The following is a 57,671-nucleotide window of genomic DNA, read 5'->3' as shown; positions in this document are numbered from 1 at the left end:
TGTGAAAATATAATGGACAATTTCCCTACACTTCGATTATTATAGTAGTAGTGTTCGTGGTCAGACCACTTGGAGAAATTGATATCAGCAAGAATAATTTGAGGAGAGTGGATAGTTTGTCAACACTTCGTGAAGAAGCACTTCACATGCATAAAGTGCATCAAGGAAAATTAGAAACTGTATCAAAAGTAAAAGTAGAAAATGCAAAAGATTTAAGTCTTGCATATTCTCCAGGGGTTGCAGAACCTTGTAAAGAAATTTATGACGATAAAAGTAAGGTATATGAATATACGATGAAGGGAAATATGGTAGCAGTTGTGACAGACGGAACAGCTGTACTTGGTCTTGGTAACATTGGACCTGAAGCATCTCTTCCAGTAATGGAAGGTAAAGCTGTATTATTCAAGAGCTTTGCTGGTGTAGATGCATTCCCGATTGCCTTAAATACAAACGATGTAGATAAAATTGTTGAAACTGTAAAATTAATGGAGCCAACTTTTGGCGGCGTTAACTTAGAAGATATCGCAGCACCAAACTGCTTCATTATTGAAGAGCGTTTGAAAAAAGAAACAAATATTCCTATCTTCCATGATGATCAACACGGAACAGCTATCGTAACAGTAGCAGGTCTTGTAAATGCACTGAAATTAGTTGGAAAGAAAATGTCTGACATTAAAGTTGTCGCAAATGGCGCAGGTGCAGCAGGTATTGCAATTATTAAACTTTTATATCGCTATGGTGTACGCGACATTATTATGTGTGACCGTAAAGGGGCAATCTATGATGGTCGTCCTACAGGTATGAATCCGGTGAAGGATGAAGTTGCAAAATATACAAATAAGAATCGTATAGAAGGTTCTTTAGCTGATGTTGTACATGGTGCGGACGTATTCATTGGTGTATCTGCAGAAGGTGCATTAACAGAAGAGATGGTTCGTACAATGAATGACGATGCGATTATTTTTGCAATGGCGAATCCGGTTCCAGAAATTATGCCAGAATTGGCAAAAGCAGCGGGCGCAGCTGTTGTTGGAACAGGTCGTTCTGACTTCCCGAACCAAGTAAATAATGTACTGGCGTTCCCTGGTATTTTCCGCGGTGCACTTGACGTACATGCGACACAAATTAACGAAGAAATGAAGATGGCAGCTGTACAGGCTATTGCTGAGCTTGTAGCAGAAGATGAGTTGAATGCAGACTATATCATTCCGGCACCATTTGACGCGCGTGTAGCGCCTCAAGTAGCGGCTTACGTTGCAAAAGCAGCAATGGAGACAGGAGTAGCTCGCCGTCAAGTAGATCCAAATGAGATCGCTGAAAAAACAAAACAATTAGCGCTGATTGGTAAAGAATAAGCGAGGAATTTCCATTGACATCATCAAATACAAAAGTATATCTCGAAATTGTAAAAAAAATCCGTTCCATTATGGAAGAGGATGGATTGGTAGCGGGGGATCGTTTGCCGTCTGAGCGTGAGTTAAGTTCACGCTTAAACGTAGGACGTTCCTCTGTAAGAGAAGCATTGCGTGCTTTAGAACTGGTAGGATTGATTGAAACGAGACGTGGTGAAGGGACATTTATTCGAAACTTTTATGATAACGGCCTTGTACAATTAATTGCTCCGTTCTTACTGCAAGATGAGAAAACAATTCGTGATTTATTACAAACGAAACGATTGCTTGAGAAAGATATGATTCGAATTGTATGTAATTTACCGAAAGAAACGTTTTCTAAAGTACTAAGTAGATTACACCAAGTACTTGAAGGAAATGAAAACTCAATCCCAACGCTTCATCAAACGTTCTTTAAAACACTTATTGAACAAGTCGATAATTATTTACTATATCGCATTTGGATGATCGTAAATGATTACGTAGCAACTCTTTCTTGTAAAGTTTCAAGAGATTCTATCGATATGTATAGAAAGCTTTATGCTACTTTGGAAGAAAAACAAGAAAATGATGCACTAAAAATTTACGATGAATTAGTAGAGAATATACAGTTTCACTCGTAATGTATAAAATTTGTCGAAATGACCATGACACGTTATGACAAACATTCTACCGCTTAGCGGTTAAAGTTAAACGTAAAGAGTGAGGTTATTAGACAGATTGAGAAGATAAGGCTAACATCAAACTTTGGTGTTAGCCCCATTTTCTTCTTACGCTAACCTTAGCTCTCAACGAAGGGGGTCAAATTGTGCTAAGAGATTTATTCGTGAAAAAGAAAAAGTACGCTGCAATACCTTCAGAACAAGTACGAAAAGATGTACCAGATGGCGTTATGACAAAATGTCCGGAATGTAAAAAAATCATGTATACGAAAGAACTTCTAAAAAATTTAAAAGTATGTGTGAATTGTGGATATCATCATCCTATGAATGCATGGGAACGTCTTGATAGTATATTGGACGAAGGGTCATTCCGTGAGTATGACAAAGAAATGGTTTCATTAAATCCACTCGAGTTTCCAGGTTATGAAGAGAAACTAGAGAGCGATCGTAAGAAGACTGAATTAAACGAAGCGGTTGTAACTGGTGAAGGAACAATTGATGACATGCTTGTTGTTGTTGCAGTAATGGATTCTCGTTTTCGAATGGGGAGCATGGGCTCTGTGGTAGGAGAAAAAATCGCCCGTGCGGTTGAAAAGGCGTACGACTTACAAGTTCCATTTATTATCTTTACTGCTTCGGGTGGTGCCCGTATGCAAGAAGGGATATTAAGTTTAATGCAAATGGCAAAAACAAGCGTAGCTTTGAAAAAGCATAGTAATGCAGGAGGATTATTTATTTCTGTTATGACTCACCCAACGACGGGCGGGGTTTCAGCGAGTTTCGCTTCACTTGGTGATTATAATCTTGCAGAACCAGGTGCACTTATCGGATTTGCTGGTAGACGTGTAATTGAACAAACGGTGCGTGAGAAACTACCGGAAGATTTCCAAACGGCAGAATTCTTACTAGATCATGGTCAATTAGATGCGGTGGTGCATCGTGATGATATGAGAGAATCGCTTCGCAAGATTTTAGAAGTTCATCAAGGAGGGGGAATGGCTGTATGGCAGAGCTAGAATTTGAAAAACCAGTTGTTGAGCTAAGAAATAAGATTCGTGAACTGAAAGACTATACGAAAAACAGCCAGATGGACTTCAGTGAGGAGATTCGTATTTTGGAAGACAAGCTAGAAAATTTAGAGGAAGATATATACGGTAATCTGAAAGTATGGGACCGTGTTCAAATTGCTCGTCATGCAGAACGACCGACAACGCTCGATTATATTGAGCACTTATTTACTGATTTTTTCGAATGTCATGGAGATCGTCTATTTGGCGATGATGCAGCGATTGTCGGCGGCATTGCGAAATATAAAGGGATGCCTGTAACTGTAATTGGGCATCAGCGCGGAAAAGATACGAAAGAAAATATTCGCCGTAACTTTGGAATGCCTCATCCAGAAGGATATCGAAAAGCATTACGCTTAATGAAGCAGGCGGAAAAGTTCAATCGTCCTATTATTTGTTTCATTGATACGAAAGGGGCTTATCCTGGTAAAGCTGCTGAAGAACGTGGTCAAAGTGAAGCTATCGCCCGCAATTTATTTGAAATGGCAGGTTTAACTGTACCTGTTATTTGTATCGTTATCGGTGAAGGTGGTAGTGGCGGTGCGCTAGGCCTTGGAGTGGGAGATTACATTCATATGCTAGAAAATTCCACTTATTCTGTTATTACACCAGAGGGTGCAGCGGCAATTCTTTGGAAAGATGCAGGAAAAGCAAAGGAAGCTGCAGAGGCAATGAAAATTACAGCAGCAGATTTGAAAGAATTAGGTGTAATTGATGAAATTATTCCAGAGGCAAAAGGTGGAGCTCACCGTAATCTTTCGAAACAGTCAGAAAATATAGATTTAATGATTAGAAAAACTTTTGAACAATTAAACGGAATTTCGAAAGATGAATTAATCGAAAAACGTTATGAAAAATATATGAAAATTGGGCAAGTTTCGTTTTCAAACGCTTCCATTGGGATAAAATAAGAAAAGCGTGCGTTCCTCTTCGCGAATGCACGTTTTTATTATGAAAAGACACATCTTCTCCATTGTGTTTTTATATTTTTTCGTGTTATTTTATTATAAGGCAAATAATCTTTATGAGGTGAGTACAAATGAAACGTATTGGTGTATTAACAAGTGGTGGAGATTCACCTGGTATGAATGCTGCCATTCGTGCAGTTGTTCGTAAAGCGATTTTCCATGATATTGAAGTATATGGTATTTACCATGGATACGCTGGATTAATTTCTGGTCACATTGAAAAATTAGAACTTGGTTCTGTTGGCGATATTATCCACCGCGGTGGTACGAAATTATATACAGCAAGATGTCCTGAGTTTAAAGACCCAGAAGTACGACTAAAAGGTATCGAGCAATTAAAGAAACATGGTATCGAAGGACTTGTTGTTATTGGTGGAGATGGTTCTTACCAAGGCGCTAAAAAATTAACTGAACAAGGATTCCCGTGTGTTGGTGTACCAGGTACAATCGACAATGATATCCCTGGAACAGACTTCACAATTGGTTTCGATACAGCTTTAAACACTGTTATTGATGCAATTGATAAAATCCGTGACACAGCTACATCTCATGAACGTACATATGTTATCGAAGTAATGGGACGTCACGCTGGTGATATCGCATTATGGGCTGGTTTAGCTGATGGTGCAGAAACAATCTTAATTCCAGAAGAAGAGTATGACATGGATGATGTTATCGCTCGTCTGAAGCGTGGTAGTGAACGTGGTAAAAAACACAGTATTATCGTTGTAGCTGAAGGTGTTGGAAGTGCAATTGACATCGGTAAGCACATTGAAGAAGCAACAAACTTTGATACTCGTGTAACTGTATTAGGTCACGTACAACGTGGTGGATCACCAAGTGCACAAGACCGTGTATTAGCAAGTCGTCTTGGCGCAAGAGCAGTTGAATTATTAATTGCTGGTAAAGGTGGACGTTGTGTAGGTATTCAAGATAACAAACTTGTTGATCATGATATTATCGAAGCGTTAGCTCAAAAGCATACAATCGATAAAGATATGTATCAATTATCTAAAGAATTATCCATCTAATTGACGTAATGTCAGATATTTGGGAACGGTTTCATAATTTTCGGAGGTGCAATATGCGTAAAACTAAAATTGTATGTACTATAGGTCCTGCTAGTGAAAGTATTGAAAAATTAGAGCAATTAATCGAAGCAGGTATGAACGTTGCTCGTTTAAACTTCTCTCATGGTAGCCATGAAGAGCACGGAGCTCGTATTAAAAACATTCGTGAAGCTTCAAAGAAAACTGGTAAAACAGTTGGTATCTTACTTGATACAAAAGGTCCAGAAATCCGTACTCACGACTTCGTAGACGGACAAGCTGAGCTTGTAACAGGTGCAGAAGTAGTTCTTTCTACTGAGCAAGTATTAGGTACTGCAGAGAAGTTCTCTGTATCTTATGCTGGTCTTTATGACGATGTAGACCCAGGTTCTCGCATTCTAATCGATGACGGTCTTATCGAACTAGAAGTAATCGAAAAAGCTGATGGAAACATCCGTACAAAAGTTCTTAACAGCGGAACTGTAAAAAATAAAAAAGGTGTTAACGTACCCAACGTAAGCATTAAGCTTCCTGGTATCACTGAAAAAGACGTAAAAGATATCATCTTCGGTATCGAGCAAAAAGTTGATTTCATCGCAGCTTCATTCGTACGTAAAGCGTCTGACGTATTAGAAATCCGTGAATTATTAGAAGAGCATGGTGCTCAATACATCCAAATCGTACCGAAAATCGAAAACCAAGAAGGTATCGACAACATCGATTCAATCTTAGAAGTTTCTGACGGTTTAATGGTAGCTCGTGGTGATATGGGTGTAGAAATTCCACCAGAAGAAGTACCATTAGTACAAAAACGTCTAATCAAAAAATGTAACGTGTTAGGTAAACCAGTTATTACTGCGACACAAATGTTAGACTCTATGCAACGTAACCCACGTCCAACTCGTGCGGAAGCAAGTGACGTAGCTAACGCAATCTTCGATGGTACAGATGCAATCATGCTTTCAGGTGAAACAGCTGCTGGTCAATATCCGGTAGAAGCAGTAACAATGATGGCTAACATTGCAGTACGTGTTGAAAAATCATTACAATACGAAGATATGTTCAAAAAACGTATTAAAGAGTTCACTCCAACAATTACAGATGCAATTAGCCAATCTGTTGCGCATACAGCACTTGCTCTTGATGTAGCTGCAATCGTAGCTCCAACAGAAAGTGGACATACTGCGAAAATGATCTCTAAATACCGTCCAAAATCTCCAATTGTAGCTGTAACATCTGACGAGCAAGTAGGACGTCGTCTTGCGCTTGTTTGGGGTGTACAAGCGTTTATGGCTGAGAAGCGCGCAGCTTCAACTGACGAAATGTTAGATACAGCAATTCAAACAGGTATGGATGCAGGTCTAATCGGACTTGGAGATACTGTAGTAATTACTGCTGGTGTTCCAGTTGCTGAAACTGGAACAACAAACTTAATGAAAATCCACGTTGTTGGTGAAGAAGTTGCTAAAGGACAAGGAATCGGTCGTAAAGCTGCAAAAGGTAAAGTAGTTGTAGTAAAAACAGCTGCTGAAGCTGTAGCGAACGTAAACGAAGGTGATATCCTTGTTACAACAAGTACTGATAAAGATATGATTCCTGCAATCGAAAAAGCTGCTGCTTTAGTTGTAGAAGAAGGTGGCTTAACAAGCCATGCGGCTGTTGTAGGCGTATCAATCGGTATTCCTGTTATCGTTGGTGTAAACGGCGTAACAGCAACTTTAAAAAATGGCCAAGAAGTAACAGTTGATGCAGCACGCGGAATTGTTTATAATGGACATGCGGAAGTGCTATAAGTAATACGGAGAGAAGGATCGGAGTCCTTCTCTTTTTTTTACACAAAAACGAGATAGAATTAGTTTAAAGTGCCTAGAATTGCTTTTAAAAGCGGTTTGTTATGAGTTTTAGTATGAAAGGGTATCTATATTTCGTATGATGTATATAGGCGTTGTGAGGGTGTTAAAAGTGAGTTGTGAGAGGGGTGTAGAACTATGAAGTGGTTACTATTCTTGTTTATTTTAATACCGGCGATTGAGATTACGGTCTTAATTGGATCAAGTCATGTAATAGGTTTATGGTCTACGTTCGCTATGATTGTATTTACAGGTGTTGTAGGTGTGTATTTGGCGAAAAGACAAGGATTTAAAGTACTTGGAGAGATTCAATCTAAGTTGAATAGAGGGGAAATGCCAGGTGAGGCAGTACTAGATGGTATTTTTGTATTTGTAGGAGGTATTCTCTTGGTGCTTCCTGGGTATGTGACAGATGTGCTAGGGTTTATCTGCGTGATCCCTATTACGAGAGCTTTATTGAAGCCGCTTGTTATGAAGTGGATGGAATGGAAATTTAGAAAGAACTCTACTATTATCATTCAGAAGTAGCACTTAGATTATAACGATCTAAGTGCTATTTTTTTGTCTTGTAAGAGGAGAGGGGGTTTCTGATTGAGGCTTCGCTTTACTGCGCTATTTGTGGGGGATTTCTATCTCAAAGTTGGGTTGCTCGTAAGTGTCTGATGTGGGGGCGAATGATGAGTGGGGATGAACAAAACGTCCGCTTATTATATTTGCTATATAATTTTCGTTTGAACTCTTGTTGTGCTTCGATTAAACGTGTGATTTTTAAGTACTATTAATTTGGATGGATAAGATGGAGTGAAATGCAGCTAAATTAAAGTTTTGCTTTCGTATATAAAGGAGCGATTGTTAGTTGAAGCCTTATTCTATGTGGTTTTGTATATTTATTCATTTACATAAAAAGTAATAAATGTAAGTAATAAATATAGATAAAATAGAATAAAAATGTATTTTTGATTAGAAAATGTGTTTTTCATGCAAAAAAACAAGAGGATTATCCTTTTTCTGGGTAATGCTCTTGTTACATGTGAGTAGTGTGAAAAAATAAGTGGAAGGAATAATCAGTGGGAAATTCCCACTGATTACAGCTTGTTTTTTATATGAATTAGAAACTTTTATTTTGAAGGTGAACCTTTAATATATTTCCACAAGTCATGGAAGACATTAGCTTTGTGTAATGTATTAAGTAGTACTAAGGTGACTGGACCGATGATTAATCCTAAAAAGCCAAAAAGCTTAAAGCCGACAAATAGAGCGACGAGTGTTGCTAATGGATCGAGACCGATGTTAGATGAAAGTACTTTCGGTTCCATAATTTGTCTTTGGACAATCACGACGATGTATAAAATGAGAAGACCAATGGCGAATGCGGTATCGCCAGTGAAAAATACGTATATAACCCATGGAACGAAGACTGCGCCTGTTCCTAAATATGGTAGTAAATCTACAACTCCTGTAATAATCGCAATAGTAATGGCGTATGGTACGCGTAATATTAAAAGTCCGATCAGTACAATGACGGTTGTCATAGATACGAGTGTAAGTTGTGCTTTCACAAAACCAAATAAAGCTTTTTTTAAGTCGACAAAAATAGTTTTTCCGTAGCCATGTACACGATTTGGTAGTAATTTTCTTGTTTTTTGAGCAAGACGGTGCCAATCGTAACTAATGAAGAAAGTGGCTAATAAAATGAATACAAGGACAGTTAACGTTGTTGGTAGTGCACTAATGAAATTTGTTAATCCGCTTATAATGGCGGTTAAAAGTTCTTTCATTTGTGTTGTTGCTTCTGTTCCTAAGTTTTGAATGTTTTGTGTAATTGTATAGCGCTGTGGTTCTCCAAGATGATTAAATTTAGAGATTAAATCATCGTAGAGAGGCATAATATGATTAAGTGCAAATTGCTGAGCGAATGTAACGATATCCGGAAACTTTACTGTAACAAGTTGGAGTAAGTATGTTGTGGCAGATATTGCTTCAGTCACAAGATATGTAACAAGTCCAACGATAGCTCCAAATACGAGAATTAAGCTAACGAGTACTGCTAGTGCGCGAGGAAATTGTAGTTTTTGATTAAGGAAATTGACGACAGGATTAATCAAATAAGCAAATGCAAAAGCGATAATAAAAGGATAGATAAGCCCTGACATGTATAGTAATACATAGAACCCAGCTATCGTTGCTACAATGACAAATATGAGTCGCAATATCATATATAGTAAGTTTCGGTTCAAAGATGTATACCTCCCATTCCGATTTGGATTATCCTAATTCGTTCAACTTATAACTAGCGTGCTCTGCTGATTAAAGTCTTACTTTAGCGGCAGTAAATCTCCCGCCAAAGCCCAATTGATGAAGGCCAATAATCAGTGGAAGATGCCCAACTGATTAAAGTGTTACTTTATGTTATAGTGGAATGATGGATTTAGCCTGCTTTTTTCGGTATATGAATGGCTGTGAAAGCCTATTCGTGATGCTACTACTATATGGTAAAAACTTCATTTTCTCTTCTTTTTATTTTACCTGTTTCTTATTAGAAAAGAAAGAAGAGACGACTGTTTTCAAAAATGTATACATGCTTAAATTTTTTTGGTGAAAGTCTCTTTTTAGAATGTATAAAAAATTGAAGGTGTTATCGATAAATAGGCATCTGTATAGCATGTATAACGATAGGTTTAAAGGTATTTTTGTTTGGAAATGAGTTCATTATTTTCAGAAAGGAAGTGTAAACATGATTAGTCAGTCAACGTTATTTTTATTCATACTACTTATTATAGGACTTATTGCTAAAAACCAATCGCTTACTGTAGCTATTGGGGTGTTATTTCTATTAAAATTTACGTTTTTAGGAGATAAGGTCTTTCCTTATTTACAAACGAAAGGAATTAACCTAGGTGTAACGGTCATTACAATAGCGGTGCTAGTACCGATTGCGACGGGGGAAATAGGTTTTAAACAACTTGGAGAAGCGGCGAAATCGTATTATGCGTGGATTGCTTTAGCTTCAGGTGTAGCAGTCGCTTTGTTAGCGAAAGGCGGCGTGCAATTGTTGACAACGGATCCTCATATTACAACTGCGCTTGTTTTTGGGACAATTATAGCGGTTGCGTTATTTAATGGGGTTGCTGTTGGTCCGTTAATTGGGGCTGGAATTGCCTATGCGGTTATGAGTATTATACAAATGTTTAAATAAGGAATTTTATAGTAATATAAAATTTTTGAATTCTTTCTGTTCACAAAAGTCAGATAATTGTTTATAATAGGATTAGAAACTTTGAAAAGTTACATAACAGCAGAGACTTTACACCAGATAAAATAAAAACAACATAAAACAATTTTATAATGATATTGTTTTATGTTGTTTTTATCATAAAACTCTTCGGAATGTATTTTCCTCACTAACTTGTTGTTTTGAGCGTGAGGATTCGGGGAGACATTCACGCTCATGCTTTCCATGTAAACCATGGACAATAAGAGGGGAACATCGCAACAAATTTGCATGATCGTGCATTTTGCTTGCCTAAAGAGTGAACGGGCGTTCATAATTCATAAGGGGAGCAAATAGATATAAGGAGCAAGGTTGGGAGAATTTTCAGGAAAAGGAGAGAATGTCATGACTGTTATTCGAGGTTTAGAAGGGGTAGTAGCAACAACATCATCTGTGAGCTCTATTATTGATGATACATTAACTTATGTTGGGTATAATATTGATGATTTAGCTGAGAATGCTACGTTTGAAGAAGTAGTGTACTTATTATGGCACCGCAAGCTTCCTAATGAAAAAGAACTAGCAGAATTTAATGAAATTGTATCTGAATACTATAAAGTTCCAGGTGAGATTTTAACATATTTGAAACAAGTAGATTTAAAAATTGCACATCCGATGTCTGTTTTACGAACTGCAATTTCCATGCTATCATTATACGATGAGAGCGCTGAAATTATGGATGAAAAGTCTAATTATTTGAAAGCGGTTAAATTACAGGCTCAAGTGGGAACTTTAGTTGCTGCTTACGCGAGAATCCGTAAAGGTTTAGATATTGTTGAGCCAAGAAAGGATTTATCATTAGCTGCAAACTTCTTGTACATGTTAAATGATCGCGAGCCAAATGAAGTTGAAATTGAAGCTTTTGATAAGGCGCTTGTACTTCATGCAGATCATGAGTTAAACGCTTCTACATTTACTGCACGTGTTTGCGTAGCTACACTTTCAGATGTATATTCTGGTATTACAGCAGCAATTGGTGCATTAAAAGGTCCTCTTCACGGTGGGGCAAATGAAAATGTAATGAAGATGTTAACTGAAATTGGCGAAGAAGAAAATGTAGAATCATATATTCATAATGCTCTTCAAAATAAAGTGAAAATCATGGGCTTTGGCCACCGTGTGTATGAGCAGGGTGATCCACGTGCAAAACACTTACGTGAAATGTCTAAGAGATTATGCGTGCTTTTAGGAGAAGACAAATGGTATAATATGTCTATCAAAATTGAAGACATTGTAACAAAAGAAAAAGGTCTTCCACCAAATGTTGATTTCTATTCAGCTTCTGTATACCATTGTTTAGGAATTGACCATGACTTATTTACACCTATTTTTGCAATTAGCCGTATGTCAGGCTGGTTAGCTCATATTCTAGAACAATATGAAAATAACCGTTTAATCCGTCCACGTGCTGATTATAATGGACCAACGCATCAAGTGTATGTTCCAATCGCACAAAGATAAGCAAAAAACACTATTTTGATAGTGAAAATACGCTTTCAAAAGTCTGATTTTTTCGGAAAGATGTAATGATTAGAATATTTTAATTTGACTAACGGTTTGAACTGAGGGGTTATTCCCTCAGTTTCATACATATGAAATTTCAAACATGGGGGTTATCACATTGACGACAGGTGAAAAAATTACTGTAACTAATGGTGTTATGAATGTACCAAACAATCCGATTATTCCATTTATTGAAGGAGATGGAATTGGTCCTGATATTTGGGCAGCTGCATCTCGCGTAATAGAAGCAGCAGTTGAAAAAGCTTATGATGGTGAGAAGAAAATCGTTTGGAAAGAAGTGCTTGCAGGGGAAAAAGCATTCAACCAAACAGGCGAGTGGTTACCAGAAGAGACTTTAAATTTAATCCGCGAATATTTAATCGCAATTAAAGGTCCACTTACAACTCCAGTTGGCGGTGGTATTCGTTCTCTAAACGTAGCACTTCGTCAAGAATTAGATCTATATGTATGTCTACGTCCAGTTCGTTATTTTGAAGGTGTTCCTTCACCTGTAAAACGTCCGGAAGATACTGATATGGTTATTTTCCGTGAAAATACAGAAGACATTTATGCTGGAATTGAATATGCACAAGGATCTCCAGAAGCAGAAAAAGTTCTTGCTTTCTTAAAAGAAGCAATGGGTGTTAATAAAATCCGCTTCCCAGAAACATCTGGTATTGGTATTAAACCAATCTCAGAAGAAGGGACAAAGCGTCTTGTTCGTGCTGCAATTCAATATGCAATTAACGAAAAACGCTCTTCTGTTACATTAGTTCATAAAGGAAACATTATGAAATTTACAGAAGGTGCTTTCAAAAACTGGGGTTACGAAGTAGCGGAACAAGAATTCGGCGACAAAGTATTTACTTGGGCTGAATATGATCGCATTGTTGAAAAAGATGGTAAAGATGCAGCGAATAAAGCGATGGCAGACGCTGAAGTGGCTGGAAAAATCATCGTAAAAGATTCTATTGCAGACATCTTCTTACAACAAATTTTAACTCGTCCACGTGAGTTCGATGTTGTTGCGACAATGAACTTAAATGGTGACTATATCTCTGATGCACTTGCTGCACAAGTAGGTGGAATTGGTATTGCACCTGGTGCAAACATTAACTATGTGACTGGACATGCTATCTTTGAAGCTACACATGGTACAGCTCCAAAATATGCAGGTTTAGATAAAGTAAACCCATCTTCAGTTCTTCTTTCAGGTGTATTATTATTAGAACACTTAGGATGGAACGAAGCTGCGAAATTAGTAACAGATTCAGTTGAGAAAACAATTGCATCAAAAGTAGTAACATATGACTTCGCTCGCCTAATGGAAGGTGCAACAGAAGTGAAATGTTCTGAGTTTGCTAATGAGCTTATTAAAAACATGGATGTAGCGATAATCAAAAACGCATAATTAAAGCGGGGGGGTAAATTATGACAATCAAACGCAAGAAGGTTTCAGTCATCGGTGCAGGATTTACAGGAGCAACAACGGCATTCTTATTAGCACAAAAAGAACTTGCAGATGTTGTATTAGTGGACATTCCACAACTGGAAAATCCAACAAAAGGGAAAGCGTTAGATATGTTAGAAGCGAGCCCAGTACAAGGTTTTGATGCTAACATTATTGGAACATCTGATTACGCAGATACTGCTGATTCTGACGTTGTCGTTATTACAGCAGGTATTGCACGTAAGCCTGGTATGAGCCGTGATGACTTAGTAGCAACGAACTCTAAAATTATGAAAAGTATTACGCGCGACATTGCAAAACATTCACCAAATGCAATTATTGTTGTGTTAACAAATCCAGTTGATGCAATGACATATTCTGTATTTAAAGAAGCAGGATTCCCGAAAGAGCGTGTAATCGGCCAATCGGGCGTATTAGATACAGCTCGTTTCCGTACATTCATCGCACAAGAATTAAATCTTTCTGTAAAAGACATTACAGGATTTGTTCTTGGTGGACATGGTGACGACATGGTACCTCTTGTGCGTTATTCTTATGCAGGCGGTATTCCGTTAGAAACGTTAATTCCGAAAGAGCGTTTAGAAGCAATCGTAGAACGTACACGTAAAGGTGGCGGTGAGATTGTAGGCTTATTAGGAAACGGTAGTGCATATTACGCACCAGCAGCTTCTTTAGTTGAAATGACAGAAGCAATCTTAAAAGATCAACGCCGTGTATTACCAGCTATTGCGTACCTTGAAGGTGAGTATGGTTATAGTGACCTTTACTTAGGGGTACCAGTAATTCTAGGTGGTAACGGAATTGAAAAAATTATTGAATTAGAACTTCTTGCAGATGAAAAAGAAGCGTTAGATCGCTCTGTAGAATCTGTACGTAACGTAATGAAAGTTCTTGTTTAATAATTGAATAGTAGTGAAAAAGATTCGGGATTCCGAATCTTTTTCTACTATTTACCGAATTGTTTTTTTGAAATAATATGAAAACGCTATCATTTGTAATATCCTATAATGAAACTGTAGATTTATACTATACATTGCCCTCATCATAGTAAATTTCGGATAAGGTATCGCTTTTAGTAGGATAATAAGGTGAAAAAATCGGAGGGGGTTGTAACATGTTAAAGAAAAAAGTTCAAATTGGTCGTAAAATGGATGAAATTACAGTAGGAGAGAAATTATCTATCACTGAAAAAATTGAGGATAAAGATTTGTTATTGTACTTAGGGTTAACGAATGATGCCAATCCATTATATATTCAGCATGATTACGCATCCCAAACTCCGTATGAAAAGCCGATTGTACCAAGCATTATGCTAACGGGAATGATTACAACGGCAGTTACGAAATATTTACCGGGTCCAGGAAGTCATATTACTAGGAAGGACCTTACGTTCGTGAAGCATGTTCACCATTATGAAACGTTACAAATCCACTTTGAAGTTGTGGCTGTTTCTGAGGAGGAACATACAATTGATATGCTTGTATCTGCTCATGATGAAAAAGGAGAAACTGTTGTAAAGGGTTCATTAACAGTAACGCCACCTTATAAATCTGTTTCCATTATGGAAAAAGCATTAGATAATTTTTAAAAGATGAAAATATGAATAGCGCTAGCATACCTTGAATAAGGATGCTAGCGCTATTTTTAGTTGAAGAATCCTTCTTTGAACCCTTCAGCAAATTCTGAGCAACCCGTTTTAATCGTATCCCAGCTCGGAGCGTTGAAAGCAAGGATACATGTGACTGCTAAAGATAGAATGGGTAGTATTAGTCGCATAATAGACCTCCTGATTGTATTAATTTATATATTAAGATTAATGACATAAATATCGGTAATTGAAGTCAATGAAAGGAGTGATTCTTTTAAGTGAGGTGGAAAAAAGAAGAAGTTATCTTTGAAACGATACGAGAAACTGAAGTGTGGGCCGATTCGATCGCGAATGAAATGTACGGGAGATTATTTGATGGATATGAAACGCTAGATTATAAAATAGCGTATGCTCTTTCGTTTTTCCTAGCACAAAATCAAGATTTTATCCCGCATTAACGGGCAGTAAGATCCCACCTCAAAATTCAGCGAAAGCAAAGAAGTTAGGTCGGGAATCAACTGCCCGTAAAAGCCCGATTGATTCAACTAATAATCAGTGGGGAATGAACAACCCCCACTGATTAAAGTTTCACTTTATAGTTCATACGGAAGTGAGCTTTAAAGAAGAGAGAGCAATCTATAAAGTTTGGCAAAATCCTGTGTAGTTGCAGGTGAAGCGTAATTACGTCTACTTTCTCAATTCTACACAAACGATCTCCATGAATAGACAATTATATTGAGAGGGACCTTGTTTTCTAGTATGATGAGAATAACGGGGGAAATACTAGGATGAAGAAGGTTTCAAGTCTATAACTTGGAGGAAAAGAATGAACAATCGTATTTTAGTAGTTGATGATGAGGAATTTATCTTAACTTTAATTGAATTTAATTTACAACAAGCTGGGTTTGAAGTTATAACAGCGATGGATGGAGAAATGGCGCTTCAAAAAGCGACAACAGAACGCCCAGATTTAATTATATTAGATTTAATGCTTCCGAAAATGGATGGTATGGAAGTGTGTAAAGAATTACGATTGCAGCGCGTTATGACGCCGATTTTAATGTTAACGGCAAAAGATGATGAGTTTGATAAGGTGCTAGGTCTTGAACTTGGGGCAGATGATTATATGACGAAGCCATTTAGTCCAAGAGAAGTTGTTGCTCGTGTGAAGGCAATTTTGCGCCGCACGAAATTACAACAAGAAGAACAAGTTGCAGAAGCGCCAGATGAAGATAGCATTACAATTGCAGAACTTAAAATTTTACCGGAGTTTTATGAGGCTTATTTCCAAGGAAGAAAGCTTGAATTAACACCAAAAGAATTTGAACTACTTGTGTATCTCGCGAAAAATAAAAGTCGCGTGTTGACGCGTGATCAATTATTAAGTGCTGTATGGAATTACGATTTTGCTGGTGATACACGAATTGTTGATGTTCATATTAGCCATTTGCGCGATAAAATTGAACAAAATACGAAAAAACCGACGTACATTAAAACGATACGTGGTTTAGGATATAAATTAGAGGAGCCAAAAGGGAATGAATAAATTTCGTTCCAGGCTTCTTTTTACATTTGTTTCTCTTATTGTATTTATTTTAGTTGGACTAGGCTTATTGCTAGAAACTGTGTTTGAAAACTACTATATAGATCATGCTAAAGAGAGAATGGTAAAAGAGACGGAGTATGTTGCGGCGTTAGTAGAAGAGCAAGGTTTTGATAAGGTCCTAAAAAATCCATACGTATTTGAAAAGTTAGAAGAAAAAATACCAGCTTCTATCGTATTTGTGAATGAAAAAAAGAAAGTTCAATATAGAAAAGGACAAGAATTGGCATTTAGTCCAGAGACGATTCAAGAACTTTCTTCGGAAGTGGCAAAACAACGAAGTAAAGTGATTACGAAAGAGACAGATCGAGAGAATCAATTTTATCATACGGTGTTCGTTCAAGATGTAGAAGGAAAACAAGGATACATTTTGGTGAAAAGTACAATCGATCCTTTAAGAGACGTACATCAAAAAACGTGGGGATTATTAATTATCGGATTTGTCATTGCTTGTCTCGTAGTTGTATTTTTAGGTATGAAAATTACAGGGCAATATATTAGGCCGATTGAATCAGTTACGAAAGTTGCAATTGAATTGGCGAAGGGTAATTATAAAGCACGTGCATACGAAAGTCATTCGGACGAAACAGGAATGCTGAGTAAAGCAATTAATATTTTAGCTCGTAACTTACAAGAGATGACACTGGAACAAGAAATGCAGCAAGATCGTCTGCATACGTTAATTGAAAATATGGGAAGCGGAATGATTTTAATTGATAGCCGCGGATATATAAACCTTGTAAACCGCTCTTATAAGGAAACTTTTCACGTAACAGATGAAGAATATTTAGATCGCTTATATTATGAATCGTTTCATCATACAGAAATTATTGAGCTTGTAGAAGAAATCTTTATGACAGAAGTGAAAGTGCGTAAACAAATGTTATTGCCACTTGGAATTGAGCGGAAGCACTTTGAAGTATATGGAGCACCGATTATCGGGACAAACCATGAATGGAAAGGGATTGTTCTCGTATTCCATGACATAACAGAGTTAAAGAAATTAGAACAAATGAGAAAAGACTTTTTAGCGAATGTTTCTCATGAATTAAAGACACCGATTACTTCTATTAAAGGTTTTTCAGAAACACTCTTAGACGGAGCGATGGATAATAAAAAATTCTGCGAACATTTCTTGCACATTATTTTAAAAGAAAGTGAGCGCATGCAAGGGTTAATTGAAGATTTATTAGATTTGTCGAAGATCGAACAACAAGGATTTAAATTAAATATGGGAACCGTTGATATGAAGGGGCTGCTTGAAGATATTCATATGGTGCTTGATAATAAAGCAGGAGAAAAAGAAATCTCTTTACAAGTGAATGTATTAAAACGTGCCTCTGTTATTGGAGATCCAAGTCGTCTGAAACAAATCTTTATTAATTTAATTAATAACGCGATCGTATATACACCGGCTGGAGGCGTTGTTTCAGTAGAGTTAGCGGAAGATAAATATAATGCTTATATAAAAGTATCGGATACTGGAATTGGTATTAGTAAAGAGGAAATTCCGCGTATTTTTGAACGCTTTTACCGAGTGGATAAAGCGAGAAGTAGAAATACTGGTGGTACAGGCCTTGGATTATCAATTGTAAAGCATTTAGTAGAGGCGCATCAAGGTACGATTACAGTAGATAGTGAAGTTGGAGAAGGGACAACGTTTACAGTTGTTTTACCGAAATCAGCAACTGAAAAATAGGATGAAGGATGTTTACAATATATTAACAATGGCTTAATTAAATATTAATAAAGCTCTGTTAATATAATACATGAAAACCCCTTCATCCAAGGAGTAATTTTGGACGAGAATAGTTAAACTGTTCTCGTCACTTCCCTTTATGCCAATATAAGTCTGTTTTATATATGAAAGAAAAGAACCGTTATTTTTCTTCTCTCTATTAGTCATGTTAATATAGAGAGAGGAAAGGAACGGTTTTTTTCTGTGAAAAAAATCATTTCAAATTTGCATGGGGAGGTTTCTGATTTGGAAAAAAAGGTCGTATTAGTAGATGGTAATAATATCGCGTATCGTGCTTTCTTTGCACTACCGCTTTTAAATAACGACAAAGGTATACATACGAACGCAATTTACGGTTTTACAATGATGTTAATGAGAATATTAGAGGAAGAAAAACCGACGCATATGTTAGTAGCATTTGATGCGGGTAAAACGACATTCCGTCATAAAACATATAGTGAGTATAAAGGCGGACGTCAAAAGACCCCACCTGAATTATCAGAACAATTCCCGTTTATTCGTGAGATGCTTGATGCATTCAACGTACCGCGTTATGAATTGGAAAATTATGAAGCGGATGATATTATGGGAACGCTAGCAAAAGAAGCAAGCGAACAAGGAGCAAGTGTAAAAGTTATTTCAGGAGATAAAGATTTACTTCAACTTGTTTCTGATAACACGCTTGTATGTATTCCGCGAAAAGGGATTACGGAAGTAGATGAATATACGAAAGAAGCTTTATTTGAAAAATATAGCTTATCACCAAAGCAAATTATCGATATGAAAGGTTTAATGGGAGACCAATCAGATAATATTCCGGGTGTACCAGGAGTTGGTGAAAAAACTGCGATTAAATTGTTAACACAGTTTGGAACGGTTGAAGAAGTGTATGACAATCTAGATCAAGTAAGCGGGAAGAAATTAAAAGAAAAACTGGAAGCAAATAAAGACCAAGCTCTTATGAGTAAAGATCTTGCAACTATCATTACAGATGCGCCGATTACAGTGCATGTGGATGATATGGAATATAAAGGATATGAAGCAAGTGATGTCGTTCCAATGTTCGAGAGTTTAGGATTTACATCTCTTTTAAATAAATTAGGTGTTACGCCAGAAGAAACGGCTCCAGCTGAATTAGATGATATTACATTTGATATTGTGGAAGAAGTTACCGAAGAAATGCTTCAGCAAGATAGTGCGCTTATTGTTGAAGTACAAGAAGATAACTATCATAAAGCAGATATTCAAGGTTTTGGTATTCAAAATGAAAATGGTTGCTACTTTATTCAAAAGGACATTGCTCTTAAGTCAGATGCATTTAAAGACTGGCTTGCAGATGGAGAGATGAGAAAGCATACATTTGATGCGAAGCGTGCAATCGTTGCACTGAAATGGAACGGTATAGATATACAAGGGGTTGACTTTGATCTATTAATCGCTGCTTATTTACTTGATCCGGCTGATACAGATAAAGATTTCCGTACTGTAGCGAAAATGAAAGAAACGCATGCTGTGAAATCTGACGAAGAAGTTTATGGAAAAGGCGCGAAGCGTGCTGTTCCAGAGTTAAAAGTAGTAGCGGAGCATGTAGCTCGTAAAGTGCATGTATTATATGATGTAAAGCAAACATTCGTTGAAGAGTTAGAGAAGAATGAGCAATATGAACTGTTTACAGAGTTAGAATTACCACTTGCGCGTGTATTAGCTGATATGGAAGTAAAAGGTGTAAAAGTTGATACAGAGCGTCTTCGTAATATGGGAGAAGAACTTGCAGGCAGATTAAAGGAAATGGAACAGGAAATTTATAAGCTTGCGGGAACAGAATTTAATATTAATTCACCGAAGCAGCTAGGTGTTATTCTGTTTGAGAATTTAAACTTACCGGTTATTAAAAAGACGAAAACAGGTTATTCTACGTCAGCTGATGTACTAGATAAGCTTATGGATCACCATGAAATTATTCCAAACATTTTACATTATCGTCAATTAGGGAAACTAAATTCAACTTACATTGAAGGTTTACTGAAAGTTGTACATGAAGATTCATCTAAAATTCATACTCGTTTTAATCAAGTGTTAACACAAACAGGTCGATTAAGTTCGACGGATCCGAACTTGCAAAATATCCCGATTCGATTAGAAGAAGGAAGAAAGATTCGTCAGGCATTTGTTCCATCAGAAGAAGGTTGGATTATGTATGCGGCTGATTATTCACAAATCGAGCTGCGTGTATTAGCTCATATTGCAAATGATAAAGGGCTAGTTGAAGCATTCCAACATGACATGGATATTCATACGAAAACAGCTATGGATGTATTTGGCGTTGAAAAAGATGAAGTAACTTCAAATATGAGACGACAAGCGAAAGCTGTTAACTTCGGAATTGTGTATGGTATTAGTGATTATGGTCTTTCGCAAAACTTAGGGATTACAAGAAAAGCAGCAGCGGAATTTATTGAAAAGTATTTAGAAAGTTTCCCTGGTGTACAAGAATACATGGAGGACATCGTAAAAGATGCGAAACAAAAAGGATATGTGGCCACATTATTAAATCGTCGCCGTTATATTCCAGAAATTACGAGTCGTAATTTCAATTTACGTAGCTTTGCTGAGCGTACAGCGATGAATACACCAATTCAAGGTACTGCAGCAGATATTATTAAAAAAGCGATGATTATTATGGCAGATCGTTTAGAAGAAGAAGGCTTACAAGCGCGTCTTCTTCTACAAGTACACGATGAATTAATATTTGAAGCACCAAAAGAAGAAATTGAAAAATTAGAGCAGCTTGTACCTGAAGTAATGGAGCATGCAATTGAACTCGCAGTTCCGCTGAAAGTTGATTATTCTTACGGTCCAACTTGGTACGACGCAAAATAAGGAAGTGATGAAATGCCTGAATTACCAGAGGTTGAAAACGTCAGACGGACACTTGAAAATCTTGTAACAGGAAAAACGATTGAAGATGTTATTGTTACTTATCCAAAAATAGTGAAACGACCGGATGATGCAGAAATCTTTAAAGAAATGCTAAAAGGCGAGAAGATTGAAAATATAAAGCGAAGAGGAAAGTTTTTGCTTCTATATGTAACAAATTATGTTATTGTTTCACATTTGCGTATGGAAGGTAAGTTTTTACTACATCAAGAGGATGAGCCGATTGATAAACATACGCACGTCCGTTTCTTATTTACAGATGGAACTGAATTACATTATAAAGATGTGAGAAAGTTTGGTACGATGCATCTCTTTAAGAAAGGTGAAGAGATGAATCAAATGCCTCTTGCTGACTTAGGTCCGGAGCCGTTTGATGCTGAATTGACACCGCAGTATTTACAAGAAAGATTGCAAAAGACAAATCGTAAAATAAAAGTTGTGCTATTGGACCAGCGTCTTTTAGTAGGGCTTGGAAATATATATGTTGATGAAGTTTTATTCCGTTCTCAAATTCATCCGGAACGGGAAGCTTCTTCTTTAACAGTAGAAGAAATTGAGCGGATTTATGAGGCTACCGTTACAACGTTAGGTGAAGCGGTAAAACGTGGCGGAAGTACAATTCGGACGTATATCAACTCACAAGGGCAAATTGGTTCATTCCAAGAACTCCTAAATGTATATGGAAAAAAAGGAGAGCCGTGTGTAACTTGTGGTACGATATTAGAAAAAACAGTAGTTGGCGGGCGAGGAACGCATTACTGCCCAATTTGTCAGCCTAGAATATAGAAAAGAGATAACATCGGATAGGCATTTGTCATATACATACAGCAGAGCTATGTATAAGGGAGGAGCTTACCGATGTACCTTTATTTATCTCTTATTTTATTAGCTTTTACATTAAGCTTAGATAGCTGTAGTGTAGGGCTAACATATGGGTTAAGAAGCGTAAGAATTCCACTAAAATCAATTATAATTATCGGAATCTGTTCAGCGGCTGTTATGCTTGTTTCAATGGGAATTGGACATATGATCGCGAAAATATTTTCACCTGTTATCGCAACGCGTATCGGTGGGCTTGTTCTTATTGGAATAGGGATTTGGGTGTTATATCAATTTTTTCGAAGTGAGAAAAAAGAAGAACCGAAGCAAGAGGAGAAGGTCTGGAAATTAGAGATTGCCTCGCTAGGGCTAGTAATTCAAATTTTACGGAAACCGACTGTAGCAGATTTTGATAAATCAGGCACCATTTCTGCAGGAGAAGCATTACTTCTTGGTATCGCTCTTTCTGTAGATTCATTTGGTGCCGGAATTGGTGCATCTTTATTAGGGTATGCACCCGCTATGATGGCGATATTAGTTGCAGTTATGAGTTCTTTGTTTTTGTTTATTGGAATGAAACTTGGGACGGTTTTATCGAATATGAAGTGGTTACAAAAATTTACATTCCTGCCTGGAGTATTACTCATTATTATTGGAATTTGGAAAATGTAAGTATGGGCGTGGAACATTAGTTTCGCGCCTTTTATTATGAGGAGGATTATGATGACAGTAGTAATTGGATTAACAGGAGGCATTGCAAGTGGAAAAAGTACAGTGTCTCAAATGTTTCGTGAATTGAGCATACCAGTTATTGATGCAGATATTATTGCGCGAGAAGTTGTAGAGCGAGGAAAACCAGCATATAACAAAATAGTAGAAGTATTTGGAACGGAAGTGTTGCAAAAAGACGGAGAACTGGATCGGCCGAAATTAGGGAGTGTCGTTTTCTATAATGAAGAAAAACGATTGCAGTTAAACAAAATTGTTCATCCTGCAGTACGTGAGGAAATGAATAGACAAAAGGAAATGTACATAAAAGAAAGTATGCAAGCGATTGTGTTAGATATCCCTCTTTTATTTGAAAGTAAATTAACAAGTCTCGTTGACCGTGTTTTAGTTGTAGCAGTTACTCCTGATACACAATTAGAACGTTTGATGAAACGAAATGGTTTTTCCGAAGAAGAAGCAACGGCGCGTATTCAATCTCAAATGCCGTTAGCGGAAAAAGTGAAAAATGCAGATGAAGTGATAAATAATGATGGCCCAATTATGGGAACGAAAACACAATTGCAGGTGATTTTAAAGAAATGGAACATTATTGACTAAAAAATTGTGAAATTAATGAAAATGCTTAGTGACATATCTCCTTTTTGTGTTATACTATTATTGGGATTGGAGATAAATAGTATAACGCATTCAAGGGGGATAACATATTATGACTCGTGTGGCAATTAATGGATTTGGACGTATTGGGAGAATGGTATTTCGTCAAGCAATAAAAGAAAGCGCATTCGAAATTGTAGCAATCAATGCAAGCTATCCATCTGAAACGTTAGCACACTTAATTAAATATGATACAGTTCATGGTAAGTTTGACGGAACAGTAGAAGCATTTGAAGATCACTTATTAGTTGATGGAAAAATTATTCGCCTTTTAAACAACCGCGATCCAAAGGAATTGCCTTGGACAGATTTAGGTGTTGAAGTTGTAATTGAAGCAACTGGTAAATTTAATTCAAAAGAAAAAGCAATTCTTCACGTTGAAGCTGGAGCGAAAAAGGTTATTTTAACAGCGCCTGGTAAAAATGAAGATGTAACAATTGTAGTTGGTGTGAATGAAGACCAATTAGATATTACAAAACATACTGTTATTTCAAATGCATCTTGTACAACAAACTGTTTAGCGCCTGTTGTAAAGGTGTTAGATGAGCAGTTCGGAATTGAAAACGGTTTAATGACGACTGTTCACGCTTATACAAATGACCAAAAAAATATTGATAACCCACATAAAGATTTAAGAAGAGCGCGTGCTTGCGGACAATCAATCATTCCGACAACGACAGGTGCCGCGAAAGCGCTAGCAAAAGTTCTTCCGCACTTGAACGGAAAACTTCATGGTATGGCACTTCGTGTACCAACGCCAAACGTGTCTCTTGTTGACTTAGTAGTAGACGTAAAACGTGATGTGACAGTTGAAGCTATTAATGAAGCTTTCAAAACGGTTGCAAACGGTGCGTTAAAAGGTATTGTAGAATTCAGCGAAGAGCCTTTAGTATCTATCGACTTTAATACAAATACACACTCAGCTATCATTGATGGTTTATCTACAATGGTAATGGGTGATCGTAAAGTGAAAGTACTTGCTTGGTATGATAACGAGTGGGGCTACTCTCGTCGTGTTGTAGATCTTGTAACGTTAGTTGTTGAAGAGTTAGCGAAACAAGAAAATGTGCAACACATTTAAGTGAATAAGGGGGAGGGCAAGGCAATATTTGCCCTCTTTTTTTATTTTTTTCTGAAAAGGAAAAAAATTATATGAGTATATTTTAAAAAGTGGACATACCACGAAACGTTGTGATTACTGCATTTGTGAATCGTTTATTTTTTTTAGGGAAAAGTAAAGAGGAAAATATGACAGAAAATCGAAAAAACTGTTGTTGCAAAATGAAAATAAACAAAGTATACTAACACTCGTAAACTTAAGAGCTGAGGTACGTAGTCACTACTTAAAGGGTTAGGACCTCTCTGGACTAACTTTCCCCCGTGGTAGTGGAGCAAGCCAAATTGCAAATTAGTTTTCAATTCGAACAGTTAGAATAAATTTACAAGGGGGAACTGTAGAATGGATACTATGGATACGATGGGTCGTCACGTGATCGCTGAACTTTGGGATTGCGATTTCGACAAGCTTAATGACATGCCGTATATTGAACAATTATTTGTGGATGCAGCACTAAGAGCTGGTGCTGAAGTGCGTGAGGTTGCTTTCCATAAATTTGCACCACAAGGTGTAAGTGGAGTAGTAATTATCTCGGAATCACATTTAACAATTCATAGCTTTCCGGAGCACGGTTACGCGAGTATTGATGTTTATACTTGTGGGGATCGTATTGATCCAAATGTTGCTGCAGAATATATTGCAGAAGGTTTAAACGCGAAAACGCGTGAGAGCATCGAGCTTCCTCGAGGCACTGGTAGCTTCGAAATTAAGCAGAGAGAAACAAAAGCTCTTTAAAAAAGAACATAATTGATTTAAAATGTAAAGAGGTGTATAATGCACCTCTTTTTTAGTTTATAAAAAAGAGGTAATATAACGTACTGGTTAGTTGAATAAATTGTACTCTTGCAAATGAGGTAGTGCCCTATATACCATCTTATTTTTAAGGATGAGATGATAAAGTGATGCGCTGAAACTTAAAGTGGTAAGAGAGTTAGAATGAGTTATATAATATTGTATATATATTTTAGGTGAAGTGAGTAGAGAAAAATAAAGAGTATAGTGTAAAGGAGTGAATGAATTGCGTTGTCCATCCTGTTCTCATAATGGTACAAGAGTGTTAGATTCGCGTCCGGTAGACGAGGGGCGCTCTATTCGAAGAAGGAGAGAGTGTGAAAGTTGCTTAAGTCGCTTTACGACCTTTGAAAGGGTAGAAGAGTCACCTCTTATCGTTGTAAAAAAAGAAGGCACACGAGAAGAGTTTAATAAAGAAAAGATTTTACGTGGTTTAATTAAAGCGTGTGAAAAAAGACCAGTATCTTTAAGACAATTAGAAGAAGTAACACAAAGCGTGGAACGTGAACTGCGTAATTTAGGTATATCAGAAGTGAAAAGTGATATGATTGGTGAAATTGTTATGGAAGAACTTCGCGATATTGATGATGTTGCTTACGTACGCTTTGCTTCTGTATATCGTCAATTTAAAGATTTAAATGTATTTATTGAAGAATTAAAAGATATACTGCAAAAAGAAAGAGAGTAGAAGTTGTATTTTATTCTCTTTACATACCGTAAGTAATAGGATAAGAGAGCTAGAAGCGTAAGCTAATAGCTCTTTTTCACTAAGAATTTATATAATGAAGATAGAACGAATGAAGTAGAGGATAGATTGGATGAGAGAAAGGAAAAGCAATAATGGAAAAACAGTCATGGATGGAGCTATTGCCGATTGATCGTTATAAAGTAAGTGCGAAAGGGCTACTGCATAATTACGACCGAAAAGTATTAACGATGTTGTATCAGCCGTTAATAGGTAGTAGAGCTTTTAGCTTATACATGACACTATGGGGGGAGCTAGAGCAAGATCGTGTATTTGGAAAAGAGAATACACATCATTCCCTTATGGTGACTATGCAAATGCAACTTCCTGAAATATATGAGGAACGAGTAAAGTTAGAGGCAATTGGGCTTTTGAAGGTATATATTAAGAAAGAAAAAGATATTCGAATGTTCATATATGAGTTGCAACCACCTTTATCTCCAAAGCAGTTTTTTGATGATATTGTTTTAAGTATCTTTTTATACAATCGATTGAGTCGGACAAAATATAATCAAGTAAAGCAATATTTCTTAGAAGAAGAATTTGATTTTGCTTCTTATGAAAATGTTACGCGCTCTTTCAATGATGTGTTTGGTTCGTTTAATCCAGGACAGCTTGAGCATGCGCAAGAAGATCTTCGTATCCCAAAAACGACAACTATGCCAAGTAACGAGAAGGGAGACGCTCCGAAAGTTTGGAATGATTTCTTTGATTTCTCTTTATTTGTAGATGGATTGTCCGCTCTTGTTCCTAAAAAGTCGATTACAGGTCAAGTAAGAGACTGCGTTATAACACTTGCTTACGTGTATGGTGTAGATGTGTTATCGATGCAAAATATCGTTCTTGGTGCGGTGACAGAGATGCAAACAATTGATATGGAAAGGCTTAGAAAAGGAGCTCGCGATTGGTATCAATTTGAAAATGGTCAAGCATTACCGGTATTAAGTGAAAGAGTACAGCCTCATGCTGCACGTACGATGAAAGAGAAAGAGCCTTCATCGCAAGAGGAGATGCTAATAAAGCAGCTAGAGGAAATCTCGCCAAAACAATTATTGAAAGAGATTTCTGGTGGTGCAGAGGCAACGAAAGCGGACTTGCAAATCGTTGAAGATGTCATGATTAATCAAAAATTGACACCAGGAGTTGTGAATGTACTTATTTATTACGTTATGCTACGCTCAGATATGAAACTTGCGAAAACGTATGTCGAGAAGATTGCTGGGCATTGGGCACGTAAAAAGGTTGGTACAGTAGCGGACGCGATGGCGTTAGCGAAAGAAGAGAACCGTCAATATCAAGAGTGGGCTGAGACGAAGAAAAAAGGCCGTACGGCGAAGAAAACGGTACGGAAAGAAATGGTACCAGATTGGCTTAAGGAAGAAGAGCCGAAGGAACAAGAGAAAGAAACGGCGAAGAAAGATGTAAGTGTAGAAAAAGATGCAAGTACGTTAGAAGATGAACGAAAACGATTAGAAGAAGTGTTAAAAAAATATAAGCGTGATTAATAGAAGAGAATGAACGCTCTTTGAGGTGAGAAAATGGAGCATATTCAAAATTCATTTGCAAAATTAATGGGAAATGAAAAATTTAAAAATAGATATGAAGTATTAAAGGCAGAAGTAATGGCGCATCCGCGTGTGAAAGAATTTATAGACGAACATAAAGGTGAAGTAACGACTTCTATGATTGAGCGCAGTCTTGTGAAGCTATATGAATATATTGGACAAAGTGTAGGTTGCGTGGATTGTCCGGATTTAGGTTCATGTAAAAATATGCTGCAAGGGTACGAGCCAAAGCTTGTTATTCAAGGGAAAATGATTGATATTCAATATGATCGCTGCGTTAGAAAAGTAGCACATGACGAGAGAAAGAAATATGAAAAACTCGTTCAAAGTGTATATATGCCAACGGATATTTTACAGGCAACTATGGAAAACTTAGACCCTTCTGATTTAAATGCACGTATCGATGCAATTGGTGCAGCGAATGAATTTTTAAGTACATATGAACCAGGTAAAAAAGCACAAGGTTTATATTTGTACGGTAAATTTGGTGTAGGAAAAACGTACCTTTTAGGAGCAATTGCGAACGAGCTTGCTCGAAAGAAAATAAGTTCGATGCTCGTATACTTCCCAGAATTTTTACGTGAAATCAAAAGTTCGATTCAAGATAATTCGATTGGTGAAAAGATTGATGCGGTTAAACGCGTACAAGTTTTAATGTTAGATGATATCGGGGCAGAAGCAATGTCAAGCTTTGTGCGTGACGATGTGCTTGGTGCAATCTTGCAATTCCGTATGTTAGAAAACTTACCGACGTTCTTTACGTCTAATTTTGATTTTAAACAACTGGAACACCATTTAACGTATACACAGCGTGGTGAGGCTGAAGAAATGAAGGCAGCACGTATTATGGAACGAATTAAATATTTAGCGAAACCAATTCCGATTGGTGGGAAAAATCGTCGTCATAAGTAAAAGAGCAAGCTGAGAAGCTTGCTCTTTTGTATTATAGTGATATTTTCTTTTCAAATATGAGGTCGAAATATTCAGGTTGTCCAGAACTGCCAATCGTAGGGGCGACAATCTGTACGAACCTCCAGTCATCTCTAGCATGTTCTTGAATAATTTCTTGGTAGTCTTCAGCTAGTTTTGAGCGAGTGAGCCCCCAATGGAATTCGACTTTTACGAATTTATATTCGAACATTCACATACCCCCTTTTAGTGATAAATAAAGTATACAATAAAAAATTCATAGTAGCTTGTATCATTTTTTTCTCCCTCCCTTAATATATATAAAATTAGCAAGCCAGATTGAGTGGATTTTCTAACGATAGGAAATGTAATTCTACTAAGAGTGAACTTCCACGGGACGGACTCTTATAGGATTTGTAACGTATAGATACAGTCCTTTAGAGCAGGGATAAAAGGGGGGACAAAAGTGATTGAAATTTGCTTCGAAGAAAAAAATGATGCTATGCACGTATATAGACAATTGCTGAAAAGAGCGGAATTGTTATATAAGGAAACGAGTGTGTATTTACAGGAGCAAAAAGTGGTGATTCACATACCAGTACATGAATCGAATTATATTGAAAAGATCTTATTGCCAGTAATGGTGTATTTCATTGTGAATGTGAAACAAAATGAGTGGATTTATACGATCTTAAAAGAAAAGTTTTTTTATGAAGAACAAGAAGAGTGTCATCAAATATTGCACATGGCACATGAGATTTTAAAGGGAAGAAGAAAAGGTGTAGCTCAGGATTTAACTCGTAACGCATTTGAGTCATATATTAAGTCTTCTTTAAATAATTGGCTTTGTGATCCGCTCTCATTCTCGTTTTCATCATATATCCGTTTTCGTCTTCGTACATATAGGGGAATGGTGGCTAAACTTGCGGAAGTGGCAATTGATGAATATAAGATGGAGCAAGAATACCAAATGTTCATTGAAACGCTTCGGCAACAAGTGAGTAGCCGTAAATCACGCTTGTCCTGTGTGCATCTTATTTTTGATGAAAGCTTTATCTTTTATGATGATAAAGGTAGACGTTTAAAACAGGAGAAGTTGGTCCAATATATAGATGAAGAATTATTAAAGCAAAATGATGTATATATTGATACAAAAGTAATTGCGCCGCTTCTTTCTATTTCGCCAAAAAAGATTTATTTATATACGAAGGAACAAGACCATAATATGATTATTACTTTGCGAAATGTGTTTCAAGAACGGGTCCAATTACATGGATTACATGATTTTGAGCGCAATGTGAAAAATTTAAAAAATAAAGGTAACGCCCTTGATTTTCTAAGTTTTTGAGCATATAATTACCTACATAAATGAAATATATCGAAATGTCATGATGAGGACATGAGTAGTTTTCTACGATTTTCAGAGAGGGAAGCCTTAGGGTGTGAGCTTCCTAGTACGGGATTATTACTTACCACCTCTAAACTTTAGCAGTGAACGATTCTTTTAGTAATTGCTAACGGACAACACCGTTATGTTGAACTTGAGCAATTAACGATCATGTTAATTGGAACAAGGGTGGAACCACGAATTCAACACTCGTCCCTTTTTATGGGATGAGTGTTTTTTATTTTGAGAAAAAGAGGAGTGACCAGTGATGGCAGATGTAGTTAAAATTACTTTCCCTGATGGAGCTGTGAAGGAGTTTCCAAAAGGCGTAACAACTGAAGAAATCGCAGCTTCTATTAGCCCAGGCTTAAAGAAAAAAGCTGTAGCTGGAAAATTAAACGATGAGATGATCGATCTTGTTACACCAATCGAAGAAGATGGTGCAGTTTCTATTATTACATTAGATTCTGAAGATGGCTTATATATTTTACGCCATTCAACAGCCCACCTTTTAGCACAAGCGTTAAAACGTTTATATAAAGATGTTAAGCTTGAGCTTGGCATTGGCCCAGTAATTGAAAATGGCTTCTATTACGATATCGATATGGAAGAAGCAATTACAGTTGAAGACTTCAAGAAAATCGAAAAAGAAATGCAAAAAATCGTGAACGAGAACTTAGAAATCGTTCGTCATGAAGTACCACGTGCAGAAGCACTTCGTCGCTTTGAAGAAATTGGCGATGAGTTAAAATTAGATTTAATTAACGACCTTCCAGAAGATGCAGTTATTTCAATCTATGAGCAAGGCGAATTCTTCGACCTTTGCCGTGGTGTTCACCTTCCATCTACAGGGAAAATTAAAGTGTTTAAATTATTAAGCGTTGCAGGTGCTTACTGGCGCGGCGATAGCAATAATAAAATGTTACAACGTATTTACGGTACTGCATTCGTTAAGAAAGCAGAACTAGATGAGCACTTACGTATGCTTGAAGAAGCGAAAGAGCGCGATCACCGTAAATTAGGTAAAGAATTAAAACTATTTACTAATAGCCAAAAAGTAGGACAAGGTTTACCACTTTGGTTACCAAAAGGTGCAACAATTCGTCGTATTATCGAGCGTTACATCGTTGATAAAGAAGCAAGCTTAGGTTATGATCACGTATACACTCCAGTATTAGGAAGCAGAGAGTTATATGAAACTTCTGGTCACTGGAACCACTACCGTGATGGCATGTTCCCATCAATGGAAATGGATAATGAAGAATTAGTTCTTCGTCCAATGAACTGTCCTCACCATATGATGGTTTATAAAAATGATATTCACAGCTACCGTGAATTACCAATCCGTATTGCGGAACTTGGAACAATGCATCGTTATGAAATGTCAGGTGCGTTATCTGGATTACAACGTGTACGCGGAATGACTTTAAACGATGCGCACATTTTCGTTCGTCCAGATCAAATTAAAGAAGAGTTAAAACGTGTTGTAAACTTAACTCTAGAAGTGTACAAAGATTTCGGTTTAGAGAACTACTCATTCCGTCTATCTTATCGCGACCCAGCAGATACTAAAAAGTATTATGCGGATGATGAGATGTGGGAAAAAGCACAAGGTATGTTAAAAGAAGCTATGGATGAAATGGGTCTTGATTACTATGAAGCTGAAGGTGAAGCGGCATTCTACGGTCCAAAACTGGATGTTCAAGTTCGTACTGCTCTTGGAAAAGACGAAACACTTTCAACTGTACAATTAGACTTCTTACTTCCAGAACGCTTTGAATTAACTTATGTTGGTGAAGACGGTAAGCAACATCGTCCAGTTGTAATTCACCGTGGTGTTGTATCAACTATGGAACGCTTCGTAGCCTTCTTAATTGAAGAATACAAAGGTGCATTCCCAACTTGGTTAGCTCCAGTTCAAGTACAAGTAATTCCAGTTTCTCCGCAAGTACATTTAGACTATGCGAAGAAAGTACAAGACGAATTGCGTCGTGCTGGTATCCGTGTTGAATTAGACACTCGTGAAGAGAAGATTGGTTACAAAATCCGTGAAGCACAAATGCAAAAAATTCCGTACATGCTTGTAGTAGGTGACAATGAAGTAACTGAAAACGGCGTAAACGTACGTAAATATGGTGAACAAAAATCAGAAACAATCGCATTAGATGCTTTTGTTGACATGATTAAAGTAGAAGGAAAACGATAAGAAAAAGCCGCGGTATACCGCGGCTTTTTTATGTAATATACTTGAGGGGAATTAGAAAAAATACCCATGTAACACTTATCGTAAAAAAGTATTGCAAGTATGTTAGTTGTTTGTTACAATATTTCTTGTTGTTAGTAAAACACATCGCGTCTTCTTGACAGACGTCATGTCCTATGATAAACTCATCAAGGATAATAGAATATTGTTTTGTGGAACAAGTAGAAGCACCCGCTTCTCACCTGATGGACGCATTCGCAGTTAGCAGGTAAATGTATTTCTTACTTAAGATTTTACAAGTGTGGGTGTCGTATGCCCGCACTTTTTTTGTCGGGTTCTATGACTACAAAATATGTTCTGAGAAAACCTTGGAGGTGGCTTACTATTAGCAAGGATATGATGATTAACGAGCAAATTCGTGCACGTGAAGTACGTTTAGTTGGCGCAAATGGCGATCAACTTGGAATCAAGTCTCGTAATGACGCTTTAGACTTAGCTGCAAATCTTAATCTTGATTTAGTATTAGTTGCTCCAAATGCGAAACCGCCAGTATGCCGCATTATGGACTACGGTAAATTCCGCTTTGAGCAACAGAAGAAAGAAAAAGAGCAGCGCAAAAATCAAAAAGTAATTAGCATGAAAGAAGTTCGTTTAAGTCCAACAATTGATGAACACGACTTTAACACAAAACTTCGTAATGCTATCAAGTTTTTAGAGAAAGGCGACAAGGTTAAAGCGTCAATTCGCTTTAAAGGACGTGCCATTACTCATAAAGAAATCGGTCAACGTGTTTTAGATCGCTTCTCAGAAGCTTGTGCTGAAGTTAGTACAGTTGAATCTAAGCCTAAAATGGAAGGACGCAGTATGTTCTTAGTTTTAGCACCGAAAAACGATAAGTAATAGATAGAGGAGGAAATACCTATGCCTAAACAAAAAACTCATCGCGGCGCTGCAAAGCGTTTCAAAAAGACTGGATCAGGTAAACTGAAACGTTCTCACGCTTACACAAGCCATTTATTCGCTAACAAATCTACAAAAGCTAAACGTAAACTACGTAAAGCTGGTGTAGTAAGCGCTGGTGACTTCAAACGCATTCGTCAAATGCTTGACAACTTAAAATAAGTTCGGCTGATATATAGAACAATTAGGAGGTAATATTATGCCAAGAGTAAAAGGTGGTACAGTTACTCGTCAACGTCGTAAAAAAGTTATAAAATTAGCAAAAGGTTACTACGGTTCAAAAAATACATTATTCAAGGTTGCTAACCAACAGGTTATGAAATCTCTAATGTATGCATTCCGTGACCGCCGTCAAAAGAAACGTGACTTCCGTAAATTATGGATTACACGTATCAACGCAGCAGCTCGTATGAATGGTCTTTCTTACAGCCGCTTAATGCACGGTCTTAAAAATGCTGGCATCGAAGTTAACCGCAAGATGCTTGCTGACTTAGCTGTTCATGACGAAAAAGCTTTCGCTGAATTAGCAACAGTTGCAAAAAACAACATTAACTAATTAATTAGTTGAAACCTTAGAAGAATTTTCTTCTAAGGTTTTTTGTTTGTATTCAGAGAGAAGTTTGAAGTTCTAAAGATTAACGGATGTGCTGTTATCGATATGACAAAATTAATATAAAAACTATAGCGGTATAGAAGAATATATATGTGAAGTCAGGAGAATCCTCCTGGCTTTTTTTAATTCTGCTCTTTTGGAAAGAAGAGTATCTTTCCTAGCCGAAACGACACTGCTATAATGGAAAGATGATATGGAACTTTCATCAGATGAACAATTTAAGAGCGATGACTGAAACGTATTTGTAAATTAAGGACAAGCTATTTTATAAAGAGGTAGATAGCTGACTTATTCATAAGAACTGAAACATAATAATGAACTTTGAGATGAAACAACATTGTTGCGTAAAATGCGATGTTGGAGGAGGACAATAGAATGGACTTACTACAACTATTTAAATTACAAAAAGAATTAGATGACCGTATTGCAAAAGAACATGACTTACAACCGAAAAAATTGTTAAAAGAAAAAATGTTAGCTCTTCTTGTAGAAATTGGAGAACTTGCAAATGAAACACGTTGTTTTAAATATTGGAGCAACAAACCAGCTTCGGAACGTGGAGTAATATTAGAAGAATACGTAGATGGTTTGCATTTTATTTTATCAATCGGAATTGATTTAGGGATTGATAAAAACTTCCTATTCTATAAATGTGCACAAACGAATAAAACACAAGTGGAAATTTTCTTAGACACATACGCGAAAGTAATTCGTTTTACAGATCAACCATCTATTACAAACTATATTGAATTATTTACGAGCTATCTTCGACTTGGACAAGCACTTGAATTTGAGCAAGAAGAGATTGAAAAAGCGTATTTAGATAAAAATGAAGTAAATCATCAGCGTCAAACACAAGGATACTAATTTAATTTTTGAATATTTCAATTTAATTATTGTATAATGAATTGACTGAAGAAAAAGGAGGGTGTTGGCAATGACAAAATTAGACGCGACATTGACAATGCTAAAAGAATTAACAGATGCACGTGGTATTGCCGGTAACGAGCGTGAACCACGCGAAGTAATGAAGAAATATATCGAGCCATTTGCAGACGAGCTTTCTACTGATAATTTAGGAAGTTTAGTTGCGAAAAAAGTAGGGGAAGAAAACGGCCCGAAAATTATGGTTGCAGGTCATTTAGATGAAGTTGGCTTTATGATTACGCAAATTGATGACAAAGGTTTCCTACGCTTCCAAACGGTGGGTGGCTGGTGGTCACAAGTTATGCTTGCACAGCGCGTGACGATTGTAACGCGTAAAGGAGATGTAACAGGTGTAATTGGTTCAAAACCACCGCACATCTTACCTCCAGAAGCACGTAAAAAGCCAGTTGAAATTAAAGACATGTTCATCGATATCGGTGCTTCTAGCCAAGAAGAAGCAATGGAGTGGGGCGTACGACCAGGAGATCAAGTTGTACCTTACTTTGAATTCCAAGTGATGAAGAATGAAAAAATGTTACTTGCAAAAGCATGGGATAACCGAATCGGTTGTGCGATTGCAATTGACGTATTAAAACAATTAAAAGATGAAAAGCATCCAAACGTTGTATACGGCGTTGGAACTGTACAAGAAGAAGTTGGTCTTCGTGGTGCAAAAACATCTGCGAATTATATTAAACCAGATATCGCGTTCGCAGTAGATGTTGGTATCGCTGGAGATACACCGGGTGTAACGTCAAAAGAAGCGCAAAGTAAAATGGGCGATGGACCACAAATCATTTTATATGATGCTTCTGTTATTGGACATACAGGTTTACGTGATTTCGTAGTTGATGTTGCTGACGAATTACAAATCCCGTATCAATATGATTCAGTAGCGGGCGGGGGAACTGATGCGGGTGCGATTCATATTGCTGTAAACGGTATTCCTTCTATGGCAATTACAATTGCAACGCGCTATATTCATTCTCATGCAGCAATGTTACACCGTGATGATTATGAAAATGCAGTAAAGTTAATTGTAGAAGTTATTAAACGTCTTGATAAGGATGCTGTACATAACATTACATTTAATTAATAGAAAAAGCGAAGGAGATTTTCCTTCGCTTTTTTATGTTTTAAAAAGGTCGTTCTAATCCTGCTGCAGTATGAGCGCCTAAAATAATTAAACGAGTTAATTGCATCGCCATAAAATGCGGGGTATATATCATTCCTCTTTTTAACCATGACATAATCATTCCGATGTGAGCCCCTGTCACATAACTAATCAAAATATCACGAGGAACCATAAGATCTTCGTCATCTGGTTGTGAAATAGACAAGCTTAATGTTAAATGCACTTGTATCGTTTTCATCATTTTATAAGAGTAGTTTCCGGCAGCTTTATCCCCAAGCATAACGTTATAAAAGTTTACATTTTCTGCGATATGTTCGAATAAAGCCAAAAATGTAGGATGAGGTGAATCGAATGTAAGTTGAAAATCTTCTTTATTTCTATTTTTCGGTTTAATTACTTCTGCTAGCTTCTCTAACATTTCTTCAATACTTTTGTCTAATAGGTCATATTTATCATGGTAATGGCTATAAAATGTAGCGCGATTTACAGGAGCACGTTCTGCGATATGTTGCACAGTTACATTTTCAAAGCCTTTTTCGCCTACTAAAGCGACAAAAGCATCCTGAATGAGTTGTCTCGTTCGCTTTACACGTGGATCATTTGTATTTTTAATAGACATTTTACTTCTCCTCGTTTAATTTTCTATACTTAAACAACATATTGGTATTATATTGTTGTTTAAGCAACATTTCATACGTAAATTGTCGGTTGTAGATTCAAAATAATTATTTATAATTATAAACGATAGTCCTTCAGAAATCAGCACCGCTCGCAGGTAGATAAGTTTCGATTTACGCTGCAGATGGTGTGATTTTTTCGTTAAAAGGTTAATATAATTAACAATTAAACAATCTAAACAATAAGGACATAAATAGTTTAGAAAAAAATTATATGCGATATAAGGAGAGGAATGCAATGAATCAGTTTCGAAGAATGGTAATTATCAACATTATCACATTAATTGTACTAGTTGGCGGCGGTATTGTCGGTTATTACTATTACAACCAAACGGAAAATTACTTAAAAACAGACAATGCAAAGATCGATGGAAAGGTAATTCCGGTTGCTTCACCAGTAGCAGGGAAACTAACTGACTGGAAAGCTGAAGTTGGAAAAAATTACAATGAGAACGATAAATTAGGAGCTGTTACTGTAGCAGCAGCTAATGGAGAACAAACAGTAGATGTAACAATTCCACAAAATGCAACGGTTGTACAATCAAACGCAACAACAAATGCTTTCGTTGGAGCAGGTAGCCCGATTGCTTACGCATTTGATATGAACAATTTATGGGTAACAGCAAACATTGAAGAAACAGATGTTGATGATGTTCAGAAAGGTCAAGACGTAGACGTGTATGTAGATGCATACCCAGATACAACGTTAACTGGGAAAGTAGAACAAGTTGGTTTAACAACAGCAAATACATTCTCGATGTTACCATCAAGTAATTCAACAGCGAACTATACGAAAGTAACACAAGTAGTGCCAGTTAAAATTTCATTAGATCATAGCAAATCAGTAAATATTGTTCCTGGAATGAATGTGTCAGTTCGTATTCATAAGTAAGGGGGAGATGAGATGTCCTCAATTGCAATTGTAGGATATGCACTATTTTGTATAATCGTCTTCTTCCTTGTAAATCGTCTTTTACGAAAGAAAAAAACGAACGTGGGAGAAGAACAAGTCCCAGCCGTAAGTAAAATAGAAGTAAGTAAGCTAGAAGCAGTAGAGAAAGAAAGTGAACAAAAGCAAGAAGCCGAAATTTCTAATGTAGTTGAATTAGAAACAGGCAAGCAAGAAGAAGTAAAACAAGAAAAAGAAATGCCGAAAAAACAAACGTCTATGCCTATAGAGGATGTAAATGTAAAAGCAGTTGTAACAGTATTAATTCTCGGCATGTTCGTTTCTATTTTGAACCAAACAATCATTAACGTTGCATTGCCTCCGTTAATGAATGAATTTAACGTATCAACTTCAACGGCGCAATGGTTAATTACAGGGTTTATGCTTGTAAATGGTATTTTAGTGCCGATTAGTGCCTTTTTAGTTTCACGATTTACGTATCGTAAATTATTTGTAGCGGCAATGTTATTCTTCACAGTAGGATCTATCATTTGCGCTACTTCAGGAAACTTTACAATGATGATGACAGGCCGCGTAATTCAAGCAGTTGGTGCGGGTATTTTAATGCCGGTTGGTATGAATATCTTTATGACATTGTTCCCGCCTCATAAGCGCGGAGCGGCGATGGGATTACTAGGTGTTGCAATGATTTTAGCACCAGCTATCGGACCAACTGTAACAGGTTGGGTGATTGAAAACTATAGCTGGAACTTAATGTTCTATGCGATGTTTATTATCGGTTTAATTATTACGTTCCTATCTTTAAAATTCTTTACACTAGCTCAGCCAGTGTCTAAAACGAAATTAGATATATTCGGTGTTGTTAGTTCAAGTATTGGACTAGGAAGCTTATTGTACGGATTTAGTGAAGCTGGAAATAATAGTTGGACTAGTGCAGAAGTCATTATTTCACTTGTTATCGGTGTAATTGGTTTAGCGTTATTTATTTGGAGAGAGTTAACAACGGACAATAAAATGCTTGATTTACAAGTATTTAAATATCCAGTATTTACTTTTACTTTAGTAATTAACGCAATCGTTACGATGGCATTATTCGGGGGTATGTTATTGCTTCCAGTATATCTGCAAAACATTCGTGGCTTTACGCCAATTGAATCTGGTTTACTACTTCTTCCAGGATCATTAATTATGGGGATCATGGGACCAGTAGCGGGTAAATTATTCGATAAATATGGCATTCGTCCATTAGCGATAATTGGATTGGCAATTACGACGTATGCGACATATGAATTTACAAAATTATCGATGGATACACCGTATAGCGTTATTATGACGGATTATATTATACGTTCAATTGGTATGTCATTCATTATGATGCCAATTATGACAGCTGGTATGAACGCACTGCCGATGAAATTAATTTCTCACGGTACAGCAACGCAAAATACGTCAAGACAAGTAGCTGGTTCAATCGGAACAGCGATTTTAATCACACTTATGACGCAACAAACAACTGCTCACGTAGCAGATTACGGCAACATGTTAACAACATCAAACCCAATTTTAGTTGATAAAGTACACGGTATGGGGCAAAGTTTAGCAGCGATTGCCGGATCAGCTCAAGCAGGAGATGCGATGAGCACACAACTATTATATGGACAAATTTCAAAGCTATCTGCAATTAACGGTATTAACGATGCCTTCTTAATTGCAACGATACTAGCAGGTATTGCTTGGGTGTTATCGTTCTTCTTACAATCAGGCAATAAACCAAATAGAAAAGCAGGGAATTAAATTTCCTGCTTTTTTGTTTTCTTATAAAAAGATGCAATTAGATATAGAATGAATCACCTGCAGACATGAGTTCCCAGAAAATAACTCCTAATAGTCCCGCAATAAAAATAATGAATCCCATGTTGCGTATACTTTTAATTTTCATTTGTAATCCCCTTACCCCTGCTAATAATCCAGTTAAAGAAAACAATATCCAGTATAAAGTAGTTGAAATAGGGAGGATTGTCTCGCTATTCACCCCCATGCTCCAAAAAACAAAAGGTAGCGTTACAAAGGAAAAGCTAAGTACCCCCATTAAACCAACAAATAATTTCCGATGTTTAATACTAGTAATAATTAAAAAAATACCACCGAAAAATCCGCATAAGACAAGAAGTGGCATATAAACAATCCAAAGGAAGCTAAACATATATAATCTCCTTTTATGTAATGAGTTATATTTTACTACATCAGGTTCATTTTGGATATTATTAATAAATATGTATAAATTGATAGAAATGGGTAGTAATGATACGGATTATCAAAAAGTGCTAATTGAAGAAGAGTTTGAAGTTGTGATAAAAGAGTAAAAAGAGGTATCGTGATGATACCTCTTTTTAACTGAAGAATGCCAACGTATTATTTATAATATGAAATAACATAGCTGGAAGAATGGATTTTGTTTTCTTACATAAAATAGCCATTAATAATCCCATGAAGAAAGTAATTACCATTACTCCAAGTGAGTATGTATGAGCGATACCAAAGAAGAAACTTGTTAAGACTGCTGCAATCCAAAATGGAAAGCGCTCAGAGAAGAAATGAAGTATAAAACCACGGAAAATAAGTTCTTCAAAAATTGGTGTGAGTATTGCAAATCCGAGAAGTAATAGTATTTGATATTGCTTAAAAACGTCTAAGTTTAGTGCGGAAGATTGTTGCTTTGTTGCGTCTTGGAACACATAATTTAATAAGAAGTAGTTGATTATGATGTTTATAGCGAAGAAAAGAAGTAAATATACGTATGTGCGCCATTCTTTCAGTGCTTTAAAGTTAAAAGAGTTCAGTAATAATCTTTTCGCAGGTTTGAATTTAAAAATAAAGAATAACAACATGGCTAGTTGTAACCCTATACTTGCGGTGTTTGCAATAGATTCATACAGGGCAATTTGCTTTTTATTTGTAAGACTAGCCGTATAAATTGTTAAGGGCATTATTGCTAGGAACAAGGTAATGAGTCCAGTTCCGAAAAAAGCGAATAAAACGGAGCTAATAAATTGTCCCCATGACATAGAGTGTTTCTGTTCATCAGAAAGTTGTGTAGCGGATTGCATCTGTGAAATCACCTCTTTATATTTGTATATTAAATTATAGATTAATTTGTTTCTGAATGTAACATTTAAATATTACATACAAAGGTGTATTTTTCGTAAAATAATAAAAGAGGTATCACCCTGTAGTGATGCCTCTTTCTCATTGATAACTATGTTCTGCCTTGTTATTCAATTTGGCTTGCTCTATTTGCAATTCACGCTCTACCAATCGATCTAATTGCTGAATAGCTTTAAGTGCTTTTTCATAAGAAATCGTTCTATAATGATGAGCTCCGCCTGGTTCTTCATCTGTTTCGTCTGCCCATTTAATAATGCTTTGAAGAGATGTTCTTTCAATTTCTTGTTCCACTAAGAAAGAATCTGTATGCAGAAGGATTGCGATAGAAATTTCTTTTGCTAGTTTTGGATGTTCTCCCAATCTAATAAGTAATTTATGTGCTCTTTCTGCGCCTTTAATTGCATGGATATCATTCTTTTTATATAAGTCATAGTCCCATTCGCCGCCTGTGTACCACGTATGATGTCCGATATCATGAAGGAAACCGGCTTTTGTCGCAGCATCGACTGAGGCGTGGTGCTTTTTAGCTAAGTGAAACGCATGGTAAGCGACAGCGATCGCGTGGACCATTCCGGAACGGTTTACGTATTTTTGTGTAATGTGATGTTTAAAAACTTGTTCAAGCGTAATACGGTGCATAAAACATTCACTCCTTTTATCTAATGATGTATACGAAGAAAAATCGATCGGTTTAAATGTATTTTGAACATTGTACTCCATCATAGTTACGTTAGTAAAGTAGAAATGTTTAGGAGAAGAAAAATTTTTTTTGTAAAAAAATCACCTTAGCTTATGCGAAGGTGATTTTCAAATTGCTTATTTTTTTAATCCTTGCTCTAGTGTTTCTAACATTTCGTGCTTTTCATTTTCATCAGCGTTTTTCCAAATGACTTCAAATAAGACGCCAAGACCTGGAAGCATTTTTTCTTCACCGCTTTGAATTGCATCGACAATTGTTTCTTGTAATTGATCTTGTGAATTACCAGATACATTCGCTAATACGGCACCGCGTAAATTAAAACTCATTGTTTTCACCTCTTCTTCAGAATTGAAACTGACGTTAGTTTTTGTTCTTTTTTATGTAAATATGTATGAAAAATAGGCTATAATGATAAGACAAGAAGAGAGGGAACTACATATTATGAAAAACATTGATTCAGTACAAAATCCGCGTGTAAAGCAGTGGAAAAAGCTGCAAACGAAAAAAGAACGCGATAAAAAAGGTTTATTTTTTGTAGAAGGATTCCACTTAGTCGAAGAAGCTTTGAAGGCAGGAATTGTAACAGAACTTATCGTTTCAGATCAGACAGACCTTCCGAAAGATTGGACAGTTAATGATGTAGAAATGTATATCGTGCCTGAGGCTATTGTAAAAATACTTCGTGAAACAGAAACGACGCAAGGTGTATTTGCTGTTTGTGAGAAGCATGAGAAAGAAGTAGCTCTTACTGATGGGAAATTCCTTTTATTGGATGGCCTGCAAGACCCAGGTAATTTAGGAACAATTATTCGTACAGCTGATGCAGCTGGTATTCACGCCGTTGTGCTTGGAGAAGGTTGTGTTGATGTTTACAATAGTAAAGTACTCCGCTCTACACAAGGTTCTATTTTCCGCTTGCCAATTGTAAAAGGGAACTTAGAAGAATGGGTAGACAAGTTAAAAGAAAATAACGTTCCTGTATATGGAACAGCTCTTGAAAATGGAGTTCCGTATGGTGAGGTAACTCCGGCCGGAAGTTTTGCATTAATTGTTGGAAATGAAGGAAATGGCGTACGCCAAGAAATTCTTACAAAAACGGATCAAAACTTGTATATTCCGATTTACGGCGGGGCAGAATCATTAAATGTTGCGGTTGCAGCAGGGATTTTAACGTATTATTTACAAAGCCCAGTTGCGAACAAATAAAAAACTTCTTATAATAAGTTGAAGTACATTATATTAAAAGTTAAATAACGAAAAACGTTGATAGAGAAGAGTAGCTTACAAAATCGCCATATAGGGAGAGAGTGCCGTAGACTGAAAGCATTCTTATGGTAGACGGAAGTGAATTCACCTCTGGAGTTGACGCCAGGACCATGTATATGTAAAGGCGTTCCGGTCAGAATTGATCGTTATAACTAATGAGTGGGCAGACTTGTTCTGTCAATTTAGGGTGGTACCGCGAATTTACCTCGTCCCTTTTTGGGAGCGAGGTTTTTTTATTTTTAAAATTAGGAGGGTTCCAAAATGGAAGCACGTTTAAAAGAGCTAAAGCAAAAAGCGTTAGAGCTTATTGAAGAAGCGAAAGAGCTAAAGGGCTTAAACGACGTACGCGTAGCGTATTTAGGAAAAAAAGGTCCAATTACAGAAGTATTACGCGGCATGGGAAAATTATCAGCAGAAGAGCGTCCACGTATGGGAGCATTAGTGAATGAAGTACGTGAAGCGATTCAAACGCGTCTAGAAGACAAAATTAGCAACTTAGAAAAAGCAGTAATTGAAGCGAAATTAGCTACGGAAACAATTGATGTTACATTACCAGGTCGTCCTGTTGAAACAGGTTGTCACCATCCGTTAACAGCTGTTGTTGAACAAATTGAAGATGTATTCATCGGTATGGGTTATGAAGTAGCTGAAGGAACAGAAGTAGAAAAAGACTACTACAACTTCGAAGCACTAAACTTACCGAAAGATCACCCAGCACGTGACATGCAAGATACATTCTACATTACAGAAGAAACGTTACTACGTACACATACATCTTCTGTGCAAGCACGTACGATGGAAAATAATAAAGAAAAAGGCCCAATCAAAATTATTTGTCCTGGTAAAGTGTATCGCCGCGATGATGATGATGCGACGCATTCACATCAGTTCATGCAAATTGAAGGCCTTGTAATTGATAAAAACATTCGTATGAGTGACTTAAAAGGTACACTGCAAGTATTCGTGAAAAAGATGTTCGGTGAAGATCGTGAAATCCGTCTTCGTCCAAGTTTCTTCCCATTCACAGAGCCATCTGTAGAGATGGATATTTCTTGTATGATGTGTCATGGCAAAGGTTGCGGCACTTGTAAAGGAACTGGCTGGATTGAAATTCTAGGCGCAGGTATGGTTCACCCGAACGTACTTGAAATGGCTGGTTATGATTCAAAAGAATATCAAGGTTTCGCATTCGGTATGGGCGCAGAGCGTATCGCAATGTTGAAATACGGCGTAGATGACATTCGTCATTTCTATACAAATGATGTACGTTTCTTACAACAATTCAAACGAGCGTAAGGGAAGGAGAGGATAAATATGTTCGTATCATATCGTTGGTTACAAGAGTATGTAGATATTAAAGATGTAACAGCACAAGAACTAGCAGACAAAATCACGAAAAGTGGTATTGAAGTAGAAGGCGTTGAAGTATTAAATAAAGGTGTAAAAGGTGTTGTAGTTGGTCACGTATTAGAATGTGAAAAACACCCAGAAGCTGATAAATTAAGCAAATGCTTAATCGATATCGGTGAAGAAGAGCCAGTTCAAATTATTTGTGGAGCTGCTAACATTGCAAAAGGTTTAAAAGTGCCAGTTGCAAAAGTTGGTGCTGTACTTCCTGGTAACTTCAAAATCAAAAAAGCAAAACTACGTGGTGAAGCTTCTCACGGTATGGTTTGTGCTCTTCAAGAGCTTGGCATTGATGGAAAGTTAGTTTCAAAAGAATATGCAGATGGTATCTTTATCTTCCCAAGTGACGCTGAAGTTGGTGCAGATGCACTTGAAATTTTAAACTTACACGATGAAGTACTTGAGCTTGGTTTAACACCAAACCGTGCAGATTGCTTAAACATGTTAGGTGTTGCATATGAAGTAGCTGCTATTTACGGCCGTGAAGTAAAACTTCCAGCTATCGACTTACAAGAAACAGCAGAAAAAACTTCTGATTACATTTCTGTAAGTGTAGAAGCGAAAGAAGAAAATCCATTATACATTGCAAAAATGGTGAAGAACGTAAAAATTGGTCCATCACCAATGTGGATGCAAACTCGTCTTATGGCAGCTGGCATTCGTCCAATTAGCAACGTAGTTGATATTACAAACTACATTTTAATGGAATACGGTCAACCGTTACATGCATTCGATTACGATAAATTAGGTTCAAAAGAAATCGTTGTTCGTCTTGCAAAAGAAGGCGAAAAAATTGAAACATTAGATGATCAAGAGCGTACATTACAAAGCCACCATCTTGTAATTACAAACGGAACAAAAGCTTTAGCTGTTGCTGGTGTAATGGGTGGGGCGGATTCTGAAGTTACAAATGAGACAGTAAACGTTCTAATTGAGTCTGCATACTTTGCAGGTCAAACAGTGCGCCGCACATCAAAAGACTTAGGTCTTCGTAGTGAATCAAGTGCACGTTTTGAAAAAGGAATCGACCCAACACGTACATTTGAAGCAATTCAACACGCAGCTGCCTTAATGGCGAAATATGCTGGCGGTGAAGCACTTGAAGGTGTAGTAGAAGCTGATAACTTACAAGTACAAGAGCGTACAGTATCTGTTACTGCTGAAAAAGTAAACCGTGTATTAGGTACAAATATTTCTGCGAGTGAAATGGGTACAATGTTCGCGAACTTGAAATTTCCATTCACAGAAGTAGAAGGAACATTCCATGTAAATGTACCAGCACGTCGTCCTGATATTACAATTTCAGAAGACTTAGTAGAAGAAGTGGGCCGTCTATACGGTTATGACCACATTCCAGTTACATTACCTTCTGGAACGATGACTCGTGGTAAATTAACATCAGCACAAACGAAACGTCGTAAAGTACGTCGCTTCTTAGAGGGTGCTGGTTTATATGAAGCAATCACGTATTCATTAACGAGCGCTGACAAAGCGAAACAATACATGATTGAGCCAAACGAAAAGGCACCTGTAAACCTTGCACTTCCAATGAGTGAAGAGCGTAGCCAACTTCGTTTAAGCTTAGTGCCACAATTGCTAGAAGCAGTTTCATACAATATTGCTCGTAAAAACGACAGCGTTGCTTTATACGAAGTAGGTTCTATCTTCTTACCAACAGAAGCAGGAGAACTTCCGAAAGAAGAACAACACCTTGCAGGTGTTATGACAGGTCTTGCTCTTCACCATGCATGGCAAGGTGAGAAGAAAGTAGTAGACTTCTTCGTTGTGAAAGGTGTACTAGAAGGACTATTCGACGTACTTGGCGTTTCAAACCAAATCACATACGCACCAGCGAAACGTGAAGGTATGCACCCAGGTCGTACAGCTGACATCGTATTAGATGGCGAAGTAATTGGTTTCATCGGTCAATTGCACCCAGAAGCAGAAAAACAATTAGATGTGAAAAATACATTCGTATTTGAACTATCTCTTGTAAAAATATTCGGTGCAGACGCTGAAGAAACTTACTACTCAGCAATTCCGCGTTTCCCATCTATGACACGTGACATGGCTATTGTAGTAACAAAAGAAACAAAAGCTGGTGAAATGAAGCAAGTCATTGCTGAAGCTGGCGGAGAACTTTTGAAAGACGTAACACTATTCGACTTATACGAAGGTGAAAAAATGGAAGAAGGCAAGAAATCACTTGCATTCTCTATGACTTACTTCGATGCAGAACGTACGTTAACAGATGAAGAAGTAACAGAAGCGCATAACCGTGTATTAACAACGGTAGAAGAGAAATTTGGTGCGGAGTTACGTAAGTAATTAGAAAATTGCCGGATTCATTCCGGCAATTTTTTTATTGCACAATCGTCGACAGATGTCGGTAAGTCGATATATTACAAAAATCGCTTATATATTTTATGGCATCTTGCATCTTTCTCTCGAATGTAGTACATTAATTTTAGTTTAACAAAATGAAAGACGATGATAAGGAAAAGTAGTATATACTATAATCCAAAGCGAGTCAGGGGCGGTGAGAGCCTGATGAGGCGGTATATGTGAAGAACACCTTGGAGTTGCTAACCGAAATTGAATCTTGTATTCAAGAGTAGACTTAGACGGGAAGCCGGCCTGTTACAAACCGGGAAGTATGTATTACATACGAGTTAAAGTTGGTCTTTATGACAAATTGGGTGGTACCGCGAAGTTTAACCTTTCGTCCCTTTATGGATGAAAGGTTTTTTTGTATTTAAATATATCAGCAAAGGAGAATTTCACTATGGAAAACACATTAGTAAAAAGTCTGTATAGAGATACAGAAAAGTATGCAGGTCAAACAGTACAAGTATCAGGGTGGATTCGTAATTTACGTGATTCAAAAGCATTTGGTTTCATCGAATTAAACGACGGTAGCTTTTTCAAAAGCGTTCAAATCGTTTTCGATACAGAATTAGAGAACTTTAAAGAAATTGCAAAGCTTCCACTTAGCTCTTCAGTGAAAGTAGAAGGTAAAGTAATTGCAACGCCTGGAGCGAAGCAACCATTTGAAATTAAAGCAGAAAAAATTGATATCGAGGGCTTATCAGATTCTGATTACCCACTTCAAAAGAAGCGTCATACGTTTGAATACTTACGTACAATCGCTCACTTACGTCCAAGAACAAATGCATTCTCTGCAACGTTCCGCGTACGTTCTATCGCAGCATTTGCGATTCACCAGTTCTTCCAAGAGCGTGGATTCGTACATGTTCACACACCAATCATCACTGGTAGTGATACAGAAGGTGCTGGCGAAATGTTCCGCGTAACAACACAAGATTTAAACAACGTACCAAAAGGTGAAGACGGACAAGTTGATGAGTCAAAAGACTTCTTCGGTAAAGAAACAAACTTAACAGTAAGTGGACAGCTGAACGCTGAAGCGTATGCATTAGCATTCCGTGATGTATATACATTCGGACCTACATTCCGTGCAGAAAACTCAAACACAACTCGCCACGCTGCTGAGTTCTGGATGGTTGAGCCTGAGATTGCATTCGCTGAGTTAGGCGATGTAATGGATCTTACAGAAGATATGCTGAAATATGCAATGAAATATGTATTAGAGCATGCACCAGAAGAAATGGACTTCTTCAACAGCTTCGTTGATAAAACAGTTCTAGAGCGTATGAACAACGTGATTAACTCTGACTTCGGTCGCATCACATATACAGAAGCAATTAAAGTACTTCAAGAATCAGGTGCTGACTTCAAGTACCCAGTAGAATGGGGTATTGACTTACAAACAGAGCATGAAAGATACTTATCAGAAGAAATCTTCAAACGCCCTGTATTCGTAACTGACTACCCGAAAGACATTAAAGCGTTCTACATGCGTATGAATGAAGATGGAAAAACAGTAGCTGCTACTGACCTTCTAGTTCCTGGCATCGGCGAATTAATCGGCGGAAGTCAACGTGAAGAAAGAATGGACGTTTTAGTAGACAGAATTAAAGAATTAGGTATGAACGAAGAGGACTACTGGTGGTACTTAGAACTTAGAAAATACGGCGGTACAAAACACGCTGGATTCGGTCTAGGTTTCGAGCGCTTCCTAATGTACATCACTGGTATGGCTAACATCCGTGACGTAATTCCATTCCCAAGAACTCCAGGTTCTTCTGAGTTCTAAAATATGAAAAAAGCGAGAGGATTTCCTCTCGCTTTTTTGTTTGCATAGTTTATGACCCCGTAGCAAAAAGTAACGCGAAGGGGTGAGTATAAAATGAGTAAAAAAGTGAAAAAAGATCATTCAAGATCGAGCCTAGGTTCTCCGGAAGTAGAAGGACAAGGAACGACGACACATGAAACAGGTTCTCATAAGGTATCTTCATCTAATAAGAAGCAGAAACAAAGCTAACATAAAAAAGGAGAGTCTTAGGGGCTCTCCTTTTTATGTATTACATCTTGTTATCGTTAATCTCTTTTGTAATTTGATCTATGTCTTTGTCTAATCGATCTAAATAGAAAAACCATAGTAAACTCATGAACACGTGATAGATGGCCATAACGCTAAGGCTATCAGATATGTTTTCGAATGTGGATTTAGTAGTGAAGAAAGTGCCCCAAACAGTAGAAATAATGAAGTAAGAAAGTGGACCTACGAGATGTACGAAAACATATAATAACTTTTTCACTTTTACAGCGTTTATATAAATTCCCTCCTTTAAATTATTGAATGCAGGCTTTTCACTTAGTATCTGAATGTTTTCTCTAATTTTGAACTGTCTTTCGTGTGGATCGCCTAGTAAAATATTTAGAATCATTTGTAGAAGTAGAAATGGGAACCCTCTCTTATGTTGGGATAATCTGTATATAATAATTGTAACAAAGATGTAAGGATAGTAGTAGGTGAAACAAAAAACAGGAGTTTGTAGGCTCCTGTTTTTGTCGATACTATTTTAATAAGCGAAACGCCTTCTCCGTATTAGCGAAATGCAGTTTCACAAACTCGGGTAATCGTTCTTTACCAAGCTTTTGAATTAATTTAGCTGCAGCAATATCAACTTGTTTACCAGCACCTTTTGGAAGTGGCATACCAGCTTTTTTGCTTAGTTCGTCAAACTGTTTTACGAATGAGTAGCGAGCTAAAATAGAAGCAGCGGCTACTGCTAAATGGACGCTTTCACCTTTCGTCGCGAAATAAACATTTTCACGCTGTACCTGTTTTTGTTTTGCTAAATATTTATAGTATGTATCAGGTTGTGTGAATTGATCGATTAAGACGCCTTCAGGTTTTGTAGGTGCCATTTTACCTAATAAGTTTGTAATAGCTTTATTATGTAGCAAGGCTTTTAGCTTACCTTGGTTGTTTCCTTTATCAAATAGCTCGTTATATTTTTCATTATGAAGGACAAGAGAGCTGTAAGGAACAACATGTAGAAGTTGTTTCGCAATGGCAGTAATTTGATCGTCATTTAAGTTTTTAGAGTCTTTTACACCAAGTTCTTTTAGTAGTGGAATTTGCTTTGCATCTACATATACAGCAACGACTGTCATCGGTCCAAAGAAATCTCCCGTACCAACTTCATCAGACCCTACAATAGACATTGTACTGATGGAAGAAGGCGGTGCATAACGATGTGAATCGACAGTTTTTTTTACAGCTGTTTTGGGTGTTTGAGAGACAGTTTGCCAACGAGAAGCTTCTGCTTCAGCGCGGCCTCCTTGGAACATTACTTTTCCAGATTTATACGCTGTAATTGTGCAAGATGGTACCTTTGCCATGAAGATCCCGCCTTGCGGAGTTTTCGGGCTAAGCGAATGTTTATATTGTTGTTTCATGTCTTCAATTACTGTAGAATTTGTTTGAATTACGATAGAATTTGACATAATGGTCGCCCCTTTTTTTATATTGTTATTTTTATCATATCGGATTGTTCTTTCTGTTTCCATATTATGAAGGTTCATGGTATGATAAACTTTAGGATTCTGTACGTGATTGGAGGCCGGTGAGTTGTCACAACAAAAGGGAAAGAAAAGTCGAATTAATGTAGAAATCTATGGTCAACAATATTCAGTTGTTGGCGATGAAAGTACAAGTCATATCCGCATGGTAGCAGCGATTGTGGATGATAAAATGCGCGAACTCAATGCCAAGAATCCTTCGCTTGACACGAGTAGACTAGCGGTATTGACGGCGGTAAACGTCATACACGATTACATAAAATTAAAAGAAGAACATGAGAAATTGAAAGAAAGTATGACAAAAAAAGGAATGGAATAACATGATTGATATTATTATCATTTTACTGCTTGTTATGGGATTTTTCCTCGGCTTACGCAGAGGGTTTATTCTGCAACTTGTAAAGTTAACAAGCTTTATTATCGCATACCTTGTTGCATACTGGTACTGTAAAGATTTAGCGCCAGCACTTGCGAAATTTATTCCGTATCCATTTGATAAAAACGTATCTGTTCCAGAATGGATTGATGCAAATAATATTGAGACAGTATTTTATCAAGCGCTTGCGTTTATCATATTGTTTATTATCACTAAAATTGCACTTTCATTACTTGGTAATTTGTTAAATATGTTTGCAGAAATACCGGTTTTAAAGCAAGTAAATGCGTTTGCGGGGGCAATCCTCGGATTTTTAGAAGTATATATTATTTTGTTTGTCTTAATTATCATTGGAAACATACTTCCGATTGAACAAGTACAAACACCATTACAAAAATCATCAATTAGCAAAATAATTGTAGACGATACACCGATTCTATCTGAAAAGGTGAAGGAACTATGGCAGACAGGTAGCAGAGTATAACTTCTCTTTTTTCGGAAAGAGAAGTTTTTTTCTATGAAAGAAAGGCGGGGCAATGATGAAAGTAAATAAAAAACAAGTTATCAAATTATTAGAGACAATCGGGCTTTTTATGGAACTAAAGGGTGCGAATCCATTTAAAATATCTGCATTTCGTAAAGCGGCAGCAGCATTAGAAAGTGACGATCGTAGTCTTTCTGAAATTGAAGATTTCACAAAGATTCCAGGCATCGGAAAAGGAACAGCAGCCGTTATTCAAGAATATATAGAATCGGGAACATCTGAAGTATTACAAGAACTTGAGAAAGAAGTACCAAGTAGCTTATTGCCGTTATTAAAACTACCAGGTCTTGGTGGTAAGAAGGTAGCTAAGTTATATAAAGAACTTGGTGTTGTTGATATGGAATCGCTAAAAGCTGTTTGTGAGGAAAATAAAGTACAGGCTTTAGCAGGTTTCGGTAAGAAGACAGAAGAGAAAATATTAGAAGCAATCGATCAAGTAGGCTCTCGTCCAGAGCGTTTACCAATTGCGATGGTATTGCCTATTGCCGGGGAAATAGAGGAGAAATTGTCGAATATTGCTGAAGTAATTCGTTTCTCTCGCGCTGGTAGCTTACGCCGCGCGAGAGAAACAGTGAAAGATTTAGATTTTATCATTGCAACGACAGAACCAGCAGCGGTACGTGAGCATTTACTACAATTCGATAATATGATTGAAGTAATCGCAAGTGGAGATACAAAAGTTTCTGTCCGTCTTCAATATGAATATGATATTTCAATTGATTTTCGTTTAGTAAAACCAGAAGAGTTTATTACAACTCTTCACCATTTCACAGGATCAAAAGACCATAACGTAAAAATGCGTCAAATCGCAAAAGATAAAGGCGAGAAAATTAGTGAGTACGGTGTAGAAAACTTGGAAACAGGTGAAGTGAAAACATTTGAGAATGAAGAAGACTTCTTCGCTCATTTCGGTCTGCCATTTATTCCGCCAGAAGTGCGTGAAGATGGAAAAGAAATTGAATTAATTAAAGAGTATCCGAACTTAATTCAGTTTTCCGATATACAAGGTGATTTACATATGCATACAACTTGGAGTGACGGTGCTTTTTCTATTGAAGAAATGGTACAAGCGTGCCGTGCTCGTGGATATAAGTTTATGGCGATTACTGATCACTCGCAATATTTGAAAGTAGCGAATGGTTTAACGAAAGAGCGTCTTCGTGAGCAAGCGAAAGAAATTGAACGTATGAATGAAAAGTATCCAGACATTACAATTTTACGCGGAATTGAAATGGACATTTTACCAGATGCCTCGCTTGATTTTGATGATGAAGTATTAGAAGAATTAGACTATGTCATTGGAGCGATCCACTCTAGCTTCTCACAAGACCGTGAAACGATTATGAAACGTCTGCGTACTGCACTTGAGAATAAACATGTCACAATGATTGCTCACCCGACAGGACGTCTTCTCGGGCGCCGTGAGGGTTATGATGTAGATACAGATTTATTAATTGAACTCGCAAAAGAGACAAATACAGTTTTAGAATTAAATGCGAATCCGAACCGTCTAGATTTAAGCGCGAAATTATTAAAACAAGCACAAGATGCTGGTGTAAAAGTAGCGATTAATACGGATGCTCATACACTTGAAATGTTAGAAGATATGGAAACAGGTGTAGCTGCAGCACGTAAAGGTTGGATTCAAAAAGATAACGTGATTAACACGTGGGATATTGAACGTTTATTAGACTATATTAAACGTAATAAGTAACACAAGGGGGACCTGCAACATGTTAGAAAGAACGTTGCGTGTATTAGAATACAATAAAGTAAAAGAACAATTACTTGAACATACAGCCTCTTCACTTGGCCGTGATAAAGTGAAGCATTTAGTGCCGAGCACTGATTTTGAAGAAATTGTAGAAATGCAAGATACAACGGATGAAGCAGCGAAAGTCATTCGTTTAAAAGGTAGTGCACCATTAGGTGGCATTACGGATATTCGTTCAAATGTGAAGCGTGCAAAGATTGGAAGCATGTTAAGCCCGAATGAACTACTTGATATTGCGAATACGATGTATGGTAGTCGCAATATGAAACGTTTCATTGAAGATATGGTTGATAATGGTGTCGAGCTTCCGATTTTAGAAACTCATGTCGCTCAAATTGTATCTTTATATGATTTAGAAAAGAAAATTACAAATTGCATCGGTGATGGCGGTGAAGTAGTCGATAGCGCGAGTGATAAACTGCGTGGTATTCGTACTCAAATTCGTACTGCGGAAAGTCGTATTCGTGAAAAGTTAGAAAATATGACGCGTTCTTCAAACGCGCAAAAGATGCTGTCTGACTCGATTGTAACGATTCGTAACGAACGTTACGTAATCCCAGTAAAACAAGAATACCGCGGCGTATATGGTGGTATTGTTCACGATCAATCTGCTTCTGGACAAACGTTATTTATTGAACCGCAAGTCATTGTAGAATTAAATAATGCACTACAAGAAGCACGAGTGAAAGAAAAACAAGAAATTGAACGTATATTATTAATGTTAACAGAAGAAGTGGCAGTAGAAGCCGATATCGTTTTATCAAACGTAGAAGTAGTTGCAAATCTTGATTTCATCTTTGCGAAAGCTTTTTATGCGAAGCGAATTAAAGCAACGAAACCAATCGTAAATAACGAGCGTTATATGGATTTAAGACAAGCTCGTCATCCGCTAATCGATCCAGAAATTATTGTGCCAAATAACATTATGCTAGGTAAAGATTTCACGACAATTGTTATTACAGGACCGAATACAGGTGGTAAAACAGTTACGCTGAAAACAGTTGGTATTTGTGTATTAATGGCGCAATCTGGTCTTCACATTCCAGTAATGGATGAGTCAGAGATTTGTGTATTTAAAAACATCTTTGCTGATATTGGTGATGAGCAGTCGATTGAACAAAGCTTAAGTACGTTCTCCTCACATATGGTGAACATTGTAGATATTTTAGAAAAAGCTGATTTTGAAAGCTTAGTTTTATTTGATGAATTAGGTGCTGGAACAGACCCGCAAGAAGGTGCTGCACTAGCAATTTCGATTTTAGATGAAGTATGTAACCGCGGTGCTCGTGTTGTTGCTACGACGCATTACCCAGAATTAAAAGCATACGGATACAACCGTGAGCAAGTTATTAATGCGAGTGTTGAGTTTGATGTAAATACATTAAGTCCAACTTATAAATTATTAATCGGTGTACCAGGTCGCAGTAACGCCTTTGAAATTTCAAAGCGCCTTGGATTATCTGATCGCGTTATTGATCAAGCACGTAACCACATTAGTACAGATACAAATAAAATTGAAAATATGATTGCGAAGTTAGAAGAAAGCCAGAAGAACGCAGAGCGTGACTGGAACGAAGCAGAGGCACTTCGCAAACAATCTGAGAAACTTCATCGTGAGTTGCAACGTCAAATTATTGAGTTTAACGATGAGCGTGATGAAAAATTATTAAAAGCGCAAAAAGAAGGGGAAGAAAAAGTCGAAGCTGCGAAGAAAGAAGCAGAAGGTATTATTCAAGAACTTCGTCAATTGCGTAAAGCACAGCTTGTAAATGTGAAAGATCATGAGCTTATTGAAGCGAAGAGCCGTCTAGAAGGCACAGCGCCAGAGCTTGTGAAGAAACAAAAAGTAAACGTAAAAAACACTGCGCCGAAACAACAGTTACGGGCAGGTGATGAAGTAAAAGTATTAACGTTCGGTCAAAAGGGTCAATTACTTGAAAAAGTAAGTGATACAGAGTGGAGCGTACAAATCGGTATTCTGAAGATGAAAGTAAAAGAATCTAACATGGAATACATTAACACACCGAAGCAAACAGAGAAAAAAGCAGTCGCAAGTGTGAAGGGTAGAGATTACCACGTTTCATTGGAACTTGATCTTCGCGGTGAACGTTATGAAGATGCAATGATGCGCGTTGAAAAATATTTAGACGATGCCCAGCTTGCAAGTTATCCTCGTGTATCAATCATTCACGGTAAAGGAACAGGAGCGCTTCGCCAAGGTGTACAAGATTACTTGAAGAAGCACCGCGGCGTGAAGAATTACCGTTACGGTGACATGGGCGAGGGAGGCCTAGGCGTAACAGTTGTCGAATTAAAATAGCAAACAACGAAACAAAGGGGAAACCATTATATGTTTATGGACAAACTTGCAAAAGTATTGTTAGCTTGTTGTGGAATATTTTTGGTGATTGGGGTTATTTATTTAGTTGTTTTTGCGAATTGAAAAAGCGTCAATCGTGGCATAATGATATTGCCATAGATTGACGCTTTTAATATATGTGAAAAGGAATAAAACATGAAAATCAACCAATACATAAGCGAAGCAAAATCCTGCTCAAGACGTGAAACAGATCGCCTCATTAAAGCTGGACGCGTGGCTATTAACGGCGAAATATGTACGCACGGTGCACTCGTGAGCGATGGTGATGTAGTAACGATTGATGGGCAGGTTATTGCAAAAGAAGAGAAAGAGAAGGTGTATATAGCCTTTCATAAGCCGGTCGGAATTACTTGTACAGCAGCCGATCATATTGAAGATAATATTATTGATTATATCAATTATCCAGAGCGAATCTTTCCAGTTGGGCGATTAGATAAAGCATCAGAAGGACTTATCTTATTAACGAATGACGGTACGATTGCGAATCAAATTTTACATGGTGATCATGAGCACGAGAAAGAATATGTTGTCACAGTCGATAAACCTTTTACGGACTGGTTTATTAATGAGATGTCCAGCGGTGTAAAGATTAAAGATGGTATGACGAAGCCGTGTAAAGTGACGAGAGTCGATCAATCAACATTTCGTATCATTTTAACGCAAGGGATGAACAGGCAAATTCGTAGAATGAGCCGTGCTTTCGGGTTTACTGTAATAAAGCTAAAGCGAGTACGCATTATGAATATAGAGCTAAATGAGCTTGAAGTAGGAAAGTGGAGGAGCGTTACATCGGAGGAATTAGACATTCTAATAGATCAGTTATAGGGAGGAAAAGTTTTCTCCCAATATTTTTTTGTCAGAAAAAATAAAACTATTGATTTTTTAAAAAATAGCCCATATAATAAAAAACAACAAGTTTCGACAAGATATTTTATAAAAGTAATGATGAGGACATGAGTTGTATTTTACGATTCTCAGAGAGGGGAGCCTTAGGCTGTGAGCTTCCTAATACGAAAAGACAAGCTTACCACCTCTAAACTTCAAGAGTGAACTGCATGCATGATGCATTGTAATTCTTGGCGGATAAAACCGTTATCAATTTACACGAGCTATAAAATGAGCTTATTTCGTTATAAATTCATTTTATTAGAATAAGGGTGGAACCACGATTTCAACACTCGTCCCTTTGTTAGGGACGGGTGTTTTTTGCGTTCTTTTACGGGGAAGTGTGCTTGAAAGAGGATATGTGACGGATTCTTTTTCAGAATATTTTGTCAATTAATTATTTTAGGGGGTTAGTAGAAATGAAATCATCTTTAAAGTTTTCAGAGATGTTTGCAATAAGTTTAATGTTATTTGCACTGTTTTTTGGTGCAGGTAATATGATTTTTCCACCAGCGTTAGGGCAAGGTGCTGGAACGGACGTATGGATCGCGCTGTTTGGTTTTATTGTAACAGGCGTTGGACTACCTTTATTAGGCGTAATTGTTATAGCTTTAAAGGGAGATATTAATGAGCTAGCAGGACGTGTACATCCTATATTCGCACTTGTTTTTATCACTGCCATTTATTTATGTTTAGGTGTATTCGTAAGTGTGCCGCGTACAGGAACAGTAGCTTATGAGATGAGTGTTGCACCGTTTTTACCAAGTGAGATAGCAGGTCAGTCATATCCACTTGTTATCTTTACACTTATTTTCTTTGCAGTAACTTTCTATTTAGCTTTAAATCCTTCGAAATTAGTGGGGCGTATTGGTAAAGTGCTAACTCCAATATTATTAGCTGTTATTGCAATTATCGTAGGTAAAGCACTTATTACACCAATTGGAGAATTTGGTGCACCGACAGAAGTGTATAGTGCTCCTCTCTTCAAAGGATTTATTGATGGATATTTAACTTTAGATGGACTTGCAGCACTTGTATTCGGAAATGTTGTAATTCATGCGTTAAAAGAAAAAGGCATTACAAATAAAAATAGTATTGCAAAAGTAACAATCTTTGCAGGATTTATTGCAGCGCTTGGTCTACTACTTGTGTATTTAGCGCTTGCTTATCTTGGAGCTTCTAGTGTGTCACTTGGAATGGGCGCAAACGGAGGAATTATTTTAACAAATGTGGTGAATCATTTATTTGGCAGTTACGGAACTTTATTACTAGGGATCGCAATTACAGCAGCATGTTTAACAACTTCTGTAGGTATTGTTGCAGCTTGTGGTGATTACTTCTCTTCCTTATTACCAAAGCTTTCTTATCAAAAAGTCGTTTTCATTTTCTGTGTATTAGCATTTATGGTAGCAAATCTTGGGTTAACTCAGTTAAATGCATTAGCATTACCAATCTTAATCGCTATCTATCCAATTGGAATCGTACTTATCGTATTATCACTTGTTGAAAACTACGTTCGTCTTCCATTAGCGATGTATGTGGGGGGGATTGTAGGAGCATTTGCAATCAGTTTCTTTGATGGATTACACAATGCAAACCTTCAAATTGCAGCGCTAGCACCTATTTTAGATAAGATTCCATTATATAGTGTAGGAATTGGTTGGTTAGTTCCAGGCATAATCGGTATAGGATTTGGTTATATAGTTTCTAAGTTTCAAAAGCAGGAAATTGCTGTAGAAAAATAGAGAAAAGAGGCTTTCTATAATAGAAAGTCTCTTTTTTTGTAGAAAAAGCCATATATAGAGAAATTCAGATATTAAAATTTTATACGTAATATAGTTGACAAAAAATTTATGAGTAGGCTAAGATTGACTTAGTTGTGGAAATATTGGAAGGGAAGTGAGGGATAAGGGGTTTCTATAACTATAGTGTTGTTATGGGAAGAGGTGAAAGAAGAGGCGAAGAGATAGTTTATTTTTTTT

General features: G+C 37.1%; 55 protein-coding genes and 5 other annotated features (1 of these 60 running past the window's edge). Of the genes, 45 read left to right on the top strand and 10 right to left on the bottom strand.

The window, feature by feature from the left end; translation table 11 throughout:
* From dnaE to MR167_RS03035, 8 genes are all read left to right on the top strand, one after another.
* On the top strand, window positions 1–13 hold the 3' portion of the coding sequence (dnaE, locus tag MR167_RS03070) for a DNA polymerase III subunit alpha (protein WP_000673721.1). Its footprint begins 3,314 nt before the window's first position; only the last 13 of its 3,327 coding nucleotides appear in the window; its start codon lies off the left edge, out of view; it ends in the stop codon at window positions 11–13.
* 133 nt (window positions 14–146) lie between these two features.
* Window positions 147–1,355 carry an NADP-dependent malic enzyme gene (gene ystJ / locus MR167_RS03065; RefSeq protein WP_161635086.1) on the top strand — a complete coding sequence of 403 codons (1,209 nt, stop codon included), beginning with the start codon at window positions 147–149 and terminating at the stop codon, window positions 1,353–1,355.
* 14 nt (window positions 1,356–1,369) lie between these two features.
* Window positions 1,370–2,014: a FadR/GntR family transcriptional regulator gene (locus MR167_RS03060; RefSeq protein ID WP_000204445.1), complete on the top strand. Its 645-nt coding sequence runs from the start codon at window positions 1,370–1,372 to the stop codon at window positions 2,012–2,014.
* 185 nt (window positions 2,015–2,199) lie between these two features.
* On the top strand, window positions 2,200–3,069 hold the full coding sequence (gene accD / locus MR167_RS03055) for an acetyl-CoA carboxylase, carboxyltransferase subunit beta (RefSeq protein WP_000942858.1): 870 nt from the start codon (window positions 2,200–2,202) through the stop codon (window positions 3,067–3,069).
* On the top strand, window positions 3,057–4,031 hold the full coding sequence (accA, locus tag MR167_RS03050) for an acetyl-CoA carboxylase carboxyl transferase subunit alpha (RefSeq protein ID WP_000818789.1): 975 nt from the start codon (window positions 3,057–3,059) through the stop codon (window positions 4,029–4,031). The genes accD and accA overlap by 13 nt, the downstream gene beginning before the upstream one ends.
* Before the next feature lie 128 nt (window positions 4,032–4,159).
* On the top strand, window positions 4,160–5,119 hold the full coding sequence (gene pfkA, locus MR167_RS03045) for a 6-phosphofructokinase (protein ID WP_000821157.1): 960 nt from the start codon (window positions 4,160–4,162) through the stop codon (window positions 5,117–5,119).
* Between the two features lie 53 nt (window positions 5,120–5,172).
* Window positions 5,173–6,930: a pyruvate kinase gene (gene pyk / locus MR167_RS03040; RefSeq protein ID WP_001232668.1), complete on the top strand. Its 1,758-nt coding sequence runs from the start codon at window positions 5,173–5,175 to the stop codon at window positions 6,928–6,930.
* Between the two features lie 195 nt (window positions 6,931–7,125).
* Window positions 7,126–7,515 carry an FxsA family protein gene (locus tag MR167_RS03035; protein WP_000871631.1) on the top strand — a complete coding sequence of 130 codons (390 nt, stop codon included), beginning with the start codon at window positions 7,126–7,128 and terminating at the stop codon, window positions 7,513–7,515.
* Window positions 7,516–8,105: 590 nt separating this feature from the next.
* Here MR167_RS03035 and ytvI read toward each other — a convergent pair.
* Window positions 8,106–9,224: a sporulation integral membrane protein YtvI gene (gene ytvI / locus MR167_RS03030; RefSeq protein WP_001081375.1), complete on the bottom strand. Its 1,119-nt coding sequence runs from the start codon at window positions 9,222–9,224 to the stop codon at window positions 8,106–8,108.
* 497 nt (window positions 9,225–9,721) lie between these two features.
* Between ytvI and MR167_RS03025 the strand changes: the two genes are divergently transcribed.
* The 5 genes from MR167_RS03025 to MR167_RS03005 all read left to right on the top strand — a co-directional run bounded on the left by MR167_RS03025 (window position 9,722) and on the right by MR167_RS03005 (window position 14,820).
* Window positions 9,722–10,183: a DUF441 domain-containing protein gene (locus tag MR167_RS03025; RefSeq protein WP_000625507.1), complete on the top strand. Its 462-nt coding sequence runs from the start codon at window positions 9,722–9,724 to the stop codon at window positions 10,181–10,183.
* Window positions 10,184–10,570: 387 nt separating this feature from the next.
* A complete protein-coding gene (gene citZ, locus MR167_RS03020; RefSeq protein ID WP_000503651.1) occupies window positions 10,571–11,719 on the top strand; it encodes a citrate synthase in 1,149 nt (382 codons plus the stop codon).
* Window positions 11,720–11,879: 160 nt separating this feature from the next.
* Window positions 11,880–13,172 carry an NADP-dependent isocitrate dehydrogenase gene (gene icd / locus MR167_RS03015; protein ID WP_000206893.1) on the top strand — a complete coding sequence of 431 codons (1,293 nt, stop codon included), beginning with the start codon at window positions 11,880–11,882 and terminating at the stop codon, window positions 13,170–13,172.
* Between the two features lie 20 nt (window positions 13,173–13,192).
* The gene (gene mdh / locus MR167_RS03010) at window positions 13,193–14,131 is read left to right on the top strand and encodes a malate dehydrogenase (protein ID WP_000153232.1); all 939 of its coding nucleotides are present in this window, start codon (window positions 13,193–13,195) and stop codon (window positions 14,129–14,131) included.
* Window positions 14,132–14,346: 215 nt separating this feature from the next.
* Window positions 14,347–14,820: a MaoC family dehydratase gene (locus MR167_RS03005; protein ID WP_000914181.1), complete on the top strand. Its 474-nt coding sequence runs from the start codon at window positions 14,347–14,349 to the stop codon at window positions 14,818–14,820.
* A 56-nt stretch (window positions 14,821–14,876) separates the two neighbouring features.
* Here MR167_RS03005 and MR167_RS32910 read toward each other — a convergent pair whose 3' ends face one another.
* Window positions 14,877–15,008: a hypothetical protein gene (locus MR167_RS32910; protein ID WP_001237011.1), complete on the bottom strand. Its 132-nt coding sequence runs from the start codon at window positions 15,006–15,008 to the stop codon at window positions 14,877–14,879.
* 90 nt (window positions 15,009–15,098) lie between these two features.
* Here MR167_RS32910 and MR167_RS03000 point away from each other — a divergent pair, with 90 nt between their 5' ends.
* The 12 genes from MR167_RS03000 (at window position 15,099) to dnaI (ending at window position 28,431) form a co-directional block, all read left to right on the top strand.
* Window positions 15,099–15,278, top strand: a complete 180-nt coding sequence (locus tag MR167_RS03000; RefSeq protein WP_063675802.1) for a hypothetical protein — start codon at window positions 15,099–15,101, stop codon at window positions 15,276–15,278.
* A 368-nt stretch (window positions 15,279–15,646) separates the two neighbouring features.
* Entirely contained in the window at window positions 15,647–16,366 is a 720-nt protein-coding gene (gene phoP, locus MR167_RS02995; protein ID WP_001065220.1) for a two-component system response regulator PhoP, read from the top strand.
* A complete protein-coding gene (gene phoR / locus MR167_RS02990; protein WP_242313868.1) occupies window positions 16,359–18,122 on the top strand; it encodes a sensory box histidine kinase PhoR in 1,764 nt (587 codons plus the stop codon). Before phoP ends, phoR begins: the two co-directional genes overlap by 8 nt.
* A 285-nt stretch (window positions 18,123–18,407) precedes the next feature.
* Window positions 18,408–21,041: a DNA polymerase I gene (polA, locus tag MR167_RS02985; RefSeq protein ID WP_000412808.1), complete on the top strand. Its 2,634-nt coding sequence runs from the start codon at window positions 18,408–18,410 to the stop codon at window positions 21,039–21,041.
* Between the two features lie 12 nt (window positions 21,042–21,053).
* Window positions 21,054–21,884 carry a DNA-formamidopyrimidine glycosylase gene (mutM, locus tag MR167_RS02980; protein WP_001114475.1) on the top strand — a complete coding sequence of 277 codons (831 nt, stop codon included), beginning with the start codon at window positions 21,054–21,056 and terminating at the stop codon, window positions 21,882–21,884.
* Between the two features lie 72 nt (window positions 21,885–21,956).
* A complete protein-coding gene (gene ytaF / locus MR167_RS02975) occupies window positions 21,957–22,589 on the top strand; it encodes a sporulation membrane protein YtaF (protein ID WP_000281729.1) in 633 nt (210 codons plus the stop codon).
* A gap of 51 nt (window positions 22,590–22,640) precedes the next feature.
* Window positions 22,641–23,243 (top strand): dephospho-CoA kinase, encoded by a 603-nt coding sequence (coaE, locus tag MR167_RS02970; RefSeq protein ID WP_242313866.1) that lies wholly within the window; start codon window positions 22,641–22,643, stop codon window positions 23,241–23,243.
* Window positions 23,244–23,352: 109 nt separating this feature from the next.
* A complete protein-coding gene (locus MR167_RS02965) occupies window positions 23,353–24,381 on the top strand; it encodes a glyceraldehyde-3-phosphate dehydrogenase (protein WP_242313864.1) in 1,029 nt (342 codons plus the stop codon).
* Window positions 24,382–24,768: 387 nt separating this feature from the next.
* On the top strand, window positions 24,769–25,152 hold the full coding sequence (gene speD / locus MR167_RS02960) for an adenosylmethionine decarboxylase (RefSeq protein ID WP_002003660.1): 384 nt from the start codon (window positions 24,769–24,771) through the stop codon (window positions 25,150–25,152).
* 283 nt (window positions 25,153–25,435) lie between these two features.
* On the top strand, window positions 25,436–25,897 hold the full coding sequence (gene nrdR, locus MR167_RS02955) for a transcriptional regulator NrdR (protein WP_001203687.1): 462 nt from the start codon (window positions 25,436–25,438) through the stop codon (window positions 25,895–25,897).
* A 152-nt stretch (window positions 25,898–26,049) separates the two neighbouring features.
* On the top strand, window positions 26,050–27,459 hold the full coding sequence (locus MR167_RS02950; protein ID WP_000415033.1) for a replication initiation and membrane attachment family protein: 1,410 nt from the start codon (window positions 26,050–26,052) through the stop codon (window positions 27,457–27,459).
* A 33-nt stretch (window positions 27,460–27,492) separates the two neighbouring features.
* Window positions 27,493–28,431: a primosomal protein DnaI gene (dnaI, locus tag MR167_RS02945; protein ID WP_000400117.1), complete on the top strand. Its 939-nt coding sequence runs from the start codon at window positions 27,493–27,495 to the stop codon at window positions 28,429–28,431.
* Window positions 28,432–28,462: 31 nt separating this feature from the next.
* On the opposite strand, the gene MR167_RS02940 is transcribed toward dnaI, so the two are convergent.
* Window positions 28,463–28,660: a DUF4177 domain-containing protein gene (locus MR167_RS02940; RefSeq protein WP_000464454.1), complete on the bottom strand. Its 198-nt coding sequence runs from the start codon at window positions 28,658–28,660 to the stop codon at window positions 28,463–28,465.
* A 234-nt stretch (window positions 28,661–28,894) separates the two neighbouring features.
* Here MR167_RS02940 and ytxC point away from each other — a divergent pair, with 234 nt between their 5' ends.
* The 7 genes from ytxC (at window position 28,895) to MR167_RS02905 (ending at window position 35,614) form a co-directional block, all read left to right on the top strand.
* A complete protein-coding gene (gene ytxC / locus MR167_RS02935; RefSeq protein WP_242313862.1) occupies window positions 28,895–29,776 on the top strand; it encodes a putative sporulation protein YtxC in 882 nt (293 codons plus the stop codon).
* A 31-nt stretch (window positions 29,777–29,807) separates the two neighbouring features.
* Window positions 29,808–30,036: a binding site (T-box leader), on the top strand.
* A 47-nt stretch (window positions 30,037–30,083) separates the two neighbouring features.
* Window positions 30,084–32,021: a threonine--tRNA ligase gene (thrS, locus tag MR167_RS02930; RefSeq protein WP_000786077.1), complete on the top strand. Its 1,938-nt coding sequence runs from the start codon at window positions 30,084–30,086 to the stop codon at window positions 32,019–32,021.
* Between the two features lie 210 nt (window positions 32,022–32,231).
* Window positions 32,232–32,352: a sequence feature (ribosomal protein L20 leader region), on the top strand.
* A 62-nt stretch (window positions 32,353–32,414) separates the two neighbouring features.
* The gene (gene infC, locus MR167_RS02925) at window positions 32,415–32,918 is read left to right on the top strand and encodes a translation initiation factor IF-3 (protein ID WP_000973215.1); all 504 of its coding nucleotides are present in this window, start codon (window positions 32,415–32,417) and stop codon (window positions 32,916–32,918) included.
* 21 nt (window positions 32,919–32,939) lie between these two features.
* On the top strand, window positions 32,940–33,140 hold the full coding sequence (gene rpmI, locus MR167_RS02920; protein ID WP_001125945.1) for a 50S ribosomal protein L35: 201 nt from the start codon (window positions 32,940–32,942) through the stop codon (window positions 33,138–33,140).
* A 37-nt stretch (window positions 33,141–33,177) separates the two neighbouring features.
* A complete protein-coding gene (gene rplT, locus MR167_RS02915; RefSeq protein WP_001138362.1) occupies window positions 33,178–33,534 on the top strand; it encodes a 50S ribosomal protein L20 in 357 nt (118 codons plus the stop codon).
* Between the two features lie 432 nt (window positions 33,535–33,966).
* Window positions 33,967–34,458: a dUTP diphosphatase gene (locus MR167_RS02910; RefSeq protein ID WP_000365052.1), complete on the top strand. Its 492-nt coding sequence runs from the start codon at window positions 33,967–33,969 to the stop codon at window positions 34,456–34,458.
* A 70-nt stretch (window positions 34,459–34,528) separates the two neighbouring features.
* Window positions 34,529–35,614, top strand: coding sequence for a M42 family metallopeptidase (locus tag MR167_RS02905; protein ID WP_000163554.1), 1,086 nt, complete (start codon window positions 34,529–34,531; stop codon window positions 35,612–35,614).
* A gap of 40 nt (window positions 35,615–35,654) precedes the next feature.
* On the opposite strand, the gene MR167_RS02900 is transcribed toward MR167_RS02905, so the two are convergent.
* Window positions 35,655–36,272, bottom strand: coding sequence for a TetR/AcrR family transcriptional regulator (locus MR167_RS02900; RefSeq protein ID WP_000023661.1), 618 nt, complete (start codon window positions 36,270–36,272; stop codon window positions 35,655–35,657).
* 296 nt (window positions 36,273–36,568) lie between these two features.
* On the opposite strand from MR167_RS02900, the gene MR167_RS02895 reads away from it, so the two are divergent.
* Together MR167_RS02895 and MR167_RS02890 are read left to right on the top strand one after the other, a co-directional pair.
* Window positions 36,569–37,222: an HlyD family secretion protein gene (locus tag MR167_RS02895; RefSeq protein ID WP_001071423.1), complete on the top strand. Its 654-nt coding sequence runs from the start codon at window positions 36,569–36,571 to the stop codon at window positions 37,220–37,222.
* A gap of 12 nt (window positions 37,223–37,234) precedes the next feature.
* Window positions 37,235–39,034, top strand: coding sequence for a DHA2 family efflux MFS transporter permease subunit (locus tag MR167_RS02890; RefSeq protein WP_000094778.1), 1,800 nt, complete (start codon window positions 37,235–37,237; stop codon window positions 39,032–39,034).
* Between the two features lie 37 nt (window positions 39,035–39,071).
* Here the strand turns inward: MR167_RS02890 and MR167_RS02885 are convergent, their stop codons facing one another.
* From MR167_RS02885 to sspI, 4 genes are all read right to left on the bottom strand, one after another.
* Window positions 39,072–39,443 (bottom strand): hypothetical protein, encoded by a 372-nt coding sequence (locus MR167_RS02885; protein ID WP_000490825.1) that lies wholly within the window; start codon window positions 39,441–39,443, stop codon window positions 39,072–39,074.
* Between the two features lie 187 nt (window positions 39,444–39,630).
* Window positions 39,631–40,347: a CPBP family intramembrane glutamic endopeptidase gene (locus MR167_RS02880; protein WP_001190242.1), complete on the bottom strand. Its 717-nt coding sequence runs from the start codon at window positions 40,345–40,347 to the stop codon at window positions 39,631–39,633.
* A gap of 139 nt (window positions 40,348–40,486) precedes the next feature.
* Complete coding sequence (locus tag MR167_RS02875) at window positions 40,487–41,044, bottom strand: HD domain-containing protein (RefSeq protein WP_000554807.1); 558 nt, start codon at window positions 41,042–41,044, stop codon at window positions 40,487–40,489.
* Window positions 41,045–41,221: 177 nt separating this feature from the next.
* A complete protein-coding gene (gene sspI, locus MR167_RS02870; RefSeq protein ID WP_000009509.1) occupies window positions 41,222–41,431 on the bottom strand; it encodes a small acid-soluble spore protein SspI in 210 nt (69 codons plus the stop codon).
* An 82-nt stretch (window positions 41,432–41,513) separates the two neighbouring features.
* Here sspI and MR167_RS02865 point away from each other — a divergent pair, with 82 nt between their 5' ends.
* The 5 genes from MR167_RS02865 (at window position 41,514) to MR167_RS02845 (ending at window position 48,183) form a co-directional block, all read left to right on the top strand.
* Entirely contained in the window at window positions 41,514–42,311 is a 798-nt protein-coding gene (locus MR167_RS02865; protein ID WP_003309975.1) for a TrmH family RNA methyltransferase, read from the top strand.
* Between the two features lie 48 nt (window positions 42,312–42,359).
* Window positions 42,360–42,588 (top strand) — a binding site (T-box leader).
* 44 nt (window positions 42,589–42,632) lie between these two features.
* Window positions 42,633–43,667, top strand: coding sequence for a phenylalanine--tRNA ligase subunit alpha (gene pheS, locus MR167_RS02860; protein ID WP_000388222.1), 1,035 nt, complete (start codon window positions 42,633–42,635; stop codon window positions 43,665–43,667).
* 18 nt (window positions 43,668–43,685) lie between these two features.
* On the top strand, window positions 43,686–46,106 hold the full coding sequence (gene pheT / locus MR167_RS02855; protein WP_242313860.1) for a phenylalanine--tRNA ligase subunit beta: 2,421 nt from the start codon (window positions 43,686–43,688) through the stop codon (window positions 46,104–46,106).
* Window positions 46,107–46,259: 153 nt separating this feature from the next.
* Window positions 46,260–46,511 (top strand) — a binding site (T-box leader).
* Between the two features lie 52 nt (window positions 46,512–46,563).
* On the top strand, window positions 46,564–47,955 hold the full coding sequence (gene asnS / locus MR167_RS02850; protein ID WP_000432189.1) for an asparagine--tRNA ligase: 1,392 nt from the start codon (window positions 46,564–46,566) through the stop codon (window positions 47,953–47,955).
* 93 nt (window positions 47,956–48,048) lie between these two features.
* Window positions 48,049–48,183, top strand: a complete 135-nt coding sequence (locus MR167_RS02845; protein WP_000039593.1) for a YuzL family protein — start codon at window positions 48,049–48,051, stop codon at window positions 48,181–48,183.
* Window positions 48,184–48,223: 40 nt separating this feature from the next.
* On the opposite strand, the gene MR167_RS02840 is transcribed toward MR167_RS02845, so the two are convergent.
* Together MR167_RS02840 and rnhC are read right to left on the bottom strand one after the other, a co-directional pair.
* Entirely contained in the window at window positions 48,224–48,475 is a 252-nt protein-coding gene (locus MR167_RS02840; RefSeq protein ID WP_033668924.1) for a hypothetical protein, read from the bottom strand.
* Between the two features lie 244 nt (window positions 48,476–48,719).
* On the bottom strand, window positions 48,720–49,655 hold the full coding sequence (gene rnhC / locus MR167_RS02835; protein WP_106081814.1) for a ribonuclease HIII: 936 nt from the start codon (window positions 49,653–49,655) through the stop codon (window positions 48,720–48,722).
* Between the two features lie 124 nt (window positions 49,656–49,779).
* Here rnhC and zapA point away from each other — a divergent pair, with 124 nt between their 5' ends.
* The 6 genes from zapA (at window position 49,780) to brnQ6 (ending at window position 57,434) form a co-directional block, all read left to right on the top strand.
* On the top strand, window positions 49,780–50,049 hold the full coding sequence (gene zapA, locus MR167_RS02830; RefSeq protein ID WP_000082701.1) for a cell division protein ZapA: 270 nt from the start codon (window positions 49,780–49,782) through the stop codon (window positions 50,047–50,049).
* A gap of 1 nt (window position 50,050) precedes the next feature.
* Complete coding sequence (locus MR167_RS02825) at window positions 50,051–50,590, top strand: CvpA family protein (RefSeq protein ID WP_000565409.1); 540 nt, start codon at window positions 50,051–50,053, stop codon at window positions 50,588–50,590.
* A gap of 55 nt (window positions 50,591–50,645) precedes the next feature.
* The gene (gene polX / locus MR167_RS02820; protein ID WP_000867523.1) at window positions 50,646–52,364 is read left to right on the top strand and encodes a DNA polymerase/3'-5' exonuclease PolX; all 1,719 of its coding nucleotides are present in this window, start codon (window positions 50,646–50,648) and stop codon (window positions 52,362–52,364) included.
* A 19-nt stretch (window positions 52,365–52,383) separates the two neighbouring features.
* The gene (locus MR167_RS02815; RefSeq protein ID WP_000893725.1) at window positions 52,384–54,744 is read left to right on the top strand and encodes an endonuclease MutS2; all 2,361 of its coding nucleotides are present in this window, start codon (window positions 52,384–52,386) and stop codon (window positions 54,742–54,744) included.
* Between the two features lie 195 nt (window positions 54,745–54,939).
* Window positions 54,940–55,629: a 23S rRNA pseudouridine(2604) synthase RluF gene (locus MR167_RS02810; RefSeq protein ID WP_000700740.1), complete on the top strand. Its 690-nt coding sequence runs from the start codon at window positions 54,940–54,942 to the stop codon at window positions 55,627–55,629.
* 108 nt (window positions 55,630–55,737) lie between these two features.
* Window positions 55,738–55,993: a binding site (T-box leader), on the top strand.
* Window positions 55,994–56,108: 115 nt separating this feature from the next.
* On the top strand, window positions 56,109–57,434 hold the full coding sequence (gene brnQ6, locus MR167_RS02805) for a branched-chain amino acid transport system II carrier protein BrnQ6 (RefSeq protein WP_000842652.1): 1,326 nt from the start codon (window positions 56,109–56,111) through the stop codon (window positions 57,432–57,434).
* Window positions 57,435–57,671 lie beyond the last annotated feature (237 nt).

The organism is Bacillus cereus group sp. BfR-BA-01355 (assembly GCF_022663675.1).
GTDB classification, from domain to species: domain Bacteria; phylum Bacillota; class Bacilli; order Bacillales; family Bacillaceae_G; genus Bacillus_A; species Bacillus_A thuringiensis_S.
The sequence above is the reverse complement of the archived record's forward strand: the minus strand, read 5'-3'. Positions and strand labels throughout refer to the sequence as shown.

Bases quoted from the DNA above. Each gene is read 5' to 3' on its own strand.
- pheS (WP_000388222.1), top strand. From the start codon at position 42,633: ATGGAAGCACGTTTAAAAGAGCTAAAGCAAAAAGCGTTAGAGCTTATT.
- MR167_RS02885 (WP_000490825.1), bottom strand. From the start codon at position 39,443: ATGTTTAGCTTCCTTTGGATTGTTTATATGCCACTTCTTGTCTTATGC.
- MR167_RS02910 (WP_000365052.1), top strand. From the start codon at position 33,967: ATGGACTTACTACAACTATTTAAATTACAAAAAGAATTAGATGACCGT.
- mutM (WP_001114475.1), top strand. From the start codon at position 21,054: ATGCCTGAATTACCAGAGGTTGAAAACGTCAGACGGACACTTGAAAAT.
- ystJ (WP_161635086.1), top strand. From the start codon at position 147: ATGCATAAAGTGCATCAAGGAAAATTAGAAACTGTATCAAAAGTAAAA.
- coaE (WP_242313866.1), top strand. From the start codon at position 22,641: ATGACAGTAGTAATTGGATTAACAGGAGGCATTGCAAGTGGAAAAAGT.
- MR167_RS02905 (WP_000163554.1), top strand. From the start codon at position 34,529: ATGACAAAATTAGACGCGACATTGACAATGCTAAAAGAATTAACAGAT.
- MR167_RS32910 (WP_001237011.1), bottom strand. From the start codon at position 15,008: ATGCGACTAATACTACCCATTCTATCTTTAGCAGTCACATGTATCCTT.
- MR167_RS02900 (WP_000023661.1), bottom strand. From the start codon at position 36,272: ATGTCTATTAAAAATACAAATGATCCACGTGTAAAGCGAACGAGACAA.
- phoP (WP_001065220.1), top strand. From the start codon at position 15,647: ATGAACAATCGTATTTTAGTAGTTGATGATGAGGAATTTATCTTAACT.
- MR167_RS02895 (WP_001071423.1), top strand. From the start codon at position 36,569: ATGAATCAGTTTCGAAGAATGGTAATTATCAACATTATCACATTAATT.
- MR167_RS02845 (WP_000039593.1), top strand. From the start codon at position 48,049: ATGAGTAAAAAAGTGAAAAAAGATCATTCAAGATCGAGCCTAGGTTCT.
- phoR (WP_242313868.1), top strand. From the start codon at position 16,359: ATGAATAAATTTCGTTCCAGGCTTCTTTTTACATTTGTTTCTCTTATT.
- MR167_RS02865 (WP_003309975.1), top strand. From the start codon at position 41,514: ATGATAAGACAAGAAGAGAGGGAACTACATATTATGAAAAACATTGAT.
- pyk (WP_001232668.1), top strand. From the start codon at position 5,173: ATGCGTAAAACTAAAATTGTATGTACTATAGGTCCTGCTAGTGAAAGT.
- pheT (WP_242313860.1), top strand. From the start codon at position 43,686: ATGTTCGTATCATATCGTTGGTTACAAGAGTATGTAGATATTAAAGAT.
- MR167_RS03025 (WP_000625507.1), top strand. From the start codon at position 9,722: ATGATTAGTCAGTCAACGTTATTTTTATTCATACTACTTATTATAGGA.
- pfkA (WP_000821157.1), top strand. From the start codon at position 4,160: ATGAAACGTATTGGTGTATTAACAAGTGGTGGAGATTCACCTGGTATG.
- sspI (WP_000009509.1), bottom strand. From the start codon at position 41,431: ATGAGTTTTAATTTACGCGGTGCCGTATTAGCGAATGTATCTGGTAAT.
- thrS (WP_000786077.1), top strand. From the start codon at position 30,084: ATGGCAGATGTAGTTAAAATTACTTTCCCTGATGGAGCTGTGAAGGAG.
- MR167_RS02825 (WP_000565409.1), top strand. From the start codon at position 50,051: ATGATTGATATTATTATCATTTTACTGCTTGTTATGGGATTTTTCCTC.
- asnS (WP_000432189.1), top strand. From the start codon at position 46,564: ATGGAAAACACATTAGTAAAAAGTCTGTATAGAGATACAGAAAAGTAT.
- rplT (WP_001138362.1), top strand. From the start codon at position 33,178: ATGCCAAGAGTAAAAGGTGGTACAGTTACTCGTCAACGTCGTAAAAAA.
- accA (WP_000818789.1), top strand. From the start codon at position 3,057: ATGGCAGAGCTAGAATTTGAAAAACCAGTTGTTGAGCTAAGAAATAAG.
- MR167_RS02810 (WP_000700740.1), top strand. From the start codon at position 54,940: ATGAAAATCAACCAATACATAAGCGAAGCAAAATCCTGCTCAAGACGT.
- speD (WP_002003660.1), top strand. From the start codon at position 24,769: ATGGATACGATGGGTCGTCACGTGATCGCTGAACTTTGGGATTGCGAT.
- polX (WP_000867523.1), top strand. From the start codon at position 50,646: ATGAAAGTAAATAAAAAACAAGTTATCAAATTATTAGAGACAATCGGG.
- MR167_RS02890 (WP_000094778.1), top strand. From the start codon at position 37,235: ATGTCCTCAATTGCAATTGTAGGATATGCACTATTTTGTATAATCGTC.
- mdh (WP_000153232.1), top strand. From the start codon at position 13,193: ATGACAATCAAACGCAAGAAGGTTTCAGTCATCGGTGCAGGATTTACA.
- rnhC (WP_106081814.1), bottom strand. From the start codon at position 49,655: ATGTCAAATTCTATCGTAATTCAAACAAATTCTACAGTAATTGAAGAC.
- ytaF (WP_000281729.1), top strand. From the start codon at position 21,957: ATGTACCTTTATTTATCTCTTATTTTATTAGCTTTTACATTAAGCTTA.
- MR167_RS02950 (WP_000415033.1), top strand. From the start codon at position 26,050: ATGGAAAAACAGTCATGGATGGAGCTATTGCCGATTGATCGTTATAAA.
- rpmI (WP_001125945.1), top strand. From the start codon at position 32,940: ATGCCTAAACAAAAAACTCATCGCGGCGCTGCAAAGCGTTTCAAAAAG.
- MR167_RS02815 (WP_000893725.1), top strand. From the start codon at position 52,384: ATGTTAGAAAGAACGTTGCGTGTATTAGAATACAATAAAGTAAAAGAA.
- MR167_RS02965 (WP_242313864.1), top strand. From the start codon at position 23,353: ATGACTCGTGTGGCAATTAATGGATTTGGACGTATTGGGAGAATGGTA.
- MR167_RS02940 (WP_000464454.1), bottom strand. From the start codon at position 28,660: ATGTTCGAATATAAATTCGTAAAAGTCGAATTCCATTGGGGGCTCACT.
- MR167_RS02875 (WP_000554807.1), bottom strand. From the start codon at position 41,044: ATGCACCGTATTACGCTTGAACAAGTTTTTAAACATCACATTACACAA.
- infC (WP_000973215.1), top strand. From the start codon at position 32,415: ATGATGATTAACGAGCAAATTCGTGCACGTGAAGTACGTTTAGTTGGC.
- MR167_RS03035 (WP_000871631.1), top strand. From the start codon at position 7,126: ATGAAGTGGTTACTATTCTTGTTTATTTTAATACCGGCGATTGAGATT.
- MR167_RS03005 (WP_000914181.1), top strand. From the start codon at position 14,347: ATGTTAAAGAAAAAAGTTCAAATTGGTCGTAAAATGGATGAAATTACA.
- MR167_RS02880 (WP_001190242.1), bottom strand. From the start codon at position 40,347: ATGCAATCCGCTACACAACTTTCTGATGAACAGAAACACTCTATGTCA.
- dnaI (WP_000400117.1), top strand. From the start codon at position 27,493: ATGGAGCATATTCAAAATTCATTTGCAAAATTAATGGGAAATGAAAAA.
- brnQ6 (WP_000842652.1), top strand. From the start codon at position 56,109: ATGAAATCATCTTTAAAGTTTTCAGAGATGTTTGCAATAAGTTTAATG.